Genomic DNA, 57,671 nt, shown 5'->3' on the forward strand with positions numbered 1-57,671 from the left:
TGGAGTGGTTCGGCGTGCTCACTCGCCCACCCGCGTGGTGTCCGTCGTGACGATTTCGCCACGCAGGGTGTTGGCCAGGGCCTCGGTGATGCGCACATCGACCATCTGCCCGATCAGGCGCGGCTGGCCCGCGAAATTGACGATGCGGTTGTTTTCCGTGCGGCCTTTCATGTCGCTCGGGTCCTTTTTCGAGGGGCCCTCGACCAGCAGGCGCTGGATGCTGCCGACCATGGAACGGCTGATGGCGGCGGCCTGCTCGTTGATCAGGGCCTGCAGGCGGTGCAGCCGGTCGAGCTTTTCGGCTTCCGGCGTGTCGTCGGCCAGGTCGGCTGCCGGCGTGCCCGGGCGGCGCGAATACACGAAGGAAAAAGACTGGTCGAAGCCGACGTCGCGCACCAGGTCCATCGTCTTCTGGAAATCGGCCTCGGTTTCGCCGGGGAAGCCGACGATGAAGTCGGATGACAGCGTCATGTCGGGGCGCGCAGCGCGCAGGCGGCGGATGATGGACTTGTATTCCAGGGCCGTGTAGCCGCGCTTCATGGCGGCCAGCACGCGGTCGCTGCCCGCCTGGACCGGCAGATGCAGGAAGGGGACGAGCTTGGGCAGGCGGCCATGGGCCTCGATCAGCCGCGCGGTCATTTCCTTGGGGTGAGAGGTGGTGTAGCGGATGCGTTCGATGCCGGGGATTTCGTGGACGTAGTCCAGCAGCATGGCAAAGTCGGCGATCTCGCCGTTTTCGCCGGCCGGCCCGCGATAGGCGTTGACGTTCTGGCCCAGCAGGGTGACCTCGCGCACGCCCTGGTCGGCCAGATCGGCAATTTCCGTCAGCACGTCGTCGAATGGCCGGGAGACTTCGGCCCCCCGGGTGTAGGGCACGACGCAGAAGCTGCAGTACTTGCTGCAGCCTTCCATGATGGAAACGAAGGCCGCCGGCCCATCGACACGCGCGGGCGGCAGGGCGTCGAACTTTTCGATTTCGGGAAAGGAGATGTCCACCTGCGAGCGGCCCGTGGCGCGGCGGCGGTCGATGAGTTCGGGCAGGCGGTGCAGGGTCTGCGGGCCGAACACCACGTCGACATAGGGCGCGCGGCGCACGATGGCCTCGCCTTCCTGGCTGGCCACGCAGCCGCCCACGCCGATCACCAGGTCGGGCTTCAGCTGCTTGAGATGCTGCACGCGCCCCAGGTCGGAGAAGACCTTTTCCTGGGCCTTCTCGCGCACCGAACAGGTATTGAACAGGATGATGTCGGCGTCTTCCGGGGTCTGGGTGAGTTCGACGCCCTTGGCCGCGTGCAGCACGTCGGCCATCTTTTCCGAATCGTATTCGTTCATCTGGCAGCCGAAGGTGCGGATGAACAGCTTTTTCACGCGGCCGGGTTCAGTGGGCTGCAGCAGGGCCGCCAGGTTCTGGTCCTGCGCCTGGCGCCAGGACAGGTCTTTCAGGTGTTCGGCGGATTCGCGCGATGCGGGGATGACGCCGGGGCGGCGGACGGGTGTTTCTTGCATGATGAGGCCGTGACGGGTTTATATCCCGGGGGCGGAGTCTGTAAACCGATGATTGTACTGTGGGGTTGCGCGCAACTGCTACCGCTGCCTGGAGGGGCGCCGAACCAAGCGGCGCTGGATCGCCAGGGGTGCGCACGGAGGTGGGGGATTCCCCCGACAACCGTTGTGAGGCGCCGGCGGCTTCCGAAGGGAGAGCGGGAGACAAGGCGGGCACTGTCTGAGGCCGCAGGCCGAGTTTGCACGCCGCCCGGCTGGACGAGGAAGGGCCGGGTAGTCCGACCGACGGGAGGACCGTCGAGCCGGGCGGCGGGGAATCCCCCACCTCCGTGCGCGGGGCCTCCAAGGCGTTACGGCTCCCCACCTCGCCGTTGCATCTCCCCCACCTCGCCGCTTGCAAGCGGCTCGGATTCGATCGGCACGAAGTGGCTCGCGGGGTCTTCAAGCCGTTGCATCTCCCCCACCTCGCCGCTTGCAGGCGGCTCGGATTCGATCGGCACGAAGTGGCTCGCGGGGTCTTCAAGCCGTTGCATCTCCCCCACCTCGCCGCTTGCAAGCGGCTCGGATTCGATCGGCTGGGAATGGTCCGCAGGGGACCATTCCCAGTCCGATCTCATCCCAGTTCGACTTCGGGGCCGTCTTTCTTGATCGGCTTGACCAGGTCTTCGCGCTTGATGCCCATCCACATGGCCAGGGCGGCGGCGACGAACACCGAGGAATAGATCCCGAACCAGATCCCGATCGTCAGGGCCAGCGAGAAGTTGTGCAGCGTGGGACCGCCGAAGAAGAACATCGACAGCACCATCATCTGGGTCGAACCGTGCGTGATCACGGTCCGGGAAATGTTCTGCGTGATCGACGTGTTGATGATTTCACGCACCGAGGCCTTGCGCTGCTTGCGGAAGTTTTCGCGGATCCGGTCCATCACCACCACGGATTCGTTCACCGAGTAGCCCAGCACCGCCAGCACGCCGGCCAGCACCGACAGCGAGAATTCCCACTGGAAGAAGGCGAAGAAGCCCAGGATGATCACCACGTCGTGCAGGTTCGCCAGGGCGCACGAGGCCGCCAGCTTCCATTCGAAGCGCACGGCCAGGTAGATCATGATGCCCACCACCACGAAGAGCAGCGCCATCAGGCCGTTGTGCAGCAGTTCCTGGCCGACCTGCGGCCCCACGAATTCCACCCGGCGCAGCTGCACGTCCGGGTGCTGGGCCTGCAGAGCCGACAGCACGGTGCGGCTCTGGGCGGCGGTGTCCTCGTCGGGATGCACCGGCAGGCGGATCATCACGTCCTGCGATGTCCCGAAGTTCTGCACCTGGAAGTCGGTGTAGCCCAGCGCGTCGATCGCCGTGCGGATCTCGGCCACCGGGGCGGATTGCTCGTAGTGGACTTCCATCACCGTGCCGCCGGTGAATTCGATCGAGAGATGGAATCCCCGGGTGGCGATGAAAAAGACGGCGGCAAGGAAGGTGAGCAGGCTGATGATGTTCAGGATCAGCGCATGCCGCATGAACGGGATGGTGCGATGGATGCGGAAGAATTCCATGATGTGTCCTGGGTGCGGGGTGGACGGGCTCGGGGCTCGGGGCCGTCAGTCCTGCTTGGGTTTCCAGACCTGGCCGATGGAGATCGTCTTCAGCTTGCGCTTGCGGCCATACCAGAGGTTGGCCAGGGCGCGCACGCCGACCACCGACGAGAACATCGAAGTCAGGATGCCGATGCAGTGCACCACGGCAAAGCCGCGCACCGGTCCGGTGCCGAAGGTCAGCAGGGCGACACCCACGATCAGGCTGGTCAGGTTGGAGTCGAAGATCGTCGCCCAGGCGCGGTCGAAGCCCAGGTGGATGGCCTGCTGGGGCGGCAGCCCGGCGCGCAGTTCCTCGCGGATGCGTTCGTTGATCAGCACGTTGGCGTCGATCGCCATCCCCAGCGTGAGGGCGATGGCGGCGATGCCGGGCAGGGTCAGCGTGGCCTGCAGCATGGACAGCACCGCCAGCAGCAGCAGCACGTTGAAGCTCAGGCCCAGCGTCGAGAACAGGCCGAACAGGTGGTAGTACAGGATGATGAAGATCGCGATGGCGGTGAAGCCGTACAGCGTCGAATCGAAGCCCTGCTTGATGTTGGCGGCCCCCAGGCTGGGGCCGATGGTGCGTTCCTCGATGATGTGCATCGGCGCAGCCAGCGAGCCGGCGCGCAGCAGCAGGGCCACGTCGGCGGCTTCCTGGGCGGTCATGCTGCCCGAGATCTGCACCTGACCGCCGGGGATTTCGGAACGGATCACCGGGGCGGTGACGACTTCGCCCTTGCCGTTCTCGAACAGCACGATGGCCATGCGCTTGCCGATGTTGTCGCGGGTCACGTCGCGGAAGATGCGTGCGCCTTTCGAATCCAGCGTCAGGTTGACGGTGGGCTGCTGGGTCTGCTGGTCGCGGCCGGGCTGGGCGTCCTGCAGGTTTTCACCCGTCAGGATCACCTGGCGGCGCAGCAGCAGCGGGCGGCCGTCGCGGTCGTCGTAGCGTTGCAGGCCGAAGGGCACGCGGCCCGAGGCCAGGGCGGCCGTGGCGGTGGGCGAATCGTCCACCATGTGGATTTCCAGCGTGGCGGTGCGGCCGAGAATGTCCTTGGCCTTGGCGACGTCCTGCACGCCGGGCAGCTGGACCACGATGCGGTCGGCGCCCTGCTGCTGGATCACCGGCTCGGCCACGCCGAGTTCGTTGATCCGGTTGTGCAGCGTCTGGATGTTTTGCTTCAGGGCATTGTCCTGGACCTGCGTGATGGCGGCCGGGCTGAGCGTGCCGTCCACCAGCCATTGGTCGCCGGACTGGCCGGGGGTGAAGACCATCTCGGGCATGGCACGGCGCAGCGTGTCGATGGCCGCGTCGCGGTCGGCTTCGGTGGCGAAGGTGGCGCGCACCGACTGCTGGTTGCGCTCGACGTCTTCGTTCTTGATCTTGGCGTCGCGCAGGGTGGTGCGGGCTTCGCCGGCCATGGAATCGTAGCGGCTGGTCAGGGCGCCCTGCATGTCCACCTGGAGCAGGAAGTGCACGCCCCCGCGCAGGTCGAGGCCCAGGTACATGGGGTGGGCCCCCAGCGCCGTCAGCCAGTTCGGCGAGGCCGACATCAGATTCAGCGCGATCGTGTAGTCGGGATTCTGAGGATCCGGGTTCAGCGTTTTTTCGAGCTGGTCCTTGGCCTTGAGCTGCGTGTCGGTGGAGTCGAAACGCAGGCGCACCGTGCCGACGGGGCCGTTCATCTCGAACGAGCCGGCGGTTGGGTGCAGCCCGGCCTGCTCCAGGGCCTGTTCGGCCCGGGCCAGGGTGTTCTGATCGACCTTGATGGCCGTCTTGGCCCCAGCGATCTGGACTGCCGGCGATTCACCGTAGAGATTGGGCAGCGTATAGAGCACGCCGATCAGGACGGCGGCCAGAACGATGAGGTATTTCCAGAGAGGGTAGCGGTTCATGGTCGATCGGAAGGGGGGCGGGTCTGGAGAGACGAGGCGCCGGAAGCGGCGCCCGCCGGGCGGATCAGAGCGACTTGATCGTGCCCTTGGGCAGGACGGCGGTGACGGCGCTGCGCTGCACGACGGTTTCCACGGCCTTGTCGCCCGCCTGGGCGATTTCCAGGGTCAGGTAGTTGTCGCTGACCTTGCTGATCTTGCCCAGCATGCCGCCCGACAGGATGACTTCGTCGCCCTTGGCGAGGGCTTCGACCATCTTCTTGTGTTCCTTCTGGCGCTTCATCTGCGGGCGGATCATCAGGAAGTACAGGATGACGAACATCAGGATGATGGGCAGCATGCTCATCAGCGGGTTCGGTTCCCCGGCGGCCTGGGCCGGGATCAGGGTCAGGGTGTCGACGAAGGACATGTAGGCTCCTGCGATGTCGGTGGGATTCTAGGGGTGGACACGGGCCGCATGAATCCGGCCCGTGAGTGAAATTAACTCTTGATTGTAGCGGGATATCCGGCCGGCCGTGTTCCCGTTTTCATTCGATGCCGCGCGCCCGGTCGCGATGGAAGGCTTCGCGCCAGGACTCGAAGCGGTCCTCTTCGATGGCCGTGCGCATGTCTTCCATCAGGCGCAGGTAGAAGTGCAGGTTGTGCAGGGTGTTCAGGCGGGCGCCGGAAATTTCTCCGGCACGCTGAAGGTGATGCAGGTAGGCGCGAGAGAAGTGCCGGCAGGTGTGGCAGCCGCATTCCGGATCCAGGGGGCGGGTGTCGTCGCGGTAGCGCGCGTTGCGGATCTTGATGTCGCCGTGGCGGGTGAACAGCCAGCCGTTGCGCGCGTTGCGGGTGGGCATGACGCAGTCGAACATGTCCACGCCCCGGCTCACGCCCTCGACCAGGTCCTCGGGCGTGCCCACGCCCATCAGGTAGCGCGGCGCCTGGGCGGGCATGCGCGGGGTCACGTGGGCCAGCACGCGCATCATGTCTTCCTTGGGCTCGCCGACCGACAGGCCGCCGATGGCGTAGCCCTCGAAGCCGATTTCCGTCAGCCCGGCCAGGGATTCGTCACGCAGGTCTTCGTACATGCCGCCCTGGATGATGCCGAACAGGGCGTTGGGGTTGCCCAGGTCCAGGAAGGCCTGGCGCGAGCGGCGGGCCCAGCGCAGCGACATGCGCATCGATGCGGCGGCTTCCTCGTGGGTGGCGGGACGGTCGCCGATGCGGTAGGGGGTGCATTCGTCCAGCACCATGGCGATGTCCGAGTTCAGGCTGCGCTGGATGCGCATCGATTCCTCGGGCGTGAGGAACAGGCGCGAGCCGTCGATGGGCGAGGCGAAGCGCACCCCTTCTTCGGTGATCTTGCGCATGCCGTCCAGGCTGAAGACCTGGAAGCCGCCCGAGTCGGTCAGGATCGGCCGGTTCCATTGCATGAAGCCGTGCAGGCCGCCATGGCGGTCCAGGATGTCGGTACCGGGCCGCAGCCACAGGTGGAACGTGTTGCCCAGCACGATCTGGGCGCCGATCTCTTCCAGTTCGTGCGGCAGCATGGCCTTGACGCTGCCGTAGGTGCCCACCGGCATGAAGATCGGCGTCTGGACGACGCCATGGTTCAGGGTCAGGCGGCCGCGCCGGGCGGCGCCGTCGGTGTGCAGCAGTTCGAATTGAAGTCCGGTCATGGGGTCTGGGGCTGGTCTGCGGGGGCAAGGCCCTGGGCGGCCTCGATGAACATGGCGTCGCCGTAGCTGAAGAAGCGGTAGCGCGACTGGACGGCGTGGGCATAGGCGCGGCGGATGGGATCCATGCCCGCCAGGGCGGACACCAGCATCAGCAGCGTCGATTGCGGCAGGTGGAAATTGGTGATCAGGGCGTCGACGTTCGAGAAGCGGTAGCCGGGGGTGATGAACAGCCGGGTGTCGCCCTCGCAGGTGTGCTCGCCGTCGCCGTCGTGGGCGGCCGCTTCCAGCGAACGTACGCTGGTGGTGCCCACGGCGACCACGCGGCCGCCGCGCGCCCGGGTTTCGCGGATGCGGCGCAGGGTTTCGGCCGGCACGACGTAGCGTTCGGCATGCATGACATGCTCGCTGATGCGCGCGACGCGCACCGGCTGGAAGGTGCCTGCGCCCACGTGCAGGGTGACGAAGGCCCGTTCCACGCCCTTGGCCTGCAGGCGGTCGAGCATGGCCTGGTCGAAGTGCAGGCCTGCGGTGGGCGCGGCGACCGCGCCCGGCTTGTCGGCGTAGATGGTCTGGTAGCGCGTTTCGTCCTCGGCGTCGGCGCTGTGGGCGATGTAAGGCGGCAGCGGCACGCTGCCGTGCTGTTCCAGCAGTTCCAGCACAGGGGCGGGAAAGGCCAGTTCGAACAGCTCGTCCTGGCGGCCCAGGACTTCGGCCTCGAAGGCGCCGCCTGCCAGCACCAGCCGGGTGCCGGGGCGGGGCGACTTGCTGGCGCGCACGTGCGCCAGGGCGCGCCGGGGCTCGGTGATGCGCTCGACCAGCACTTCCACCTGGCCGCCGCTGTCCTTGCGGCCGCGCAGCCGGGCCTTGATGACCCGGGTGTCGTTGAAGACCAGCAGGTCGCCGGCGCGCAGCAGGCCGGGCAGATCGATGAATTGCCGGTCATGCAGGGCGCCGGTGCCGTCCAGGTGCAGCAGCCGGCTGGCGTCGCGCCGCTCGGCAGGATGCTGGGCGATCAGTTCGGGGGGCAGTTCGTAGTCGAACTGCGAAATGTCGAGGGATTCGGTCACGGGCAGGCCGGGCGCGGGCAGGGGCGTCCGGGGAAGGAATGGATCGGGGATGGAAACGGGGGGTATTTTAGTCCGATGCGTCCGCGTCCTGCCCGGCCGGGCCACGGGGCGGGGCAGGACGCGGCATTCGGGCTCATCGGAAACATCCGCTTTGGATTATGCTGGCGATTTTGGCGCGGGCCGACGGCGCAGGCGCATTTCTTGTCGGGTTTTGTTTTAGTCGGATTTTGATCGGGTGACGGCATGCGGCTGGTGAGAAGGATGATGCGGGGATCGTGGCGACTGGGCGCGGGGTTGGCGGCGTGCCTGCTGATGGGCATGTCGCTGCAGGCTGGCGCGCAGGCGCTGCCGCCGGAACTGCAGAAGGCCTGGAAGGCCACGAAACTGCCGCTTTCTTCACTGTCGCTTGAAATCCGCGAGGCCGGAGGCCCCGTCATTGCCAGCGTCCAGGCCGGGGAACCGCGCAACCCGGCCTCGGTGATGAAGACCGTGACCACCTGGACCGCCTTGTCGGCCCTGGGCCCGGACTACGCCTGGCGCACCCGGTTCCTGTCCGACCCCGGGGCCCGCGTGGACGAGCAGGGCACTTTGCAGGGGCCGCTCTACGTCCAGGCAGCCGGGGATCCCTGGTTTCGCCAGGAAGATCTCTGGAACATGCTGCGCGAACTGCGCCTGCGGGGCGTGAAGAACCTGTCCGAGGTCGTCGTGGACCGCAGCCGCTTCGGCGACGTGGCCATCGACACGGGCGCCTTCGATGATTTCCCCGATCGTCCCTACAATGCCAGCCCCGATGCAATGATGGTCAACTTCGGCGCGACCCGGCTGGTGTTCCTGCCCGATGCCCGATCGCGCCAGTGGATTCCCCTGCTCGATCCGCCGACGCGAAACGTGCGCGTCGAAGGCCGGCTCGAATGGCTGGACGGCGCCTGCAAGGGGTCGCCCGCCGTGGCCGCCGACGTGCGGCCGGAAGGGCCGGTCTCGGTCATTCACGTATCCGGCAAGGCCGTGGGCGACTGCGGCGAATTCAGCGTGTATCGCCTGGCCGGCAATCAGGGCGACCACTTCGAGGCGCTGTTCCGCCTGCTCTGGCGCGAACTGGGCGGCACGCTGTCGCGCGGCATCCGCGAAGGCCGCGCGCCTTCGCGGGCCACGGTGCTGGCCTGGCATGATTCCCCCACACTGGCGGACGTGATCCGCCAGATCAACAAATACAGCAACAACGTCATGGCCCGCATGACCCTGCTGACCCTGGGCGCCGAGCTCAATGGTCCGGGGGCCACGCCGGACAGCGGCGGTCGGGCGGTCCGGCAGATCCTGAAGAACCAGGGCGTGGACACGGCGGGCTGGGTGCTGGACAATGGCTCGGGCCTGTCGCGCCAGGGCCGCATCACGGCGCGGGGCCTGGCGCAGATGCTCGACGTCGCCTGGCGTTCGCCCCTGATGCCGGAATTCGTCTCCTCGCTGGCGATTTCCGGGGTGGACGGCACGGTGCGCCGCCGCCTGCGCTCGGAGGACACGCGCGGACAGGCGCACCTGAAGACCGGAACCCTGCGCGATTCGCGCGCATTGGCCGGTTACGTGCGCGGCGCCAGCGGCAAGCGCTATATCCTGGTCAGCCTGGTCAACAGCCCGAGCGCCGCCGCCGTGCGCCCATTCGACGATGCGGTCGTCGAATGGCTGGCGGCGCGCTGAGCTGCGGGATCCGGGACTTTCAATCCACACGCATGAATATTCAATAACACCGGAGGAACAATCATGCATGCATCCTTGCGCTTCATGACGGCGGCTGTGGCGGCCGCCAGCCTGTCGGCGGGGGCCGCCCAGGCCGCCGACGCCGTCAAAGTCGGCCTGTTGACCACGCTGTCCGGTCCGGGCGCCGCCCTGGGCATCGACATCCGCGACGGTTTCGAACTGGCCGTCAAGCAGGCCGGCGGCACGCTCGGCGGCCTGAAAGCCGATGTCATCGTGGCCGATGACCAGCTCAGCCCCGATGCCGCCAAGCAGACCGCCGACCGCTTGCTCAAGCGCGACCGCGTCGATTTCATGACCGGCATCGTGTTTTCCAACATCATGCTGGCGGTGGGGCAGCCGGTGTTCCAGTCCAAGACTTTCTACATCAGCGCCAATGCCGGCCCCTCCCAATACGCCGGCGCCCAGTGCAATCCGTACTTCTTCAGCGCCTCCTACCAGAACGACACCATGGATGAGGCGGCCGGCAAGGTCGTGCAGGACCGCGGTTTCAAGAAAGTCGCGCTGATCGCGCCGAACTACCCGGCGGGCAAGGATCACCTGGCCGGCTTCAAGCGGTTCTACAAGGGCGAGATCGTCATGGAGGACTACACCCAGCTGAATCAGCTGGACTACGGCGCCGAGCTGTCCAAGCTGCGCGCTTCGCAGGCGGATGCCGTGTTCATCTTCCTGCCGGGCGGCCTGGGCGTGAACTTCATCAAGCAGTTCGTGGGCGCCGGCCTGAACCAGAACATGAAACTGTTCGCACCGGGCTTCTCGGGCGACGAGGATGTGATCCGGGCCGTGGGCGAACCGATGCTGGGGCTCTTCAACACGTCCCAGTGGGCGCACGACATGGACAACGCCGCAAACAAGCGGTTCGTGGCCGATTTCGAGAAAGCGTACGGGCGCCTGCCCACGATGTACGCCTCGCAGGGCTATGACGCTGCGCGCTTGATCGACGGCGCGGTGCGCAAGGTGAACGGCAACCTGAAGGACAAGGATGCGCTGCGCAAGGCGCTGGAATCGGCGCCCTTCGAATCCGTCCGGGGCGCGTTCAGGTTCGATGCCAACCACTATCCCATCCAGGACTACTACCTGCGCGAAGTCGTCAAGGATGCCCAGGGCCGCGTGACCAACAAGCTCGTGGGGCGCGTGCTGGAAAACCATGCCGATGCGTACGTCGGCGAGTGCAAGATGCCGTCCTGATCCGCCGGAACGCGCACGCATGAGCGGTATCCTCCTGCTCGAGCAGTTGCTCAACAGCCTGCAGTTCGGCCTGATGCTGTTCCTGCTGGCGGCGGGGCTGACGCTGGTGTTCGGCATCATGGACCTGATCAACCTGGCCCATGGTTCGCTGTACATGATCGGCGCCTACCTGGTCGCCACCATCGCGGCCGCCTCCGGTTCGTTCTGGATCGGCCTGGCGGGCGGCGTGGCCGCCTCGGCGGTGTTGGGCGCGGTGCTGGAATGCACCGTGGTCCGGCGGCTGTACCAGCGGGATCACCTGTCCCAGGTGCTGGGGACTTTCGCCCTGCTGCTGATGGCCAATGAGGGCGTGCGGATGATCTGGGGCTCGCAACCCTTGATGATGCCCATGCCCGCCGGGTTGTCCGGACCGGTCGAGCTGCTGCCGGGCTTCAGCTATCCGGCCTATCGGCTGCTCATCATCGGCGCCGGCCTGGCCGTGGCGCTGCTGCTGTACGTGCTGGTGACGCGCACCCGGCTGGGCATGCAGGTGCGGGCGGGGGCATCCAATCGTGAAATGGCGCAGGCGATGGGCGCCGACGTGCGCCGTCTGTTCACGCTGTTGTTCGCCTTCGGGGCCGCGCTGTGCGCTGTGGCGGGGGGGATGCTCGGGCCCCTGCTGGCCGTCCAGGTCGGCATGGGAGAGAGCATCCTCATCCTGGCATTCGTGGTCATCGTGATCGGCGGCATCGGTTCGATCCGGGGGGCGCTGGTTGGCGCGTTGCTGGTGGGCCTGGTGGACACGGCTGGCCGCACGGTGGTGCCGATGCTGTTCGAGCTGCTGATGGGGCCTGCCGCCGCCGACAATGCCGGTCCGGCCGTGGCCTCGATTCTGATCTACGTGCTGATGGCCGCCGTGCTGTTCTGGAAACCGCGGGGCCTGTTCCCCGCTCGGGGGTGAGGCGAGGATGGCGCATTCTCCGCAACACGAGTCCCCGGGGCTGCTGGATCATGCGCTGCGCGCCCGCAGCGCCGTACCGCTGCTGGTCCTGCTGATCCTGCTGCCTTTTGCCGCCCTGGCGCTGGACGAAGGCTTCTACATCGGCGTGGCCAGCCGCATCCTGATCTTCGCCCTGGCAGCCACCAGCCTCAACCTGATCCTGGGCTTCGGCGGCATGGTCAGCTTCGGCCATGCCGCTTTCGTCGGCATGGGCGCCTATACCGTGGGCATCCTGATGCAGAGCGGCATTGCGTCGGCCTGGATTGCCTGGCCGGCGGCGCTGCTCGTCGGCGGGTTGTTCGCTTTCGTGATCGGGCTCGTCAGCCTGCGCACCCAGGGTGTGTATTTCATCATGATCACGCTGGCGTTCGCGCAGATGCTGTTCTACCTGATGGTATCGCTCAAGCAGTACGGCGGCGAGGATGGTCTTCCTCTGGCAACGCGTTCCGATCCGGGGCTGGGCCTGGATCTGTCCGACGACGTGCAGTTCTATTTCGTGGTGCTGGCGATCTGCGCCGGCGTGTTCGTCTGCCTGGCCCGGCTGCTCAATGCGCGCTTCGGCCACGTGCTGCAGGCGATCCGGGAAAACGAGACGCGCATGGCCGCGCTGGGCTTCGCAGTCTATCGCCACAAGCTGATCGCCTTTACGCTGGCAGGCGCCATTGCCGGGTTGGCAGGCGCCCTGCTGGCCAACCAGAGCAGTTTCGTCAGCCCGTCCCTGCTGCAATGGAGCCAGTCCGGCATCCTGCTGGTCATGGTCATCCTGGGGGGCGTCGGTCATCTGTACGGCGGCCTGGCCGGTGCGGCGGCGTTTCTGCTGATCGAGGAAATCGTGTCCTCCTACACCATCCACTGGCAGTTCGGCCTGGGCGCTCTGCTGCTGGCCGTGGTGCTGCTGGCACCCAACGGGCTGATGAGCCTGGTGCGCCGCCGGGGCGCGCCATGACGCCGGCATCCATGGCAATCCTGTGCGTCGACCGGCTGGTCAAGCGCTTCGGCGGGCTGGTGGCTACCGATCGGGCCAGCCTGACGATCCGCGACGGTGAACTGCATGCGCTGATCGGCCCCAACGGCGCGGGCAAGACCACGCTGATCCACCAATTGTCCGGCGCGCTGGCGCCGACCGGCGGCACGATCCGCTTCGCGGGCGAAGACATCACGGCGCTGCCCATCCATGCGCGCGTGCATCGGGGGCTGGTGCGCTCCTACCAGATCACCAGCGTGTTCAGGCGTCTGTCGGTGCTGGACAATCTGGCCCTGGCGGTACAGGCGCGCGACGGCAGCAGTCTGCGTTTCTGGCGCCCGGCGCGGGCCGAGCGGGAACGCTATGCCGCTGCTGCGGCTTTGGCCGGGCGGGTGGGGCTGGCCGCTTGCCTGGACCGCATCGCCGGCGCGCTTTCGCATGGCGAACAGCGCCAGCTCGAAATCGGCCTGGTACTGGCCTTGCGGCCCCGCCTGCTGTTGCTCGACGAACCCCTGGCCGGGATGGGCGCCGAGGAATCCGAACGCATGGTGGCGCTGCTGCAGAGCCTGCGCGGCGAGCACACCATGCTGCTGGTGGAGCACGACATGGATGCCGTCTTCCGCCTGGCGGACCGGATCTCGGCGCTGGTGTCCGGCCAGGTGATCGCGACGGGCACCCCGGACGAAATCCAGGCTCATCCCGAAGTCCGGCGCGCCTATCTGGGCGATGAGCAGGGGGTTTCGTAGATGAGCGGCTTGCTGGAAGTCGAAGGATTGCAGACCGCCTACGGCGACAGCCAGGTGCTGTTCGGCATCGACCTGGCCATCGGGCCGGGCGAGGTCGCCACCCTGCTGGGCCGCAACGGCATGGGCAAGACCACGACGGTGCGTTCCATCCTGGGCCTGACGCGCGCGCGGGCCGGCACGATCCGTTTTCTGGGAGAGCGGATCGAATCGCGCGCACCGGATCGGATCGCCCGCATGGGCCTGGCCGTCGTGCTCGAGGGACGGCAGATTTTTCCGAACCTCTCTGTCCGTGAAAACCTGATGGCCTTTGCCGCCCGCCGCAACGCGAGCGCCGATCCCTGGACGCTGGACCGCGTCCTGGCGCTGTTTCCCAGGCTGGCCGAGCGGGCTGGCAATATGGGCAACCAGCTTTCGGGCGGTGAGCAGCAGATGCTGGCCATCGGCCGCGCCCTGATGACCAATCCGCACTTGCTGATCCTGGACGAGGCCACGGAAGGCCTGGCGCCGTTGATCCGAGAGGAGATCTGGCGCTGCCTGGACACGCTGCGCGGCCAGGGTCAGGCCATTCTCGTCATCGATAAGTATGTCCAGCGCCTGGTGCGGCTGGCCAACCGGCACACGCTCATCGAACGCGGCCGGGTCGTGTGGCAGGGCGAATCGGCGGCGCTGGCCGCTTCTCCTGAACTGTGGCAGCGCTACATCGGAATCTGACCCGGATGGGCCTGCTTCCGCCGCACTGCCGGGCTGCGACGCCGCCCGGCGAGTTACACTGCATGCCAACTTGTTCTTGACATTCGAGCCGCCATGCCCATCCATGAAATCCGCCATCCTCTGATCCGCCACAAACTGGGCCTGATGCGGCGGGCGGATCTCAGCACCAAGAATTTCCGCGAGATGGCCCAGGAGATCGGTGCCCTGCTCACCTACGAGGCCACCAAGGATCTGCCGCTGGAGCCCACGCGCGTCGCCGGCTGGGCCGGCGAAGTCGATGTCGAGAAGCTCGCCGGCAAGAAGGTCACCGTGGTGCCCATCCTGCGCGCCGGCATCGGCATGCTCGACGGCGTGCTGACCTTGATTCCGGGGGCCAAGGTCAGCGCGGTGGGCATCGCGCGCAACGAAGAAACCCTGCAGGCCCAGCCCTACCTGGAAAAGCTCGTCGGGCAGCTGGACCAGCGCCTGGCGCTGATCGTCGACCCCATGCTGGCCACGGGGGGATCCATGGTGGCCACCATCGACATGCTCAAGCAGGCCGGCGCCCGCACCGTGCGCGCCCTGGTCCTGGTGGCCGCGCCCGAAGGCATCGCCGCCGTCGAACGCGCGCATCCCGACGTGCACATCTACACCGCCTCCGTCGACGACCACCTGAACGAAAACGGCTACATCATCCCCGGCCTGGGCGATGCGGGCGACCGCATATTCGGCACCCGGCAGAAGGCGGATTGACCGGCCGGCATTGCGCCGCCGTTCCCATGACGCGCGGCGCCGGGACTGCCTTCCGGCCCGTGCCGGGCCCCGCGTTCTTGATCCATATCAGGCACCTCATGTTTTGAAACATCGGGTTTTCCTGGATCAGGTAGGATGAAGATTCATAAGTCCTCATTCAGGAGCCGTCCATGGCCACTCGCAAGCAAATCGCCACGCAATCCGCGGGAGATGCGTTGATCGAAGACCTGAAATCCAGCCTGGACCAGGCCGAAAGGCTGCTGCGCGAAGCTGCCGATGCCACCGGGGAAAAAGCCGCCGACCTGCGCGCCCGGGCGCTGCAGGCGCTGGACCAGGGCCGCGAGGTGCTGTCCGAAACCCAGGCCAGCCTGCTGGAGCAGGGGCGCAAGGTGGCGCACGATACCGACGAATACGTCCAGGCCAATCCCTGGAAGGCCGTGGGAATCGCCGGGGTGGCCGGCCTGCTGCTGGGCGCGCTGCTGTCGCGCCGCTAGGCACGGGCCAATGGGACCGCTAGGCCGCGCTTTTTCCGACCTGGCCGCCCAGCTGGCGGCCCTGGCCGGCACGCGCCTGGAACTGCTGGGACTGGAAGCCCGGGACGCCGGCGACCGCCTGCTGTGCCGCCTGGCGGTGTTGCTTGTGGCGGCGATCTTCCTGCTGCTCGCGCTGCTGGTGGCCACACTGGCCGTGGCCCTGGCGTTCTGGCCCACCGAATACCGCTTCCTGGCCCTGGGTTTGCTGGCGCTGCTGTATGCGGCCATGGGCGCTGCCCTGGCGTGCTGGCTGATTCGCCGCCTGAGACAGGATCCCGATCCGTTCGCCGTAACGGTCGAAGTGCTGCGCGAGGACGCCCGGGCGTTGGCCGGCACGGCGGAACCTGCTTCCCGGGACGACGCGCCTGCGGGCGGTGGCGCCGATCCTGCGGGCCGTTCCGACGGTGCTTCCAGGCTCGACGACCCGATCCCGGAGGACATCCCATGAACGCGCAGCCCCCGGATCGCGCCGCGCGGCCCACCATGGCCGACCGCCGCCTGCGCATCGAACTGCTGCGCATGCGCGCCGGCTACGAACGCATGGCCGTCCGGCGTGGCGCCTGCAGGCTGGCCGGCGAGCTGCGACCCGAATCCCTGGTGGCCCAGGCGCGCGACCGCCTGGGATCGGTCGGGCTGGGCTGGCTGGGCGGCGGGCTGCGGGCCATGCGCCGCTACCCCGTGCTGCTGTCGCTGCTGACTTCGGTGGTCTCCAATCCCCACCGGCGCGGCATCGCCCTGAAAACCGCCCTGATCGCCGGCCTGGTCTGGCTGGGCAAGCGCCGGCGCCGCGAAACCGGCGAATAAGCCGCCGCCGGCACAACCCCGGGCCGCAGGTCTTGCGGCGTGGGGGAGCGCCCTACAAGCCCAGCTTGTCCCACATCGCGTCCACCCGCGCCTTGACTTCCGGGCTCATCTGGATCGGGCGGCCCCATTCGCGCTGGGTTTCGCCCGGCCACTTGTTGGTGGCATCCAGCCCCATCTTGCCGCCCAGCCCGGAGACCGGCGAGGCGAAATCCAGATAGTCGATCGGCGTGTTGTCCACCAGCAGGGTGTCGCGCACCGGATCCATGCGTGTGGTCATGGCCCAGATGACTTCGGGCCATTGCCGCGGGTCGATGTCCTCGTCCACCACCACGATGAATTTGGTGTACATGAACTGGCGCAGCACGCTCCACAGGCCGAACAGAATGCGCTTGGCGTGGCCCGGGTACTGCTTGCGGATCGACACCACGGCCAGGCGGTAGCTGCATCCTTCGGGCGGCAGATAGAAATCGACGATTTCCGGAAACTGGCGCTTGAGCAGGGGAACGAAGACCTCGTTCAGGGCCACGCCCAGCACGGCGGGCTCGTCGGGCGGCTTGCCGGTGTAGGTGCTGTGGTAGATGGGGTCGCGCCGATGGGTGATGCGTTCCACCGTGAAGACCGGGAACCAGTCCTGTTCGTTGTAGTAGCCGGTATGGTCGCCGTAGGGGCCTTCCAGGGCCATCTCGTAGCCGGTGTCCGGCGGCGGGGAGACGCCTTCGGGCACGTCCGGGCGCCGCGCGCGCGGGTCGCTGGCCGGCAGGATGTGGCCTTCGAGGATGATTTCCGCATGGGCCGGCACCGACAGGCCGCTGGTCAGCGCCGGCGCGAGTTCCGTGCGGGAGCCGCGCAGCAGGCCGGCGAACTGGTATTCGGACAGGCTGTCGGGAATGGGCGTGACGGCCGCCAGGGTGGTGGCGGGGTCGGCACCCAGCGCCACCGCGATCGGAAAGGGTTCGCCGGGATGGGCCAGGCAATGGTCGCGGAAATCCAGCGCGCCGCCGCGGTGCGACAGCCAGCGCATGATGAGCTTGTTGCGGCCGATCAGCTGCTGGCGGTAGATGCCCAGATTCTGGCGGCGCGCGCGCGGGCCGCGCGTGATCACCAGGCCCCAGGTCAGCAGCGGCGCCACATCGCCGGGCCAGCAGCTTTGCAGGGGCAGGGCGTTCAGGTCCACGTCGGCGGCTTCGATGACGACTTCCTGGCAGGGTGGCGTGCGCGTCTGCCGGGGGTTCATGTCCCACAGGGCCGCCTTCAGCATCGAGACTTTCGACAGGGCATCGCGCATGCCCTGGGGCGGCGTGGGCTCGCGCAGCGAGGCGAGCAGCTCGCCGGTCTCGCGCAGGGCCGAGACGTCTTCTGCGCCCATGCCCCAGGCGACGCGCTGCGGCGTGCCGAACAGATTGGCCAGCACCGGGGTGCCGCAGGCCTGGCCCGCGTGCTGCGGATGCTCGAACAGCAGGGCGGGGCCGGCGGCCCGCAGGACCCGGTCGCTGATTTCGGTCATTTCCAGGTGGGTGGAAACGGGGTGCGCAATGCGCTTGAGCTGGCCCTGGCGTTCCAGCTGGGCGATGAAGTCCCGGAGGTCGCGGTATTTCACGGAGTGTCGTCGATCGGGTTACAGTGGCGTCGTGCCAAAGATTACCATTCCCCCCATCCGGACGGTTGGAGGTGCCCATGCGGTCCGTTCCTGAGCGGCTGCAGCACAGCGTCCTGGCTGTGCTGCGGCCCGTCGGCGAGTTCGTCCACGTCAGCGCCATCTACCTGGGGCTGGCCGTGCTCACCACGCTGGGCCTGAGCCTGGTGCTGCCTTCCATGCGCCAGCAGTCGCAGCAGTTGCACGAGGTCGTCCTGGCGATGTTCCAGGCCGACGGCGCCGGCTATGCGGGCGACGACGAAGGCGATCTGCAGGAATGGTCCGTGCCGCCGGTTGCGCAGGCGCCGGAGGGTGCCGCACCGTCCGATGGCCCGGCCGACGGCGGCGCCGACGGTGCCGTGGCGGATGCAGGCCAGCCGGCAGGTCCGGCGGACCAGACCGCGGCGGCCGGACGCCTGACTTTCACCGGCGCCCTGGCCGCCAGCCTGCGCGACCAGCCGATTCCGGGCGTGAGCCAGGCCCAGGCCCATGCCTTGCGCAGCTACCTGGCGCGCAAATACCGCATCGCCAACAGCGTGGCGGGCGCCCTCATCCGCGCGGCCTTCGAGATCGGCCGCGAACGGAATCTGGATCCGCAGCTGCTGCTGGCCGTGATCGCCATCGAATCGCGCTACAACCCCTTTGTCGAAAGTTCCGTCGGCGCGCAGGGCCTGATGCAGGTCATGACGAGCGTGCACCGGGCCAAGCTGCGACCCAGCGGCGGGCCGGCGTCCGTCTTCGATCCGGTGGTCAACATGCGCGTCGGGGCGCAGATCCTGGGGGATTGCATCCGTCGCCGCGGCGGCATACAGGGCGGCCTGGCCTGCTATGTGGGCGCGACCGGGCCCAGCGACGGCGGCTACGGCGCCCGGGTGCTGGCCGAACGCCGCCGCATCGCGCTGGCCTCGGGGCTGCCGCCCAAGGACTGACGGGCTAGAGCGTTCCCAGGAATGCGCCCATCCGGTCGACGGCCTCGCGCAGGCGGTCCAGGCCGGTGGCATAGGAAAAACGCACGGTGCGGCTGGCGTGGGCCTGGCCGAAATCCAGGCCCGGCACCGCGGCGACCCCGGCCTCGTGCAGCAGGCGGCGGCAGAATTCCGTGCTGTCCAGCCCGTGTTCGCCAATATCGGAAAAAATGTAGAAGGCCCCGTCGGGTGCGGCAGGCACGCGCAGGCCCAGGCGATCGAATGCGGGCAGCAGGAAGTCGCGGCGTTCCTTGAACGACAGGCGCCGGTGCTCGTAGACCTGCATGACTTCGGGTTCGAAGCAGCTCAATGCCGCGTGCTGGGCCAGCGCCGGCGCGCAGATCGCCAGGCTGGCGGCCAGGCGTTCCAGGGCGGGCATCATGGCCTGGGGCGCGATCAGCCAGCCCAGGCGCCAGCCCGTCATGTGGAAATACTTGGAGAAGCTGTTGATGACCACCAGGTCGTCGTCCAGCGTCAGGCCGCTGAGCGGGGGCTCGTCGTAGTACAGGCCCAGGTAGATTTCGTCCAGGATGACGAAGCCGCCGCGCGCGCGTACGGCGGCGACCAGGTCGCGCAGGGCCTCGCGCGGCATCGATGTGCCGGTGGGGTTGCTGGGCGAGGCGATCAGCACGCCGCGCGTGGCCGGCCCCCAGTGGGCATCGATGTCCTGCGGGCGCAGCTGGTAGCGGTGCTCGGCCGTGGTAGGCACCAGGCGCGTGACCCCGCCGGCGGCCGTGATGAAGTTGCGGTTGGCGGGGTAGGACGGATCGGGCATCAGGATTTCGTCGCCCGGATCGACCAGGGCCATCGCCGCCAGCAGCAGCGCGCCCGATGCGCCCGATGTGATCAGGACGCGGGCCGGATCCACGGCCGCGCCGAAATGCGTGCCGTAGTAGTGGGCGATGGCTTCGCGCAGGGCCGGGATGCCGGCGGGCGCGGTGTAGCCGCTCAGGCCGGCGTCGGCGGCCCGGTTCAGGGTCTCCAGCACTCGCGCGGGGGCGGTGAAATCGGGCTCGCCGATGCCCAGGCTGATGATGTCGCGCCCCTGGGCCGCGAGGGCCTGGGCCTGTTTCAGGACTTCTACGGCGTAGAATGGCGCCGTGCGTTCGGTTCTGTCGGCCAGTCGGACCATCGCGCAACCTTGCAATGCTGTTCGGAATGAAAGCCCGATTGTAGTCCGTCGTCCTGAGTCCGGAGCCCCGCCATGCAGTCTCCTTCCCGCCGCGCATTCCTGGTCGGCCGCCGTACGGAACGATCTCCCTGGGAGACCTTCCTGGCGCGGCTGCGCCGTGCCGTGCAGGGGAGCGTGCACGATTTCTCCACCGAGACCGGCAGTGCCCGGCTGGTGCCGGGCCACATGCAGGACGTCTACCATGCCCGGTCCCTGTGCCTGGAACACGGCATCACCCTGGCGCTGGATGGCATGCCGTCGTCCGCGCGGCTGGATGACGGCCCCGTGTTGTGGGTCGAACCGGGGGCCGCGCTGGCGCGCTGCGAACGCCTGGGCCCGGACGATCCGCGCTGGTTCGTGCAGCCCGGTTGCCTGATCGGCGATCTGGAGCAGGCCGGGCTGCCGCAGTTCCGCGATCAGCCGCCGCACCTGACCGTGGCGGCCTGGCTGGCCGATCGCCGCGCCTGCGACTGGGACTGCGGCGACACGGCCGCCAGCGGCCTGGTGCATGCGCTGGTGCTGCTGGCCGACGGCACTCAGGCCAACCTGGGCGCCTTCGGGGTGGACAACCGCAAGCCGCTGGACAATCTGCGCGTCCAGGGCATGATCCCCCGGCTTTTCGAACTTGCCTCGGCGCCGGCCGCCGACGCCCTGCGGGCCGGCGGCCTGTGGAACGGACGCTACCGGCTCGATGCCCTGCGGCCGGCCGAAGACCGCACCATCAACCTGGCCCACCTGCTGCTGGGCCATGGCGGCGAGCTGGGCTGGGTGGAGTGGCTGGTGTTCGACGAGCGCGCTGGGCATCCGTGCGAACGGCCCTATGAAAGCCGCTACGGGAACCGCCCGGGGACCGGCGAGCCCGGGTGCGAGACAGACCTGGCCGTGCGCGCCCTGTTCGACCCGGACGGCATCTTCCCGGACCAGAGCCAGCAGTTCTGAGGCTGGCCGCCCCGGCCCTGCCGCTTTCCATATGGCCGGCATGCGCCCCCGCCATACCGCGGGCGGGCGCAAGCGGCTAGAATGGCTGGCAGCACACCCTCTTTATTACACTCGTATCAAGGCTGCCTCACCATGGACGAATCCCTCCGCGCCGCGGCGCTCGAATATCACGAGCACGGCCGTCCCGGAAAAATCTCCGTCACTCCCACCAAACAGCTCTCCAACCAGCGGGACCTCGCCCTGGCTTATTCTCCCGGCGTCGCCGCCGCATGCGAGGCGATCGTCGACGACAACCACAATGCCTTCCGCTACACCGGGCGCGGCAACCTGGTCGGCGTGATCACCAACGGCACGGCCGTCCTGGGCCTGGGCAACATCGGCCCCCTGGCCTCCAAGCCCGTGATGGAAGGCAAGGCCGTGCTGTTCAAGAAATTCTCCGGCCTGGACGTCTTCGACATCGAAATCAACGAGCAGGATCCTGACAAGCTGGTGGACATCATCGCAGGCCTGGAGCCCACCTTCGGCGGCATCAACCTCGAAGACATCAAGGCGCCGGAATGCTTCTACGTCGAAAAGAAGCTGCGCGAGCGCATGAACATCCCCGTCTTCCACGACGACCAGCACGGCACCGCCATCTGCGTGACGGCGGCCTTCATCAACGGCCTCGAAGTCGTGGGCAAGGACGTCTCCCAGGTCAAGGTCGTGGTGTCCGGCGCGGGCGCCGCGGCCCTGGGCTGCCTGGAACTGATGATGGACATGGGGCTGCCGCTGGAGCACATCTGGGTGTCCGACATCGAGGGCGTGGTCTACGAAGGCCGCACGGTCCTGATGGACGAAAAGAAGGCCCGCTTCGCGCAGAAGACCGATGCGCGCACGCTGGACGACATCATCGGCGGCGCCGACGTGTTCCTGGGCTTGTCCGCCGGCGGCGTGCTCAAGCCCCACATGGTGCAGAAGATGGCCGAACGCCCGCTGGTGCTGGCGCTGGCCAATCCCAATCCGGAAATCCTGCCGGCCGACGCGCTGGCGGTGCGGCCCGATGCCGTGATCGCCACCGGCCGGTCCGACTTCCCCAACCAGGTCAACAACGTGCTGTGCTTCCCGTACATTTTCCGCGGGGCGCTGGACGTGGGGGCAACCACCATCACGCGCGGCATGGAAAAGGCCGCTGTCATGGCGATCTGCAAGCTGGCCCGGGAAGAGCAGAACGACATCGTGGCGGCCGCCTACGGCCTGTACGATGTGTCCTTCGGCCCCAACTACTTCATTCCCAAGCCCTTCGATCCGCGCCTGATCGTGCGGATCTCTCCCGCCGTGGCGAAAGCCGCCATGGACGATGGCGTGGCGACGCGCCCCCTGGCCGACCTGGAAAGCTACGCGGGCCAGCTGGAGCAGTTCGTCTATCATTCCGGCGCCTTCATGAAGCCGCTGTTCTCGGCGGCGCGCGCCATGATTCGCGACGGTGGCAAGTCGCGCATCGTCTTCGCCGAAGGCGAGGACGAGCGCGTGCTGCGCGCCGTGCAGATCGTGGTCGACGAGCGCCTGGCCAAGCCCATCCTCATCGGCCGCCCCGCCGTGCTGGCCGACCGCATCCAGAAATACGGCCTGCGCATCCGCCTGGGGGTCGACGTCGAAGTCACCAATCCCGAGCACGACGAGCGCTTCCACCAGTACTGGACCACGTACTGGGAACTGATGTGCCGCCGGGGCATCACCAAGGAAATGGCGCGCGTCGAAATGCGCCGCCGCCTGACCCTGATCGGCGCCATGATGGTGCGCCTGGGCGATGCCGACGGCATGATCTGCGGCACCGTGGGATCCTATGGCAACCATCTCCGCTTCGTCGACGAAGTCCTGGGGCTGCAGCCCGGCGCGCGCACCTATGCGGCCATGAACATCCTGCTCCTGGAAGAGCGCACCCTGGCGCTGGCGGATACCCACGTCAACGACAACCCCGACGCTGCGCAGATCGCCGAGATCACCCTGATGGCGGCCGCGGAAATGCGCCGCCTCAACATCGAGCCCAAGGTCGCGCTGCTGTCGCGTTCCAATTTCGGCACCGGCAGCTCGTCGTCCGGCGAGAAAATGCGCCAGGCCCTGGATCTGGTGCGCGAACGCGATCCCGGCCTGGAAATCGACGGCGAAATGCATGGCGACTGCGCTCTCGATCCGGCGCTGCGCGAGCGCATCCTGCCGTCCACCACGCTGCACGGCGAGGCCAACCTGCTGATCTGCCCCAGCGTGGATGCCGGCAACATCGCCTACAACCTGCTCAAGACGGCGGCGGGCGGCAATGTGGCGGTGGGACCGTTCCTGCTGGGCGCCAATGCGCCGGTGCATATCCTGACTTCCAGTTCCACCGTGCGGCGGATCGTCAACATGACCGCGCTGACCGTGGTCGATGCCAACAAACCTCGCCACGCCTAGGGAAACGCCAGACCGGCGGCCCGTGCCCGATGCGCCGCCCGTCGCTTCCGACGGGCGCGGCGGGCGGCCCAGGATCGGTCTGATCCTCACGGGGGGCGGCGCTCGCGCCGCCTATCAGGCCGGCGTGCTCTCGGGCGTGCTGGAACTGCTGAATCCGGACCGCCGCCGGGATTTCCGCAATCCCTTCGACATCGTCTGCGGCACATCGGCGGGGGCCATCAATGCCGCCGCCCTGGCCTGCCGGGCGCACCAGCCGCATCGCGCCGTCGATCACCTGTGCAACCTGTGGCAGGCACTGCATACCGCGGACATCTATTATTCGGATGCCGCGCGGCTGATGCGCACCGGCCTGCAATGGCTGGGCATGCTGGGCCTGGGCTGGATCCGGCCCCAGTTGTCCCGCTACGCACCGCATTCCCTGCTGGACAACGAGCCGCTGGCCAGTCTGCTGGGCCGCACGCTCAATTTTTCCCGCCTGCAGACCAACCTGGACCGCGGCCACCTGAGCGCCCTGGCGATCACGGCGACGGCCTACACCACGGGCGAGCACCTCACCTTCTACCAGGCCCGGCAGTGCATCCAGCCCTGGTCGCGCACGCTGCGGCGCGCCGTGGCGTGTGCCATCGGCGTGGACCACCTGATGGCTTCCAGCGCCATTCCCTTCGTCTTCCCGGCCCGCGCCATCCTGACGGGCGGCAGCACGCTCTGGTGCGGGGACGGCTCGATGCGCCAGCTGGCCCCGATCAGCCCGGCCATCCACCTGGGGGCCGAACGCGTCTTTGTCGTCGGCACCAACTACAGGGATGAAACCAGCCCGGGCATCCGCGATCTGGACCCGCCATACCCCAACCTGGCCCAGGTCGCGGGGCACACGCTGTCGAACATTTTCCTCGATGGCGTGTCCATGGATATGGAGCGCATGGAGCGGATCAATGAGCTGCTTGCACGAATCCCCGCAAATCGTTTAAAAAGCGATTCACTGCGACCCATCCATACCCTGATGATCGCGCCCAGCCAGTCCCTGGACGAACTGGCGCTGGAGCATCTGGATGAATTGCCGGGCGCCGTGCGCACCTTGTTTCGCGTGCTGGGCGTTTCGCCACGCAGGATCGAGCCGGGGGGCGGCGCGCTGGCGTCCTACCTGTTGTTCGAATCCGGCTATACCAGCAGCCTCATTGCGCTCGGCAGGGCAGACAGCCTGAAGCAGGCAGAGAAAGTCATCGCTTTTTTCAAGGAGTGGTCCGCATGAGTCCGGCCCAGATAAAAAAAATGCTCACGCAGGGCGTGGTCGATGCCCAGGCGGTGAGCGAGCAGGAAGCCCTGGCGGCCGCCACCGAGGCCGGCCTGGCGGCCTTCGTCGTTGACTGCGATCGGGCGCGCAACCGTTCCGCCGTGCTGCGCGCCGTGGTCAAGGCCATCGATTACCCGGAGTATTTCGGCGGCAACCTGGATGCCCTGTACGACGGCCTGTGCGATACCCTGATGGACCAGAAGGAAGGCCTGTTCCTGTGGTTCCGGCACCTGCATTCCGGCGATCCCGCCCTGGCCGAAGACGCCCAGGCCATCCAGGCCGTCTGCGACGACGTCGTTGAATTCGGCCAGAACAACGAGCGCCGCTTCGCCTACGCCATCCAGCATGCCGGGGCGCATCCGGCGCCCGAGCCGGGCATCGATCCCACTCCGTATTCGGGCCGCGAGGAAGTCTGATCTTTCGCTGGCTGTACGAACGGCGCCCGATCGGGCGCCGTTCGTGTTTTTGCCGGCCTCGTGCGGCCCGCCCGGCGGGCGGCTCCGGGTGCGGGAAAGGCGCGGATCGCTACCAGTCGAGCAGGGCCGTGGCCGCTGCGGCCAGGGCCAGCCCGGCCGTTTCGGTGCGCAGGACCCGCGCGCCGAAACGTGCGCCCTGCAGGCCGCTGCGCCGGGCCAGGGCCAGTTCTTCCGGCGACCAGCCGCCCTCGGGGCCGACCATCAGCGTCAGGCTGTCCCGGACTCCGGCCAGGGCAGCACGGAAATCCAGGGGGCCGTCCGGGTGGCAGAACAGCGCGGGCCCGTCCACGGCTTCGAGGCAGGCGGCCAGCGGCGCAGGGGGATGGACGGTCATCAGCCGGTTGCGGCCGCATTGCTCGCTGGCGGCCCGGGCGATGGCGCGCCAATGGTCCAGGCGCTTGTCCAGCCTGGGGCCCGACAGGCGCAGGACGCTGCGCTCGGCGGCCACGGGATGCAATTCCGCCACGCCCAGCTCGACCGCCTTTTCCACGATCCAGTCCATCTTGTCGCCCGAAGCCAGCCCCTGGATCAGGACCAGCCGGCCATGCAGCTCGCTTTCGACGGCTTCGCATGCTCCCAGCTCGGCCAGGGCGCGGCGGCCTTCGATGCGCAGCGTGGCAGGGTATTGGCCGCCCCGGCCGTCGAACAGCACGATGGCCGCGCCGTCCGCGAGCCGCAGCACGCGCACTGCGTGATGCGCCAGGGCGGCCGGCAGCTCGATGCGTTCGCCGGCGGCCAGCGGGGTCTCGCAGAAGAAGCGGGGATGCGTCATGGCAATGACCATTGTGCGGGTGCCGTGGAATATAAACCGGATCGGTCGGGGTGGTAAAATCCATGGCTTTGTGATTCTGTATGCGGTGAGGCCATGGCTTCGGTCGTGCAGCGCTTACCCCCGAAACCCTATGAGCGCCTTGCCCGCCCCTGATCCTTCCATGGCCGATGCCATTCGCGTCCTGGCCATGGATGCCGTCCAACAAGCCAATTCCGGGCATCCCGGCGCGCCCATGGGCATGGCCGACATCGCCCATGTGCTCTGGACGCGGCACTTGCGCCATAACCCGGCGGATCCCTCCTGGATCGACCGCGACCGCTTCGTGCTGTCCAACGGCCACGGGTCGATGCTGCTCTACGCGCTGCTGCACCTCACCGGCTACGACCTGCCGATCGACGAACTGCGCCGGTTCCGCCAGCTGCATTCGCGCACTCCCGGCCATCCCGAAGTCGGCATCACGCCGGGCGTCGAAACCACGACCGGCCCGCTCGGCCAGGGCCTGGCCAATGCGGTCGGCATGGCGCTCGCGCAGGCCTTGCTGGCGGGCGAGTTCAATCGCCCCGGGCACGAACTGATCAGCCACGAAACCTACGCCTTCGTCGGCGACGGCTGCCTGATGGAAGGCATCTCCCACGAAGCCTGCTCGCTGGCCGGCACCCTGGGCCTGTCGCGGCTGATCGTGTTCTACGACGACAATGGCATTTCCATCGACGGCGAAGTCGAGCACTGGTTCGCCGACGACACGCCGGCGCGCTTCGAGGCCTATGGCTGGAACGTCCTGCGCGGCGTCGACGGCCACGACATGAACGCCATCGATGCCGCCATCGTCCAGGCGCGCGCGTATGCCGCCGCCGGCCGGGGGCCGACCCTGATCTGCTGCCGCACCGTGATCGGCCGCGGCGCACCCAACAAGGCCGGCACCGAGAAAGTCCACGGCGCTCCCCTGGGGGCCGACGAGATCGCCGCCGCGCGCAAGGCGATGGGCTGGAATCATGCCCCCTTCGAAATCCCGCGCGAAGTCTACAACTACTGGGACGGCCGCTCGCGCGGCGCCGACCTGCAGTCCGAATGGCAATCGCGGTTCGACCGCTACGCCGAGGACCATCCCGAGCTGGCTGCCGAACTGTGCCGCCGCATGGCGGGCGAGCTGCCGGCCGATTTCGCGGATCGTGCCCACGCCTATGTCCTCTCCACCCAGGACAAGGCGGAATCCATCGCCTCGCGCAAGGCCTCGCAGCAGGCCATCGCGGCCTTCGCCGAGATCCTGCCGGAACTGCTGGGCGGTTCGGCCGACCTGACCGGTTCCAACTTCACCGACTGGAAGGGCGTCGAGGCCGTGCGCCGTGCGGCCGGCGGCCCCCGCTCGGGCCGCCACATCAACTACGGCGTGCGCGAATTCGGCATGGCCGCCATCATGAACGGCATCGCCCTGCACGGCGGCTACCTGCCTTTCGGCGGCACATTCCTGACCTTCTCCGACTATTCCCGCAATGCCCTGCGCATGGCGGCGCTGATGAAACAGCGCGTGGTGCATGTCTTCACCCACGATTCCATCGGCCTGGGCGAAGACGGTCCCACCCACCAGTCGATCGAGCATGCCGGCAGCCTGCGCCTGATCCCCAACCTCCACGTCTGGCGGCCCTGCGACACCACCGAAACGGCCGTCGCCTGGCAGTCCGCCCTGTCGCGCCCCGCCAGTCTGGGCACGGCCGTCAAGGACGGCGGGCCTTCGGCGCTGCTGCTGTCGCGCCAGAACCTGCCTTTCGTGGCCCGCGACGCGGCCACCACCGAGGCCATCGCCCGGGGCGGCTATGTGCTGCGCGACATGGTGGGCGCGCGCGCCGTGCTGATCGCCACGGGTTCCGAGGTCGAACTCGTCCTGCAGGCCCAGGATCGCCTGGCCGCGCGCGGCGTGGCGACCCGGGTGGTGTCCATGCCCTGCACCCAGGTCTTCGACGCCCAGGACGCCGCCTGGCGAGAATCGGTGCTGCCGGCGGGACTGCCGCGCGTGGCCGTCGAGGCCGGCGGAACGGCCACCTGGTACAAATACGTGGGCACGACGGGCGCCGTCGTGGGCATCGATACCTACGGTGAATCCGCACCTGCGGGCGAGCTGTTCAAACACTTCGGGCTGACGGCCGACCACGTGGCCGCCGTCGTCGAGCAGATTTTGTAAAGGAGCTCCTTCATGACCATCCGCGTCGCCATCAACGGTTACGGCCGCATCGGCCGCAATATCCTGCGTGCCCACTACGAAGACGGCAAGAAGCACGACATCCAGATCGTGGCCATCAACGACCTGGGCGATCCCAAGACGAACGCCCACCTCACCCGCTACGATACGGCGCATGGCCGTTTCCCCGGCACGGTCGAGGTCGACGGCGACTACATGGTCGTCAACGGCGACCGCATCCGCGTGCTGGCCGACCGCGATCCGGCCAAGCTGCCCTGGGGCGACCTGGGCGTGGACGTGGTGCTGGAATGCACGGGCTTCTTCACCTCCAAGGAAAAGGCCTCGGCCCACCTGAAGGGCGGCGCCAAGAAAGTCATCATCTCCGCCCCGGGCGGCAAGGATGTCGACGCCACCATCGTCTACGGCGTCAACCACCAGGTCCTGAAGGCCTCCGACACGGTCATCTCCAACGCCTCGTGCACCACCAACTGCCTGGCGCCGCTGGTCCACCCGCTGCACCAGCAGCTGGGCATCGTCAACGGCCTGATGACCACCGTCCACGCCTACACCAACGACCAGGTGCTGACCGACGTCTACCACTCCGACCTGCGCCGCGCCCGTTCGGCCACGCACAGCATGATTCCCACCAAGACCGGCGCCGCTGCCGCCGTGGGCCTGGTGCTGCCCGAACTCAACGGCAAGCTCGACGGCTACGCCATCCGCGTGCCGACGATCAACGTGTCCATCGTCGACCTGTCCTTCGTTGCCGCGCGTGAAACCTCGGTCGAGGAAGTCAACGGCATTCTCAAGGCCGCCTCGGAAGGCCCGCTCAAGGGCATCCTGGCCTACACCACCGAACCGCTGGTCTCGGTCGACTTCAACCACGACCCGGCTTCCAGCACGGTCGACGCCTCGCTGACCAAGGTCTCCGGCTCCCTGGTCAAGGTCTCCTCCTGGTACGACAACGAGTGGGGCTTCTCCAACCGCATGCTCGACACCACCGTGGCCCTGATGGCCGCCAAGTAAGGCTGCCGGCATCGTGCGACGTGGGGCGGGGCAACCCGCCCTCGTCGTATCCGGAACACGCGACGGCGTCCGTGCCGCTATCGAACCCGACCCGAGGACTTCTTCCATGACCATACAGACTCTTTCCGGCCTGGCGCAGGCCGATGCCCTGGCGGGCAAGCGCGTCTTCATCCGTTCCGATCTGAACGTGCCGCTGGACCAGGGCCGCATCACCGAGGACACCCGCATCCGGGCTTCGGTGCCGGCGATCCGGATGGCTCTCGATGCGGGCGCTTCGGTGATGGTGACTTCCCACCTGGGCCGCCCCAAGGAAGGCACGGTCGGCCCGGACGACACGCTGCGGCCCGTGGCCGAGCGCCTGGCCGAACTGCTGGGCCGACCGGTGCGGCTGGTGGCCGACTGGGTCGGCGGCGTGGACCTGGCGCCCGGCGAGGTCGTGCTGCTGGAAAACTGCCGCTGCAATCCCGGCGAAAAGAAGAACGATCCCGAACTGGCGCGCCGCATGGCCGCGCTGTGCGACGTCTATGTCAACGACGCCTTCGGGACGGCGCACCGCGCCGAGGCCACCACCGAAGGCATTGCGCATTATGCGCCGGTGGCCTGCGCCGGCCCGCTGCTGGAAGCCGAACTGGACGCCCTGGGCAGGGCGCTGCAGTCGCCCCGCCGCCCGATGGCGGCCATCGTCGGGGGCTCCAAGGTCTCCACCAAGCTGTCCATCCTGCAGTCCCTGGCCGAAAAGGTCGATCAGCTGATCGTGGGCGGCGGCATTGCCAACACGTTCATGCTGGCCGCGGGCCTGCCCATCGGCAAGTCGCTGGCCGAACCCGACCAGGTCGACCAGGCCAGGGCCGTCATGGACGCCATGCGGGCGCGCGGCGTCGAAGTGCCCATTCCGGTGGACGTGGTGGTGGCGACATCCTTTGCCGCCGACGCCCGGGCCACCGTGAAGGATGCGGCCGATGTCGGCCCGGACGACCTGATCCTGGACATCGGGCCGCGTACCGCTGCCGCCCTGGCGGACCAGCTGCGCAAGGCCGGCACGATCATCTGGAACGGCCCCGTCGGGGTTTTCGAGTTCGAGTCCTTCGCCGGCGGCACCCGGGCCATCGCCCAGGCCATCGCGGCTTCCGATGGTTTTTCCATCGCGGGCGGCGGCGACACCCTGGCGGCCATCGCCAAGTTCGGCATCACCGACCAGGTCGGCTACATCTCCACCGGCGGTGGCGCCTTCCTGGAATTCCTGGAAGGCAAGACATTGCCCGCCGTTGCCGCCCTGGAGGCGCGGGCGAACTGATGCGGCGTGCAGCCGGATTTCCATCCATTTAAAAAATGGATAGTGTGAATTCCAATATTTAATTGGTAAATATAACAGTCGTCCGTTAAGGTGGGGCATCCGTTCAGGATGCCCACCCACGGCCCCCGGCGAGGGGTCGCAACGCCGACTCGTGGAGTTCACATGTCCAGGACTTACTATGCGCCGCATGGCGGCCATCCCCCGCAGACTGATCTGCTGACCGACCGCGCGATGTTCACCGAGGCATACGCCGTCATTCCGAAGGGCGTGATGCGTGACATCGTCACCAGCCACCTGCCGTTCTGGGACAACACCCGGCTGTGGGTGCTGGCGCGGCCCCTGTCGGGTTTTGCCGAAACCTTTTCGCAGTACATCGTCGAAGTCGGCGCAGGGGGCGGCAGCGATCTGCCCGAGCAGGATCCCGAGGCCGAAGGCGTGCTGTTCGTCGTCGAAGGCGAGATCGAACTGACCCTGGCCGGCCAGAAGCATGTCCTTTCGCCCGGCGGCTACGCCTTCATTCCGCCGTCCTCGGACTGGACCCTGCGCAACCGGGCAGCCGGGGCCGCCCGGTTCCACTGGATCCGCAAGCGCTACCAGGCCGTGGACGGGCTGCCCTTTCCGGAGGCCTTCGTCACCAACGAGCAGGACGTCGAGCCCATTCCCATGCCGGGCACCGAGGGCCGCTGGGTCACCACGCGCTTCGTGGACATGGCCGACATGCGCCACGACATGCATGTGAACATCGTCACGTTCCAGCCCGGCGGCATCATTCCCTTTGCGGAAACCCATGTGATGGAGCATGGCCTGTACGTGCTGGAAGGCCAGGCGGTCTATCGCCTGAACCAGGACTGGGTCGAAGTCCAGGCGGGGGATTTCATGTGGCTGCGCGCCTTCTGTCCGCAGGCCTGCTACGCGGGCGGCCCCGGCCCGTTCCGCTATCTGCTGTACAAGGACGTGAATCGCCACGCCGCCCTGACGCTTGGGAATCTCTGAGCGCTTTCTTCAGGGATCCGCTTGCGGGAAATCCGGCGTGCCGGCCTCCGGGCCGGGCCGGCATGCCGGCGGCGGCTCCTCGGCCAGCATGTTCGCCAGGGCCTGGGCCAGGGCCTGGACCGTGGCGTCCGCCGTCGGACGGTGGAACAGCCCGATCTCATAGTCGTCGACGGCCGGCAGGCCTTCGCGGGGACCGAGGATGGCGTGGTCCGGCGTCACGGTGCGCAGGGGCAGCAGGCTGATGCCCAGACCGGCGGCCACGGCGTGCTGGATGCCGTTCAAGCTGGAGCAGGTATAGGCGATGCGCCAGTTCCTGCCCATGGCCTCGATGGCGCAGATGATGTCCTCGCGGTACAGGCCCCGGGGCGGAAAGGTCACCAGCGGTACAGGATCGGTCCGCAGGCATGGATGGCGCGCGCTGTCGATCCAGGCCAGGGTTTCCGGCCGGCTGGCAACGGCCGGACGGCTGTTGCGGCGCTGCTTGACCAGGATGAGGTCCAGTTCACCCCGGTCGTAGCTGGCCGCCAGCCCGGAACACAGGCCGCTGGTGATCTCCAGCTTGACCCGGGGGTGGCTGCGGCTGAAGTCCGCCAGGACCTGCGTCGCGCGGCTGGCGACGAAATCCTCGGGCACGCCCAGGCGAACGGTGGCGGCAACCGCCGCGCCCGCCATGACGTCCAGGATCTGGTCGTTGAGCGCCAGCAGGTGGCGCGCATGGCCGAGCAGGGACTGGCCGGCGTCGGTCGGCAGGACCTCGCGGCCGCCCCGGTCCAGCAGGCGGTGGCCGACCAGGTCTTCGAGCCGGCGGATCTTCTGGCTGACGGTGGATTGCGTGGAGTGCAGTCGGGCCGCCGCCGCGGTGAAGCTGCCGCAGTCCGCCACGGCGACGAACGCCTTCAGCAGGTCCGGATCGATGAGCGGCCGGTGGGGCACAGGGGGGATCGCGCTGGATTCCATGTCGTCGCCCGCTGCACGCGGGGCTTCCGTTTCGAGCATGAAGATTATCCAGCATCCGGGCATGCCCGGGGTAGGTTCATCGCCGCAGCAGCCGCAGGCCGTTGCCCACCACCAGCAGACTGGCGCCCACGTCGGCGAACACCGCCATCCACAGGGTGCCCAGTCCGGCAACCGTCAGGACCAGGAACACCGCCTTGATGCCCAGGGCGACGGCGATGTTCTGCACCAGGATCCGGTGGGTGGCATGCGACAACCGGATGAACCAGGGAATCTTGCGCAGATCGTCGTCCATCAGGGCGACGTCTGCGGTTTCGATGGCTGCGTCCGTGCCCATGGCCCCCATGGCGAAGCCCACGTCGGCTCGCGCCAGGGCGGGTGCGTCGTTGATGCCGTCGCCCACCATGCCCACGGCCTGGCCGGGCCGGGCCAGGGTCTCGATGGTGCGCAGTTTGTCTTCCGGCAGCAGATCGCCCTGGGCGCGGTCGATGCCGGCCTGCGCGGCGATGGCTGCCACGGTGTGCGGATTGTCGCCCGACAGCATCAGGGTGCGCACCCCCAGCGCATGCAGGGACCGGATGGCTGCGGCGCTGTCCGGCCGGAGCGTGTCTGCGACGGCGTACAGGGCCAGCACGCGCTGCTCGTCGGCCAGCAGCACCACCGTACGGCCCTGGCGTTCCAGGGCTTCGAGCTCGGCCTCGAGGGCGGGCGAGCACAGCCCGCGTTCGTGCACCAGGCGGTGATTGCCCAGCGTATGGGAAACGCCGTCGAGCGTGCCCTGCACGCCGCGTCCCGGCAGGGCGGTGAACGCATCGACCGTTCCGCAGGCGGCTTCATCGAGGCCGCGGGCGACCGCCAGCGAGACCGGGTGGTCCGAGCAGCCCGCCAGGGCGGCGGCGCGGGCATGGCAGTCCCCGGCTTCGAGGGGGCCCAGGATGCGGGTGTCGGTGAGCGTCGGCTGGCCCCGGGTCAGGGTGCCTGTCTTGTCCAGGGCCAGCCAGCGCAGTCTGCGCCCCTGTTCCAGGTAGGCGCCTCCCTTGATCAGGACGCCGTGACGGGCCGCCGCCGCCAGGCCGCTGACGATGGACACCGGCGTCGAGATCACCAGGGCGCAGGGGCAGGCGATCACCAGCAGCACCAGCGCCCGGTAGATCCAGTCGTACCAGCCGCCCAGGCCCAGCAGGGGCGGCAACAGCGCGACCCCGAGGGCCAGCAGCACCACCAGCGGCGTGTAGATGCGGGCAAAGCGATCCACGAAGCGTTGCGTGGGCGCGCGGGCGGACTGGGCCGATTCGATGGCGCGGATGATGTGCGCCAGGGTCGTTTCCCCCGCGGGCGCCAGCACACGGTATTCCAGCGTGCCGCTGCCATTGATGGTCCCCGCGTACACCGGATCGCCTTCCGCCTTGTCCACCGGCAGGCTTTCGCCGGTGATGGGAGACTGGTCGACCGCGGAGCGGCCGGAAACGACCCGGCCGTCCAGGGCGATGCGCTCGCCGGGACGCGTGCGCACCAGGGTGCCGGCCGCGACGCCGGCCGCCGGGGTCTCCCGCCACTGTCCGTCGGGCTGGAGGACGGTGGCGCGATCCGGCGCCAGCCGCAGCAGGCCCTGGACCGCCTGGCGCGCGCGGTCCAGCGAGCGCGCCTCGATCCGCTCGGCCAGGGTGAACAGGACCATCACCATGGCTGCCTCGGCCCATTGACCCAGGATCAGGGCCCCGGCGACGGCGATGCTCATCAGCGCGTTGATGTTGAGCTGGGCGTGCCGCAGGGCGGTCCAGCCCTTGCGGTAGGTGCCCAGGCCGCAGCCCGCGATGGCCACCAGGGCCAGGACGGCGGGAATGGCCCAGGGAGCCTGGGCCCAATGGGCGGCCTCGGCCGCCAGGGCGGCAGCGCCCGAGGCCGCCAGCGGCCACCAGGATTCCGCTGCGGGGGCCGCCTGGGGATGCGCAGCGGCCTGCCCGGCCTGCTCGGGCGTGAAGCCGAGTTCGCGGATCGACTGCAGGATCTGCTCCAGCGCCTCCGGCGCGTGAACGACGGTCAGTACCCGCCGCATCAGGTTGAAGTCCAGCGATCGCACGTCGGGCCGGGCGGCGAGCGCCCGGCGGATCAGGGCTTCTTCGGTGGGGCAGTCCATCTGCAGGATGCGCAGTTCGGTCCGCAGGTCAGTGTCCTGGCTCTGGCTGTGCGCATGGTTGTGGCAGGCGGGGTGGCCCGGGGCGTCGTGGCGGTGTGTGGGCGACATGACAGTTCCTGTACTGCGATCTATGATGGCAGTACACACCTTGTAGTCACTACAAGGTCAAGCGCCCCGGGCAGGCTGTGGATCCGGCCCGCCCGGCTGCGCCGCCTGCAGGAGGATGCCGCATGAAGATCGGCGAACTGGCCCGCGCCGCCCGTTGTTCCACCGAGACCGTCCGCTTCTACGAAAAGACCGGCCTGCTGCCCGAACCCGCCCGCAGCGAGGGCAACTACCGGCAGTATGGTCCGGCGCACCTGGAACGCCTGCGCTTCATCCGCAATTGCAGGGGGCTGGACATGGCGCACGAAGAGATCCGGGCGCTGCTGGGCATGATCGATCATCCGGGTCGCGATTGCAGCCCGATCAATCACCTGCTCGACGAGCACATCGAGCACGTCGGCGTGCGCCTGCGCGAACTGCAGCACCTGCAGCGGCAGCTGACCGGGTTGCGGGAACAATGTCGCGCCGAGCAGGCGGTCGATGCCTGCGGCATCGTGCAGGGGCTGGCGCGCATGGAGACGGCCGACGGCCCGGCGCGCGGCACGCATCTCGGCTGATCGATGCCGGCCCGCGTCCTAGACCGGGTCGAAGTGGGTCATCACGTCCAGCACCGGCAAGTCTTCCATGACGCGGCGCCGGGCCTCGACGGCGATGGCATGGCCGGCCTCGATGGTCAGCCGGCCATCCATTTCGATGTCGACCTCGACCCAGATCATGTCGCCCATCTTGCGGGTGCGCAGGTCGTGGATGCCGCGCACGCCGGGGGTGTCCAGGATGCGCTCGCGGATGGCCCGCTCGGTGTCGGCGTCGGCGGCGCGGTCCACCAGGTCGTTGAAGGCCTGCCAGGAGAATTTCCAGCCCATGCGCACGATCATCAGCCCCACCACCAGGGCGGCCAGGGGATCGGCCAGGGGCAGACCGGCCAGGTTGGCGCCCACCCCCATCGCCACCACCAGTGATGATGCCGCGTCCGAGCGGGCGTGCCAGGCGTTGGCCACCAGCAGGGTGGAGCGCACCCGATGGGCCACACGCAGCAGGTAGCGGAACAGCAGTTCCTTAGAGAGCAGGGCCAGTAGCGCGACGTAGAAGGCGGCCGGATGGACGACCGGGATCAGCTCGGGCGCCTGCAGGCGCTGGAAGCTGCCCCAGAGCATGCCCAGGCCGACGGCGGCCAGCAGCACGCCGATCCCCAGGGTGGCGGCCGTCTCGAAGCGCAGGTGCCCGTAGGGGTGGTCGGCGTCGGGGCCCTTGGCGCTGTGCTTGTTGGCGAACAGCACCAGGCCGTCGGACACCAGGTCCGACAGGGAGTGGATGGCATCGGCCACTAGGGCCTGGGACTGCGCGAACACGCCGATCACCAGCTGGACGCCGGTCAGCAGCAGGTTCACCCAGACGCTGACCCAGGTGCTGCGCCGGGCTGCGGCCTGGCGTTCCGGCGTATCGATGCGGGTGTCGGGCAGGGGAGACATGCCGGGCCTTGCGATGCTTCAGCGGATGCGCATGCCAGGCTGGGCGCCGTCCCAGGGTTCCAGGACGTAGATGCCGGCATCCGTGGCCTCGTCGGCGTGGCTGGCCGCCAGCACCATGCCTTCGGACACGCCGAAACGCATCTTGCGCGGCGCCAGGTTGGCCACCAGCACGGTCAGCTTGCCGACGAGATCCTCGGGCTTGTAGGCCGACTTGATGCCGGAAAAGACCTGGCGCAGGCGGCCTTCGCCCACGTCCAGCGACAGGCGCAGCAGCTTGTCGGAGCCTTCGACCTCGGTGCATTCGACGATGCGCGCGACGCGCAGGTCGATGCGGCCGAAGTCCTTGATGTCGATGGTGTCGGCGATGGGTTCTCCGCCCGGAACCGCGGCCGGCGCCTGGGGGGGCTCGAACAGGGCGTCGAGCTGGGCCGGATCGACGCGCTGCATCAGATGCTTGAAGGGGGCGATGTGCGCAGGCAGTTCGCCGGCGTCGGCCCAGACGTAGGTGCGGTCGCGGCCGAACAGCTCGCGGGCGACGCGCTCGGTGAGCGCCGGCAGCACCGGCGCGAGCATCACCGACAGGGCCTGGAAGCCGGCCAGGGCGCGCGAGCAGATGTCCTGCAGCGCGGCCTTTTGCGCGGGTTCGGCCTGGGCGATGCCTTTGGCGAGCACCCAGGGCTGGGCCGCGTCGAAGGCCTGGTTGATCTTGTCGGCCTGGGCCATGATCCGGCGGATGGCGCGGCCGTATTCACGCGTCTCGAAGTCGGCCCGCACCTGACCGGCGCAGTCGCGCAGTTCGGCCTGCATCGGGCCGGCGTCGCCGGCGTAGGCCAGCGCACCGTCGAAGTGGCGGGTGATGAAGGTGGCCGCCCGGCTGGCGATGTTGACGTACTTGCCGATCAGGTCGCTGTTGACGCGGGCGACGAAGTCGTCCGGGTTGAAGTCCAGGTCTTCGACGTGGGCGTTGAGCTTGGCGGCGATGTAGTAGCGCAGCCATTCGGCGTCCATGCCGATGTCCAGGTAGCGCAGCGGGGAGATCCCCGTGCCCCGGCTCTTGGACATCTTTTCGCCGCTGACCGTGATGAAGCCGTGCACGTGCAGCATGTCGGGGATCTTGCGGCCGGAGAACTTCAGCATCGCAGGCCAGAACAGGGCGTGGAAGTAGACGATGTCCTTGCCGATGAAGTGCACCTGCTCGGTGTCGCCGTCCGGCGACAGCAGGGCGTCGAAGTCCAGGCCGTTCTTGCGGCAGTAGGCCTTCAGGGAGGCCAGGTAGCCGACCGGAGCGTCGAGCCAGACGTAGAAGTACTTGCCCGGGGCGTCGGGGATGGGGATGCCGAAGTAGGGCTCGTCGCGGGAAATGTCCCAGTCGGCCAGGTTGGCTTCGGCGCCTTCGGCGGTGCCCAGCCATTCGCGCGTCTTGGCGAGGACTTCGGACTGCAGCCGGGCGGTGCCGTCGGCGCGCGTGCCCGTGGTCCATTCCTGCAGGAAGGCCACGCAGCGCGGGTCGGACAGGCGGAAGAAGAAGTGTTCCGAGCTGCGTAGCACCGGCCGCGCCTTGGTCAGGGTGGAATAGGGCTCGATCAGTTCTGTCGGGCTGTAGACGGCACCGCAGGATTCGCAGGAATCCCCGTACTGGTCCTTGGCGTGGCAGCGCGGGCATTCGCCCTTGATGTAGCGGTCGGGCAGGAACATGCCCTTGACCGGATCGTAGAACTGCTCGATCTCGCGGCTATCGATGAAGCCGGCCGCCTTCAGCGCGCGGTAGATGTCCTGCGACAGTTCGATGTTTTCCGGCGTGTCGGTGCTGTGCCAGTGGTCGAAGCGGATATGGAAGCCGTTCAGGTATTTCGGCCGCTCGGCGGCGTAGCGGCCCACCAGCGCCTGCGGCGTGATGCCTTCGGCCTGGGCCTTGAGCATGATGGGCGCGCCGTGGGCGTCGTCCGCCCCCACGAAGTGCACGGTGTGGCCCGCCATGCGCATCGCGCGCACCCAGGTGTCGGCCTGGATGTATTCCATGATGTGGCCGATATGGAACGAGCCATTGGCGTAGGGCAGGGCGGTGGTGACGAAGATCGTGCGCGGCATGGGGCGGAAAAAGGAAAAAAGGGGCAAAGGACTGATTCTATCAGTCCGCGCCCCTGCCATGCCGTGGCCGGATGGGGGTGTCGGGTCTTAGGGGATCTCGCGCATCTCGATGTCGGTCACGTCCCGTTCGCGGGCAGGCTGGCCGGCGGGACGCGACCAGGCGCCGGACCGCCGTGCCATGGACGGACGGCGGCGTTCGGCCCAGTAGGCCTTGACGCCGAAGGGCCGGCCTTGCAGCCGGGCGACGATGTACAGCACGCCGATCGCCAGGGCGGTCGATGCCATGAAGACGAACGCCATCACCAGGCCGAAAAAGGCGAGGATCAGAAACAGGACGGCGCGCAGGGTTTGCTGGATCAGGTTCATGAGGCTTGGACTCCCGTGGCCGGAAAAGGTTGCATGCGAGGCGCGATCGGGCGCCGGAAGTGGGGATGCGGCATCCGGTCCGATCCGGGGGGCGCGTCCATCACTTCCATATTGGGGTCAATCGGCGGATTTCCAGGGGAATCCGCTATGCTTCTGGTTTCGACTGTCTTCACCCCGAGCTCTCTTATGGCTACCACGATACAGGACATCCGCTCGATCCTGTCCAGGGTCATCAATCCCGATACCCGGAAAACGCTGGCGGTGACCGAACCCGACCTGCGGATCGTCGCCTCGGGCGACGCCTTCGACATCACTGTAACCCTGGGCTATCCCTTGTTCAATGGCGAGCAGGCCCTGGGGGCCGCCATCCGCGCCGCGCTGGAAGCGGCCGGCGTGCGCCTGGGCACGCTGGAATTCCAGTCCCGCATCGTCGCGCATGCGGTGCAGCGAGGCCTGCGCACGCTCGACAACGTGCGCAACATCATCGCCGTGGCTTCCGGCAAGGGCGGGGTCGGCAAGAGCACCACCGCCGTGAACCTGGCCCTGGCGCTGCACAGCCAGGGCGCGCGCGTCGGGCTGCTCGACGCCGATATCTACGGCCCCAGCGTGCCCATCATGCTGGGCCTGTCGGGCAAGCCCAAGAGCGTGGACGGCAAGAGCATGGAGCCCATGATCGGCCATGGCCTGCAGGCCAATTCCATCGGTTTCCTGATGGACGACGACGGCCCGGCGATTTGGCGCGGTCCCATGGTGACCCAGGCGCTGACCCAATTGCTGTCTCTTACAAATTGGAACAACCTGGATTATCTGATCGTGGACATGCCTCCGGGAACGGGCGATATTGCCCTCACCATGGCCCAGAAGGTTCCGCTCACGGGGGCGATCATCGTCACGACTCCCCAGGACCTGGCCCTGGCCGATGCCCGCAAGGGCCTGATCATGTTCCAGAAGGTGGATGTCCCGGTGCTGGGGATCGTCGAAAACATGTCCGTCCACGTGTGTTCCAACTGCGGACACGCCGAGCCGATCTTCGGCCAGGACGGCGGCCGCCAGCTGGCGGCAAGCTATCACTTGCCCTGGCTGGGCGCCTTGCCGCTGCAACTCGACATCCGCCAGGAAACCGACTCCGGCCGGCCCAGCGTCGTCGCTTCGCCCGATGGCGAGGCCGCCCGCCGCTACCAGGACATCGCCCGCCAGCTGGCCATCCACGTGGCGGGCCAGCCGCTGGACGATTCCGGCTCACGGCCCCGGGTCGTGGCGCGCACGACCTGATGCCGGGTGACTGCCTGAACGGATCCATGGTCAGGGTGCGCGGGCCGGACAGACACGGCCGGTGCATTGCCGGGATACGCCGGGCCTTGCTTGCCCTGGGGGCCGCGGCCTGCGGCCCGGTGCTGGCCGCTCCTCCGGAAGTCATCATCGATCCGGGCGGCGCGCCGCCCAAAGTGCTACAGGCCATTACCGATGCCGTCGGCGCAATCACCCGCCTGACCGAAGACCAGGATGTGCGCGAAGTCGCGCGCCTGCGCCGGCGAGCCTGGGAAGCGGCCCAGGCCGCCTTGCGAACCCAGGGGTATTTCGATGCGACCGTCACGCTGGACGTATCGCCGGGCGCGGCCAACGGCGGGGAGTTCTGGGACATCTCGATCGACACTGGCGAGCGCACCCGGGTGCGGCAGCTCGGCCTGCGCTTCGAAGGCGCGCTCGCCGGGGATGCCTACGCGGCCCGGCGCCAGTCCCTGCGCGACGACTGGCTGCTCAAGCAGGGCATGCCCTTCATCAACGACGACTGGAGCCGGGCCAAGACCGAGATGCTGGACGCGGCCTCGCGCCAGGATTTCTATTACGCCCGCTATGCGCAGACCCGGGCGGTCGTCGATCCCGGCGCAGCCCAGGCCGACCTGGATGTCGTGCTCGACAGCGGGCCGCCGGTGCGGCTGGGTGAATTGCAGATCATCGGCCTGAAGCGGGTGCCCGAATCCCTGATCCGGCGCTACGTGCGCTACGATCCGGGCGATGCCTACGACCAGACGCGTCTGGAAGACTGGCAGCAGGCGCTTCAGTCCACCACGTTTTTCCGGGGTGCCTTCGTCACCCTGGCCGACGGGACGCCGCCGGCCCAGGCGGCGGACGCATCCGCCGATGCGGCCGGGGAAGCGCCGGCAAGCGTCGCGCCGCCGCCGCGTCCCGAGGGCGACGATCCGGTCACGCTGCCCGTACGCGTCCAGGTGACCGAGGGCCCCGCCCGCTACGCCAGCGGTTCCCTTGGCGTGGACAGCGATCACGGCGTGCGGGTGGAAGGCCTGTACCGGCAGAACGTGGTCTACGGCCTGCCGGTCTGGATCGAGACCGGCGCCGGGGTCGATACGAAGCGCCAGCGTGCCTTCTTCGACGTGCACCTGCCGCCCGGCATGGACGGCAGCGAGGACAGTTTCGGCCTGCTGTACGACCATTCCGACATCGAGGGCCTGGAAACCAGCCGCGCGGGCCTGGGCTGGAAGCGCAGCCAGACGCGCAAGGCAGCCGGCCGCAGCCGCGTCGAATACGAAGTGCGCTGGGGCGCTCTGGTCGCCTACGACAAGACCCGCATCTCCGGCGATTCGCGCTACGAAGTCCCCAGCTGGGCGGCCACCTGGCAGTGGCTGCGCCGTGACGTGGATTCGAAATACAACCCGCGCGAAGGCAATCTGGTCGAGTTCGGCCTGGGCGTGGGCACGACCCTGGACGATGGCAAGGCCTTCTACCGCAGCAGCCTGCGCGCCCAGCAATGGTGGCCGATCGGTGAGCGCGACGTGCTGACCGTGCGGGGCGAGGTCGGCAAGGTCTGGGCGCATACCGACCGCCTGCCGCAGGACTTCTCCTGGCGTACCGGGGGATCGCGCAGCATCCGGGGCTACCGCTACCAGAGTATCGGCCTGGAGCGCGGCGACGCCATCATCGGCGCGCCCGCGCTGGGCGTGGCCAGCATCGAATACACGCACTACTTCACCGACGTCCTGGGCGCCAACCTGTTCGTGGATGCGGGCGACGCGGCCGAATCCTTCGGCCAGTTCGACTGGCACCTGGGCTACGGGGCGGGCCTGGCGGTGCGCACCCCGGCCGGGCCGTTCTTCGTCGACCTGGCGTGGGCGCAGAAAGACCGGCGCCTGCGGCTGCAGTTTTCCCTGGGGATCGCGTTTTGAAGACCAGGATCTGGCGCGGCCTGCGGGCTTTCGGAATCTGGGGGTTGCCGCCCATCGTGCTGGCGCTGGCGTTGGCCGTGGGCTTCGCCGTCTGGTGCGTTTCCAGCGCGGCGGGCACCCGCTGGCTGTTGCGCACGGTGGCGGGCCAGCTCGATGGCGAGGTCCATGGCGTGCGCGGTACCCTGGTCCACGGGCTCTACGTCGAGGGGCTGTCGCTTGGACTGGCCGACGCGGACGTCCGTGTGGTCGGGCTGCACCTGAAGGCGCTCTGGCCGGAATTGCTGGACCGCCGCCTGCACATCAACGACCTGTCGGCCGTGCGCGTGGATGTGGACCTGCGCACCGCGCCGTCCGCCGCCCCCGCGCAGGATGAACCCTTCACGATGCCGGCACTGCCCCTGGGCCTGCGGGTCGACCGGCTGGCGCTGGGGGGGCTGGGCCTGCGCGTGAACGGAGAGCCGCTGCCCGTCGATCTGCTGTCGGTGTCGACCGCCCTGACCCTGGATGCCCATACGGCGACCGTGATGCTGGACCAGCTGCAGGCGGCGCACGGCGACACGCTGCTGCGGTTGCAGGGCAGCCTTGCCCTGCGCGGGCTGGCGGCGCCCTGGCCCTTCGAGCTCAACCTGCACGGCTCGGCCCAGGATCACGGCCCGCAGTCGCCGGTCTGCCTGAGGCGGCTGCTGGCGCCCGGCGACGATGCGAACGGCAGCGAACCGTCTGGAGCCGGAGACGATTGCCGGGTCGAGATCGACCTGCGCCTGGCCGGCACCCTGCAGGCCCTGAACCTGCAGGCCTCCGGACGGGGCGCGGGCATGGAATTGCAGGCCCGGGCCGAAATCCTGCCCGGCCAATCCTTTCCGCTGGGCGCGGCGCAGGCGGACCTGCGGCTGCCGGGCGATACCCGCGTCACGCTCGACGTGCGTCCGCAGGCGCAGGAAGCGGGCGGCCTGCGGCCGATCCTTGCCCAATGGACCGTGCGCCAGCTGAGCCCCGATCCCTGGCTGCCGCCGGGCCTGGGGCCGACCTTGCTCAACCTGAAGGGCGAGCTGCGGGCGCGCCTGGACGCAGAGCAACGGCTGCAGGATCTGGGCCTGGACATGGCATTCGACGGGCCCAATCGCTGGAACGGCCACCCCCTGTCGGGGAAGATCAGGCTGGACCGCCTGTCGCGGGTGGCCGGACCGCTGTTCGATGCGCGCGCGGCGGGGCCGGCGGACTTCATGGGCCTGCGGGTGGCGGGATTGGACGTGGACCTGGCCCTGGGCCCGGATCGAATCCGTGCCGGCGGGGATGCGTCCGTGGCCGCCAGCCGCCTGACGCTGCAGGCCCGATTGCCGGCCCTGGCGGCGCTGTGGCCCGGCCTGCCGGGCGGGGCGGAACTGGATTTTGCCGTTTCCGGCCCGCTGGCCGACCACCAGGGCAGGCTGCAGGCACGCTATGCGCCGCCGGATGCCCGCGACGGTGTTCCCGGGCAGGCGCCCGCGAGCCTGGATCTGGCCTTCGGGGGCGGCTGGACGCAGGCACAGGGCTGGCGCGGCCGGTTGACCGCCTTGCGGGCCGAGCACGCCGGCCTGGTCCTCGACAGCCAGGCAGCCGTGCCCCTGGCGTTCGACGATGCGGGCGGCTGGCAGGTCGGGCAGGCGGACATCGGGCTCGCACTGGACGGCGAAACCTTGCTGCACCTGCGCCATCAGGCGTCGGCCGGTGGGCCGGGCCGCTGGGAAACGCGCGGCCGCATCGATCCCCTGACCATCACTCCGGAGCGCATAGCCCGGCTGCAGGCCTGGCTGGGCCGTGCCGGCGCGCGGCAGGGCGGCGTGCGCACCCACTTGTCCGAGCAGGCCCGGCACAGCCGGCTGGATGCGAGCCTGGACTGGAATCTGGCGTTCGATGGCGCCCTGAGCGGCGACATCCACCTGGCCCGCCAGGGCGGGGACCTGATCGTGCCCGGCGACGTGCCCATCGAGCTGGGGCTGGAGGACGCACGCCTGGACGTCGCCATCCGTCGCACCGGCGCAGGGCTGAGCCGCGCCGACGCCGATCTTCGGATCCGCACCCGCGAGATGGGCAGCGTGCGCCTGCGGGCCGATACGCCGGTCCATGCGACACCGGGGGGCGGCCTGGCCCTGCGGCCGCAGGACGAGCGCCACCTGCGCTTCGAGGCGCAGTCCGAAGACCTGGCCTGGGTGAACCTGCTGCTGGGCGGGCAAATGGAAGTCGGCGGCACGCTGCATGCCGACATCCAGGGCCGCAGCCGCCCGGATGGGCACTGGACATTGTCCGGGCCGCTGCGCGGCGACGGCCTGCGTGTGCTGATCGCCGACCAGGGCGTGCGGCTGCTGGACGGCACGCTGCAGGCGCATTTCGACGGTACCCGGTTGCTGCTGGACCACCTGCGCTTTCCGGCGGTGCGCCGGGTCGTGCCCAAGGAATGGCGCACCGCCACCTGGATCGCGGAAAATCCGGATGCCCAGGGCGGCGGCCTGGACGTGTCGGGCGCCTGGGACCTGGCGGCGGGCGATGGCCAGGCGGACATCGCCTTCCGGCGCTACCCGATCCTGCAGCGCTCGGATCGCTACGCCATGGTCAGCGGCGACATCCAGGTCCGGATGACCCTGCCGGAAATCCGCATCGGCGGCAAGATCACGGCGGACGCCGGATGGTTCGACCTGGACATGCTCAACGCCATTCCGGCGCTGGACGGCGACGTGGTGGTCCTCGCCCCGGGGCAGACCATGGAATCCCTGGCCTGCCCGGATGCGCCGGCGCAGGCCGCGGGTCCGTGCCCGGGATCGTCGCCGCCCCTGGACCTGGCGGCCAACCTGACGATCGACCTGGGGCCGCGCTTCTACCTGACCGGCTTCGGCGTGAACTCGGGCCTGGTCGGCAGCATGGATCTGCGCCTGCAGGACGGCAAACTCACGGCACTGGGCCAATTGCGCACCCGCGGCGGCTCGATCGATGCCTACGGCCAGCACCTGCAGCTGCGGCGCGGCACCATCACCTTCCAGGGGGACGTGGCCAATCCGGTGCTCGACATCCAGGCCTTGCGCACCGATGTGGCGGTGCAGGCCGGGGTCCGGGTGGCCGGCACCGCGCGGCGCCCGCGCATCGACCTGATGTCGCGCCCCGAGGTCAGCGAGACCGAAAAGCTGTCCTGGCTGCTGCTGGGGCATGGGCCCGACCAGGGCGGCGCGGACATGTCGCTGCTGTTCTCGGTGGGCAGTTCCTTCCTGTCGGGCGGCGAGCCGTTCTACAAGCGCTTCGGGCTGGACGAACTGAGCATGCGTTCGGGCGAACTGGGCAGCACCGGCAGCATCCTGCCCGTCGAAAGCGTGGTGAGCGGCCTGGATGCGGGCGCCAGCCCCATCGAGCAGCGTTTCGTGCTGGCCGGCAAGGCCCTGACCGATGATCTGCGGCTCAGCCTGGAGCAGGCCCTGGCGCAGACCGGCACCGTGGCGCGGCTCAGCTACCGCCTGATGCGCAACCTGCGGGCCGAGGTCACCACGGGCACTGTCAGCGGCCTGGCGCTGGTCTATCGCTGGTTCTCGATGGACTGATCGCGGGCCGGGTGCGCCGCGTGCTGGTGATGTGCCTTAAAATACCGCAACTTTGAACAGAGGGCGCCCATGAGCATCAAAAACGACCGCTGGATCCGGCGCGCCGCGCAGGCCGGCATGATCGAACCCTTCGAGCCCGGCCAGGTGCGCTCGGTCGACGGCCAGCGGATCGTCAGCTACGGCACCAGCAGCTATGGCTACGACGTGCGCTGCGCCAACGAATTCAAGATCTTCACGAACATCAACTCCACCATCGTCGACCCCAAGGCCTTCGATGAGAAGTCCTTCGTGGATTTCGTGGGCGACGTCTGCATCATTCCGCCCAATTCCTTCGCCCTGGCCCGCACGGTCGAATACTTCCGCGTCCCGCGCTCCGTGCTGACCGTGTGCCTGGGGAAAAGCACCTATGCCCGTTGCGGCATCATCGTCAACGTCACGCCGCTGGAGCCCGAATGGGAAGGCCACGTGACGCTGGAATTTTCCAACACCACCCCCCTGCCGGCAAAGATCTACGCGGGCGAGGGCTGCGCCCAGATGCTGTTCTTCGAAAGCGACGAGGTCTGCGAGACCTCCTACGCCGACCGGGGGGGCAAGTATCAGGGCCAGCAGGGGGTCACGCTGCCCCGCACCTAGCGTGCGCCCCGGCGGATTCTTGAATAGACGGACGACGCGAGCAGCGCACCAGCAGCCGGCTCCGGGCATCAGCCCGGGGCCGGGGTTTTTTGGCCCGACACGGTGAATGCCATGAAATTTCGTTTCCCCATCGTCATCATCGACGAAGACTATCGCTCCGAGAATGCCTCGGGCTTCGGCATCCGCGCCCTGGCGGCCGCCATCGAGGCCGAGGGCGTCGAGGTCCTGGGGGTCACCAGCTACGGCGACCTGAGCTCCTTTGCGCAGCAGCAGAGCCGCGCCAGCGCCTTCATCCTGTCGATCGACGACGAGGAATTCGACGAGGATTCCCCCGAAGACGTCGCCAACGCGATCAAGAACCTGCGCGCCTTCATCGGCGAACTGCGCTTTCGCAACGAAGACATCCCCATCTACCTGTACGGCGAGACGCGCACCTCGCAGCACATCCCCAACGATATCCTGCGCGAACTGCACGGCTTCATCCACATGTTCGAGGACACGCCGGAATTCGTCGCGCGCCACATCATCCGCGAGGCCCGAGCCTATCTGGACAGCCTGCCGCCGCCGTTCTTCCGCGAACTGCTGGAATATGCCTCCGACGGCTCCTATTCCTGGCATTGCCCCGGGCACTCGGGCGGGGTGGCCTTCCTGAAGAGCCCCGTGGGCCAGATGTTCCACCAGTTCTTCGGCGAGAACATGCTGCGCGCCGACGTCTGCAACGCGGTCGACGAACTGGGCCAGCTGCTGGACCACACCGGCCCGGTGGCCGAGTCCGAGCGCAACGCGGCGCGCATCTTCCATGCCGACCACTGCTTCTTCGTCACCAACGGCACGTCCACGTCCAACAAGATCGTCTGGCACGCCAACGTGGCCGCGGGCGACGTGGTGGTGGTGGACCGCAACTGCCACAAGTCGATCCTGCACGCCATCACCATGACCGGCGCCATCCCGGTGTTCCTGCGCCCCACGCGCAACCACCTGGGCATCATCGGCCCGATTCCGCTGGAAGAATTCGACCCGGAAAACATCCGCAGGAAGATCGAGGCCAACCCCTTCGCGCGCGAGGCGGCCAACAAGCGCCCGCGCATCCTGACGCTGACGCAGAGCACCTACGACGGCGTGATCTACAACGTCGAGATGATCAAGGAAAAGCTCGGCTCGGAAATCGACACCCTGCACTTCGACGAGGCCTGGCTGCCGCACGCGGCCTTCCACGAGTTCTACGAGGACATGCACGCCATCGGCCCCAACCGGCCGCGCAGCAAGGACACGATGATCTACGCCACGCACTCCACGCACAAGCTGCTGGCGGGCCTGTCGCAGGCTTCCCAGATCGTGGTGCAGGACTGCGAGTCGCGCCAGCTCGACCGCAACATCTTCAACGAGGCGTTCCTGATGCACACCTCGACCTCGCCGCAGTACGCCATCATTGCGTCCTGCGACGTGGCGGCGGCCATGATGGAACCCCCCGGGGGCACAGCCCTGGTCGAGGAATCCATCCGCGAGGCCCTGGATTTCCGCCGCGCCATGCGCAAGGTCGAGTCCGAGTTCGGCAAGAACGACTGGTGGTTCAAGGTCTGGGGCCCCAACCGCCTGGTGGCCGAAGGCATCGGCAACCGCGAGGACTGGGTCCTGGGCTCGGGCGACGAATGGCACGGTTTCGGCGACCTGGCCGAAGGCTTCAACATGCTCGACCCGATCAAGGCCACGGTGGTGACGCCGGGGCTCGATATTTCGGGCACTTTTGCCGATTCCGGCATTCCGGCGGCGCTGGTCTCGCGCTACCTGGTCGAGCACGGCGTGGTGGTGGAAAAGACCGGCCTGTATTCCTTCTTCATCCTGTTCACCATCGGCATCACCAAGGGGCGCTGGAACACCCTGCTGACCGCCCTGCAGCAGTTCAAGGACGATTACGACCGCAACCAGCCGCTGTGGCGCGTGCTGCCCGAATTCAGCGGCGCCCACAAGCGCTACGAGCGCATGGGGCTGCGCGATCTGTGCCAGAAGATCCACGAGGCCTACCGCCACTACGATTTCGCGCGCCTGACCACACGGGTGTATCTGAGCGACATGGTGCCGGCCATGCGCCCGGCCGACGCCTACGCGCACATGGCCCACCGCGAGGTCGAGCGCGTGCCGGTCGACCGGCTCGAGGGCCGCGTCACCGGGGTGCTGCTGACCCCCTATCCGCCGGGCATCCCGCTGCTGATTCCGGGCGAGCGCTTCAACCGCGACATCGTCGATTACCTGAAATTCACCCAGGAATTCAACCAGCAGTTCCCCGGTTTCGAGACCGACGTGCACGGGCTGGCGTACGAGACCGACGAGCAGGGCCGGCGGCACTACTACGTGGACTGCATCCGCGAAGGCGCCTGATCTTCGTGGGCGAACGTTTCGATGCCGCGGTCGTGGGCGCCGGCGCCGCCGGCATGATGACGGCGGCGGTGGCGGCGCAGCGCGGCCTGCGGGTGGTGCTGGTCGACCATGCGGAACGCCTCGCCGAGAAAATCCGCATCTCCGGAGGCGGGCGCTGCAATTTCACCAACCTGGGCGCCAGCCCCACGCAGTTCCTGTCGCGCAATCCCGATTTTTGCCGCTCCGCCCTGCGGGCCTACGGGCCTGGCGATTTCCTGGACCTGTTGCGCACGCACCGTGTGTCCTGGCACGAGAAGCACCGCGGCCAGCTGTTCTGCGACGATTCCAGCGAATCCGTCATCCGGGTCCTGCGCCGCGAATGCGAAGCGGGCGGGGTGCATTGGCGCATGCCGTGCACCGTCCGGGACGTCGGCCGGGACGCGGACGGTTTCCGGCTCGACACCGATGCCGGCCCGATCCGGGCCGCGCGCCTGGTGCTGGCGACCGGCGGCATGGCGATCCCGCAATTGGGCGCCACCGATTTCAGCCTGCGGATCGCGCGCCAGTTCGGCCTGCGCATCGTGGAACCGCGGCCGGCGCTGGTGCCGCTGACGTTCGACGCGGACCTGTGGCGGCCCTATGCCGCCCTGGCGGGCGTTTCCCTGGAAGTCCGCCTGTCGCATCAGGCTCCGGCGGCAGAAGGCGGCGGGCAGCGGGCCCGCCGGCCGGCGTGTGCCGAATTCCTGGAAGATCTGCTGTTCACCCACCGTGGCCTGTCGGGGCCGGGCATCCTGCAGATCTCCAGCCATTGGCGCCCGGGCGATCCGATCCGCATCGACCTGGCGCCCGGCCGGGACATGGGCTCCGCCCTGGTGGCCGCCAAGTCCGGCAGCCGCCAGACCGTGGCCGCCGCGCTGGCCCAGTCCTGGCCGCGGCGTCTGGCCGAGGCCTGGCTGGGTACGGCGGGCGAGACCGGCGGCGGCGACCTGGCGGGCCTGGGCGGGCTGCGCCTGGCCGATGCGCCCGATCGCCGCCTGCGCGCCCTGGCCGAGCGCATCCACGGCTGGACGCTGTGGCCCACGGGCACCGCGGGCTACAAGAAGGCCGAGGTCATGAGCGGTGGCGTGGACACGGCGGAACTCGACCAGCGCAGCATGGAATCGCGCCGCTGCCCGGGCCTGCACGTGGTGGGCGAAGCGGTGGACGTCACCGGCTGGCTGGGTGGCTACAACTTCCAGTGGGCCTGGTCTTCGGGCGTGGCCTGCGGCCGGGCGCTGGTTGCTGGCTGAAGCCGCGGAGCGGGCTGGGGACGATGGCGGCGGCCAGGGGCGATAGAATCGCTCGGGTATGCATCGATCGTCATCGGAGAATGGACATGCTCAAACCCCTGGACGGTATCCGGGTGCTGGAAATGGGCCAGCTCATCGCCGGGCCGTTTGCCGCGAAGATCCTGGGCGAATTCGGCGCCGGGGTCATCAAGATCGAGCCTCCGGGCCAGGGCGACCCGCTGCGCAACTGGCGGCTGCTGCACGACGGCACCTCGGTCTGGTGGCAGGTGCAGTCGCGCAACAAGCAGTCCGTGACCATGGACCTGCGCCAGCCGGAGATCCAGGCCGTCGTGCGCCGCCTGGTGGCCGAATGCGACGTAGTGGTCGAAAACTTCAAGCCGGGCACGCTGGAATCCTGGGGGCTGGGCTGGGACCACTTGCGGGCGGTCAATCCGCGTCTGGTCATGCTGCGCGTTTCGGGCTATGGTCAGACCGGCCCCTACCGCGACCGGCCCGGTTTCGGCGTGGTTGCCGAGGCCATGGGCGGCCTGCGGCATCTCAGCGGCGAGCCAGGCCGCACCCCGGTGCGCGTGGGCGTGTCCATCGGCGATTCCCTGTCGGCCCTGCACGGCGTCATCGGCGTGCTGCTGGCGCTGCGCGCGCGCGACCGCGACGGCGTGGGCCAGATGGTCGACGTGGCGCTGTACGAATCGGTCTTCAACATGATGGAAAGCCTGCTGCCCGAATATGCGGTGTTCGGCGAGGTCCGCCAGCCGGCCGGCAGCAGCCTGCCCGGCATCGCGCCCAGCAACGCCTATGCCTGCCGCGACGGCTATGTGCTGATCGCCGGCAACGGCGACAGCATCTTCCGCCGCCTGATGCAGGCCATCGGCCGCGAGGATCTCGGCAGCGATCCCGACCTGGCCCACAATGCCGGCCGCGTGGCGCAGGTGGACCGCATCGATGGCGCCATCGGGGACTGGGCGGCGTCGCGCACCCAGGACGAGGTCCTGGAAATCCTGAACGCGGCGCGCATCCCGGCCGGCCGCATCTACGACATCGCCGACATCGCCGCCGATCCGCACTACCGGGCCCGCGACATGATCCTGGATCAGCCGCTGCCCGACGGCACGCCGTGCCAGGTGCCGGGGATCGTGCCGAAACTGTCGGCCACCCCGGGCGGCATCCGCTCGCGGGCGCCCGCCCTGGGCGAGCATACCGACGCGGTGCTGGGGCGCTTGGGCGTCGATGCGGACACGCTCGCCCGCTGGCGGAAACAGGGGTACATCTGAGCGCCCGGGGGTGATTGTTGAACCCCCCCGTTTCAGAGTATGCTTCACCCTTGCTGTCACCCGATGCGGGTGGGAGAGCGCCGCCCCGCGCATCGGGCGGCCGCCGAAGGCGCAATTCGCCCAGAATCGCTCAGGCACCCCGTACCATCCGCATGATGCCGTCGTTGCATCGCAGCATTCTGGAGAGACCCGCCCCCCGTTCCGGGTGCGGGCGCCGAAGGTGAAACCCCTGCAGTGCGGGGCAACTCTCAGGCAAAAGGACAGAAGGGCGCTGCCGGCATCCCATGCCGCCCCTTTTCCTCGTCCGGAGTTTCCATGCCCGCGCAAACCCCCCTGTACGAAACCCACGTCGCCCTGGGTGCCAAGATCGTCGATTTCGGAGGCTGGGACATGCCCCTGGCCTACGGTTCGCAGCTCGAAGAACACCATGCGGTACGCCGCGCCGCCGGCATGTTCGACGTGTCCCACATGCTCAACGTCGACGTCACCGGCGAACGCGCCCCGGACTACCTGCGCCACCTGCTGGCCAACGACGTGGCCCGCATCGCCGGCCAGCCGGGCAAGGCCCTGTATTCCTGCATGCTGCGTCCCGACGGCGGAGTGATCGACGACCTGATCGTCTATTTCTTCGCCCCGGACCGCTGGCGCGTGGTCGTCAACGCCGGCACGGCGGACAAGGACGTCGCCTGGATGCGCGAGCAGGCCGCCGATTTCGGCGTGGCCGTTGCGCCCCGGCGCGACCTGGCCATGGTGGCCGTGCAGGGCCCCGATGCGCGCGAGGCCGTCTGGGCCGTGCATCCCGACTGGAAACCCGCCACCCAGGACCTGAAGCCCTTCACCGGCACCCTCATCGACGAAAACACGCTGGTGGCGCGCACCGGCTACACCGGGGAAGACGGTTTCGAGATCGTCCTGTCCGCCACCGCGGTCAAGGCATTCTGGGATGCCCTGGCCCAGGCCGGCGTGCGCCCGTGCGGCCTGGGGGCGCGCGATACGCTGCGCCTGGAAGCCGGCATGAATCTCTACGGCCAGGACATGGACGAGACGGTCCATCCCCTGGAATCCGGCCTGGGATGGACCGTTTCCTTCAAGGACGAATCCCGCGACTTCATCGGCCGCGCCGCCCTGGAATCCGCCTCGAAGGCCCGCGAGCTGGTCGGCCTGAAGCTGCTCGACCGCGGCATCATGCGCGGCCACATGAAAGTCCGCATCGCCCAGGGCGAAGGCGAACTCACCAGCGGTTCCATGGCGCCCACGCTGGGCTTTTCCATCGGCCTGGCCCGCGTGCCGGCCGGCTCGGCGCCGGGCGACCGCGCCGAAGTCGAGATCCGCGGCAAGTGGCTGCCCGCCGAGATCGTGCGTCCGCCGTTCGTGCGCAACGGCAAGGCCCTGGTCTGACCGCGCCCGCATTCTTTACCTTTTTCCATCCTCCATCACTGACAACGGGGTACCATCATGTCCATTCCCAACGACCGCAAGTACACGGCCACCCACGAATGGGTCAAGGCCGACGGCGACTGCTTCCTGGTCGGCATCACCGACGACGCACAGGACCAGCTCGGTGACCTGGTCTTCGTCGGCGACGTCCAGGTCGGCGCGCACCTGGCCGCCGGCGACACCGCCGCGGTGGTCGAATCCGTCAAGGCCGCCTCGGACATCTACGCGCCGGTGGCCGGCGAGATCGTCGCCTTCAACGAGGCCCTGAACGACCAGCCCGCCCTGATCAACGAAGCCGCCTACGAGCAGTGGATCTTCAAGATCAAGCCCGACAACGCCGCCGACGTCGACGGCCTGATGGACGCCGCCGCCTACGAGGCCCAGGCCTGATCGCAGCCGCGCCCGCAACCTCCTGATTCACTCGGTTCTACCCCGGAGACCCTCCCATGCTGCGCGACTCCGCCACGCATTCCGAATTCATCGCCCGCCACATCGGGCCGTCCGAAGCCGACCAGCGCGCCATGCTGGCGGCCATCGGCGCCACCAGCCTGGACGCCCTGATCCAAGAGGTCGTGCCGGAAAACATCCTGTCCGACGCACCGTACCTGGACCTGCCCGGTCCCCTGAGCGAAGTGGAAGCGCTGGCGGACCTGAAGGCCATCGCCGGACGCAACCAGGTCCTGCGCAGCTACATCGGCCAGGGCTACTACGGCACCTACGTGCCGCACGTGATCCTGCGCAACATCCTGGAGAACCCCGCCTGGTACACCGCGTACACGCCATACCAGCCGGAGATCTCCCAGGGCCGCCTCGAAGCCCTGCTGATCTACCAGACGATGATCGCCGACCTGACGGGCCTGGACATCGCCAATTCGTCGCTGCTCGACGAAGCCACGGCCGCGGCCGAAGCCATGACCCTGGCGCGCCGCGTCTCGCGCGCCAAGTCCGACCGCTTCTTCGTGTCCGTCCATGTCCATCCCCAGACCCTGGAAGTCCTGCGCACGCGCGCTTCCGGCCTGGGTATCGAACTGGTGGTGGGCGACGAGGCCGATGGCCTGCCCGACTGCTACGGCGTGCTGCTGCAGTATCCGCACAGCCTGGGTGGCGTGGCCGATTACCGCGCCCTGGCCGAGCAGGCACACGCCGCCGGCGCCGTTGTCGCCGTGGCCACCGACCTGCTGGCCCTGGCGCTGCTGGCGCCACCCGGCCAATGGGGGGCCGACATCGCGGTGGGCTCGGCCCAGCGCTTCGGCGTGCCCATGGGCTACGGCGGTCCGCACGCCGGTTTCATGGCCTGCAAGGACGCCTACAAGCGCAACCTGCCCGGCCGCCTGGTGGGCGTATCCCAGGATGCCCGCGGCGAACCGGCCCTGCGCCTTGCGCTGCAGACTCGTGAGCAGCACATCCGCCGCGAAAAGGCCACGTCCAACATCTGCACCGCGCAGGTGCTGCTGGCCGTGATGGCCGCCATGTACGCCGTATGGCATGGTCCCGAAGGCATCGTCCGCATCGCCCGGCGCGTGGCCGCACACACCGGCCGGCTGGCCGGCGCCCTGCGCGCCATGGGCCTGAAGGTCTGCAACGACACCTACTTCGACACGCTGCACCTGGAAACCGGCAACCGGACCCAGGCGGTGCTGGATGCGGCGGTGGACGGCGGCATGAACCTGCGCCGCGTGGACGACACCCACGTCGCCCTGTCGCTGGACGAAACCGTCGGCGCCCAGGACATCGATACCCTGGTCGGCGTGCTGGCGGCCGGCATGGGCGTGGCGCGTGTCGCCCCCGATTTCTCGTCCGAATCCGACTTCTCGTCCGAATCCGACGGCATCCCGGCGGCCCTGCGCCGCCAGGGCGCCATCCTGGCGCATCCGGCTTTCTCGCGCGTCAAGTCCGAGACCGACATGCTGCGCTACCTGCGCGCCCTGGCCGACAAGGACCTGGCCCTGGACCGCACCATGATTCCGTTGGGCTCCTGCACCATGAAGCTCAACGCCACGGCGGAAATGATCCCGGTGACCTGGCCCGAATTCAGCCACATGCATCCGTTCGCTCCCGCCGGACAGGCACAGGGCTACCAGGAAATGATCGAGCGCCTGTGCGCGGCGCTGTGCGAGATCACCGGCTACGACCGCGTCAGCCTGCAGCCGAATTCCGGTGCCCAGGGCGAATATGCCGGCCTGCTGGCGATCCGCGGCTATCACCAGGCCAACGGCGAGCACCAGCGCAACGTCTGCCTGATCCCGGCGTCGGCGCACGGCACCAATCCGGCCTCGGCCCATCTGGCGGGCATGGATGTGGTGGTGGTGGCCTCGGATGCCAACGGCAACATCGACATGAATGATCTGCGGGCGAAGATCGCCCAGGTGGGCGACCGGCTGGCCGCGCTGATGATCACCTATCCGTCCACGCACGGTGTGTTCGAGACCACGGTCACCGAGATCTGCGACCTGATCCACGAAGCCGGCGGCCAGGTCTACCTGGACGGCGCCAACATGAACGCCATGGTGGGCGTTGCCCAGCCCGGCCGTTTCGGTTCCGACGTGTCGCACCTGAACCTGCACAAGACCTTCTGCATTCCGCATGGCGGCGGCGGCCCGGGCGTCGGCCCGGTGGCGGTGCGCGCGCACCTGGCTCCGTACCTGCCTGGCGCGGTGGGCGAGGACGGCCGCCTGCCGGCGGGCCAGTCCGGCCCGGTGTCGGCCGCACCCTTTGGTTCGGCCAGCATCCTGCCGATCTCGACCCTGTACATCATGATGATGGGCGCCGAAGGCCTGCGCCGCGCCACCCAGGTTGCCATCCTCAATGCCAACTACCTGGCCGCGCGCCTGGCGCCGCACTACCCGATCCTGTATGCCGGCGCCAACGGCCGCGTGGCGCACGAGTGCATCCTGGACATCCGCCCCATCAAGGACGCCAGCGGCATCGGGGCCGAGGACATCGCCAAGCGGCTGATGGACTACGGCTTCCATGCCCCCACCATGAGCTTCCCGGTGGCCGGCACGCTGATGGTCGAGCCGACCGAGTCCGAAGGCCTGGACGAGCTGGACCGTTTCGTGGACGCGATGATCGCCATTCGCCAGGAAATCGCCGCCGTCGAACGCGGCGAGCAGCCGGCCGATGACAATCTGCTGGTCAACGCCCCGCACACGGCGGCCATGTTGCTGGTTCAGGAATGGACGCACCCGTACACCCGCGAACAGGCTGCCTTCCCGCTGCCCGGCATGGCGGCGCGCAAGTACTGGCCGCCGGTCGCCCGGGTGGACAATGCCTGGGGAGACCGCAACCTCAGCTGCGCCTGCCCGCCGGTGGAATCCTATGCCGCCGAGCCCGTGACGGCCTGACCGTCGTTCCCGGCCCGGCCTCCATGGAGACCGGGCCGGCCCCATGCCCCCCCGGCGAGTTCCGAGTTGCACGGACCGCCGGGTTTTTTTTGCCGCCGGGCCGCCCCAAGGCAAAAAGCGCCCCCTTGGGGGGCAGCAAGCCGAAGGCGCAGCGTGGGGGCTTTTTTTGCCTGGCGCCGGGGCGTGCCGAAAAGCGCTAACCTGTCATTCGACTTCATTGCGGTCCGAGCGTGGCGCGGTTTGTGCGTTGCCCGTCCGCATCCTTTGCCGAACCACCACGGAGATTGCTACATGCCCTACGTCAACATCAAGATCACTCGCGAAGGCGCCACCACCGAACAGAAGGCCCGCCTGATCGAGGGCGCCACCCAATTACTGGTGGACGTGCTGGGCAAGAATCCCCAGACCACCTTCGTGGTGATCGAGGAAGTCGACACCGACAACTGGGGCATCGCGGGCGAGCCGGTGACGGCGATCCGGGCACGCGCCCGGAAATCCTAGTCGATCTCGTCCAGGACTTCGGCCACGGTGCCGAACAGCTCGGCGATCTGGGATTCGTCGATGACGAGCGGCGGCGAGAACGCCAGGGTGTCGCCCGTGTAGCGCACCAGCACGCCGCGGTCGAAGCAGCGGGCAAAGACTTCTGCCGCCCGGGCGCCCGGGGCGCCCTCGCGCGGCGCCAGTTCCACACCGGCCACCAGGCCCAGGTTGCGTACGTCGATGACGTGGCGCCGGCCCCGCAGTGCATGGGCGGCTTCCTCGAATGGCGCGGACAGCGCCTCGGCGCGCTGGAAGAGTCCCTCGCGTTCGTAGATGTCCTGGGCCGCCAGGATGGCCGCCGTCGCCATGGGGTGCGCGGAATACGTGTAGCCGTGGAAGAACTCGATGCCGCTGCCGCTGGCATCCAGGATTGCGTCGTGGATGCCGCGCAGCACCGCGACGGCGCCGGCTGGAATGGCGGCGTTGCTGATGCCCTTGGCCATGGTGATCATGTCGGGGGTGACGCCGAAACGGCCGCTGGCCGTGGCCGCGCCCAGCCGGCCGAAGGCCGTGATGACCTCGTCGAAGATCAGCAGGATGCCGTGGCGGGCCGTGATCTCGCGCAGGCGTTCCAGGTAGCCCACCGGCGGGACCAGCACGCCGGTGGACCCCGCCAGGGGTTCGACGATCACGGCGGCGATGGTCGATGCATCGTGCAGGGCGATGATCCGTTCCAGCTCGTCGGCCAGGTGCGCGCCCCATGCGGGCTGGCCGCGCGACCAGGCATTGTGCTCGGGCGCGTGGGTGTGGGGCAGGTGGTCCACGCCGGGCAGCAGGACACCCGAGAAGGTCTTGCGGTTGGGCGAGATTCCGCCCACCGAGATGCCGCCGAAGCCCACGCCGTGATAGCCGCGTTCGCGGCCGATCAGGCGGGTGCGCTGGCCCTCGCCACGCGCCCGGTGGTAGGCCAGGGCGATCTTCAGGGCCGTGTCGACGGATTCGGAGCCCGAATTGGTGAAGAAGATGCGGTCCAGGCCGTCGGGCATCAGCGCCGCGATGCGCGATGCGGCGCGGAAGGAATCCTCGTGGCCGATCTGGAAGCTGGGCGCGTAGTCCAGGTGGCTGGCCTGGCGCGTGATGGCTTCGATGATCTCGGGGCGCGCGTGGCCGGCGTTCACGCACCACAGGCCAGCCGTTCCGTCGAGGATGCGGCGGCCGTCGGCCGTGGTGTAGTACATGCCCTGGGCGCCTGCCAGCAGCCGGGGGTGGGCCTTGAACTGGCGGTTGGCCGTGAACGGCATCCAGAGATTGGACAGGTCGACGGAATCGGATGGCGCGCGCATGGAAAGAGGCCTCTTGCAGTGATGAACTGAGGCCTTCATTCTCGACCCCGGCGGCGGGGCGGGCAAGAGCAGTTACCCTGAGGCCTTCGTGCCCGGGATGCGCCGGTAGGTGACGAAATCGTAGGCCAGGCCGTTTTCGGGCGGCTGGGGCAGGCGCTCGGTCTCGAGCCATTGATCCGCGGGCAGTTCCGGGAACCAGGTGTCGCCCCCAAGGTTGGCGTGGATTTCCGTGGCGATCAGCTCGTCGGCCAGCGGCAGGGCCAGGCGGAAGACCTGTTCGCCGCCGATGACGCAGACCAGGTCGGCGTGCGCGCAGCTGGCCAGGGCGGATTCCAGGCTGGCATGGCATTCCGCGCCTGGCGCGTCGAAGCCGGGATCGCGGCTCAGCACCA

Annotated in this window: 48 protein-coding genes and 2 riboswitches (1 of these 50 cut by a window edge); of the genes, 31 read left to right on the top strand and 17 right to left on the bottom strand. The window is 68.4% G+C overall.

The annotated features are described in order from the left end of the window. Positions 1-18: 18 nt before the first annotated feature. The 7 genes from miaB to queA form a co-directional block, all read right to left on the bottom strand. Complete coding sequence (miaB, locus tag ABD022_RS01570) at positions 19-1,506, bottom strand: tRNA (N6-isopentenyl adenosine(37)-C2)-methylthiotransferase MiaB (RefSeq protein ID WP_325124688.1); 1,488 nt, start codon at positions 1,504-1,506, stop codon at positions 19-21. Positions 1,507-1,853: 347 nt separating this feature from the next. Next, positions 1,854-2,036 carry a hypothetical protein gene (locus ABD022_RS01575; RefSeq protein ID WP_343819692.1) on the bottom strand — a complete coding sequence of 61 codons (183 nt, stop codon included), beginning with the start codon at positions 2,034-2,036 and terminating at the stop codon, positions 1,854-1,856. 80 nt (positions 2,037-2,116) lie between these two features. Then, on the bottom strand, positions 2,117-3,052 hold the full coding sequence (gene secF, locus ABD022_RS01580; protein WP_325124687.1) for a protein translocase subunit SecF: 936 nt from the start codon (positions 3,050-3,052) through the stop codon (positions 2,117-2,119). A gap of 45 nt (positions 3,053-3,097) precedes the next feature. Further along, entirely contained in the window at positions 3,098-4,969 is a 1,872-nt protein-coding gene (gene secD, locus ABD022_RS01585; protein ID WP_325124686.1) for a protein translocase subunit SecD, read from the bottom strand. A 64-nt stretch (positions 4,970-5,033) separates the two neighbouring features. After that, positions 5,034-5,375, bottom strand: a complete 342-nt coding sequence (gene yajC, locus ABD022_RS01590) for a preprotein translocase subunit YajC (RefSeq protein ID WP_325124685.1) — start codon at positions 5,373-5,375, stop codon at positions 5,034-5,036. Positions 5,376-5,493: 118 nt separating this feature from the next. Continuing rightward, positions 5,494-6,630: a tRNA guanosine(34) transglycosylase Tgt gene (tgt, locus tag ABD022_RS01595; RefSeq protein ID WP_325124684.1), complete on the bottom strand. Its 1,137-nt coding sequence runs from the start codon at positions 6,628-6,630 to the stop codon at positions 5,494-5,496. Continuing rightward, on the bottom strand, positions 6,627-7,703 hold the full coding sequence (gene queA, locus ABD022_RS01600; RefSeq protein WP_425545191.1) for a tRNA preQ1(34) S-adenosylmethionine ribosyltransferase-isomerase QueA: 1,077 nt from the start codon (positions 7,701-7,703) through the stop codon (positions 6,627-6,629). The genes tgt and queA overlap by 4 nt, the downstream gene beginning before the upstream one ends. Positions 7,704-7,946: 243 nt before the next feature. Here queA and dacB point away from each other — a divergent pair, with 243 nt between their 5' ends. From dacB to ABD022_RS01650, 10 genes are all read left to right on the top strand, one after another. Next, positions 7,947-9,389, top strand: a complete 1,443-nt coding sequence (gene dacB / locus ABD022_RS01605) for a D-alanyl-D-alanine carboxypeptidase/D-alanyl-D-alanine endopeptidase (RefSeq protein ID WP_414647427.1) — start codon at positions 7,947-7,949, stop codon at positions 9,387-9,389. A gap of 63 nt (positions 9,390-9,452) precedes the next feature. Further along, positions 9,453-10,634 (top strand): ABC transporter substrate-binding protein, encoded by a 1,182-nt coding sequence (locus ABD022_RS01610; protein ID WP_325124682.1) that lies wholly within the window; start codon positions 9,453-9,455, stop codon positions 10,632-10,634. 19 nt (positions 10,635-10,653) lie between these two features. Continuing rightward, positions 10,654-11,574 carry a branched-chain amino acid ABC transporter permease gene (locus ABD022_RS01615; RefSeq protein WP_325124681.1) on the top strand — a complete coding sequence of 307 codons (921 nt, stop codon included), beginning with the start codon at positions 10,654-10,656 and terminating at the stop codon, positions 11,572-11,574. Positions 11,575-11,581: 7 nt separating this feature from the next. Continuing rightward, positions 11,582-12,559 carry a branched-chain amino acid ABC transporter permease gene (locus ABD022_RS01620; RefSeq protein WP_325124680.1) on the top strand — a complete coding sequence of 326 codons (978 nt, stop codon included), beginning with the start codon at positions 11,582-11,584 and terminating at the stop codon, positions 12,557-12,559. Further along, entirely contained in the window at positions 12,556-13,323 is a 768-nt protein-coding gene (locus ABD022_RS01625; RefSeq protein ID WP_325124679.1) for an ABC transporter ATP-binding protein, read from the top strand. The genes ABD022_RS01620 and ABD022_RS01625 overlap by 4 nt, the downstream gene beginning before the upstream one ends. Next, complete coding sequence (locus tag ABD022_RS01630) at positions 13,324-14,034, top strand: ABC transporter ATP-binding protein (RefSeq protein ID WP_343819697.1); 711 nt, start codon at positions 13,324-13,326, stop codon at positions 14,032-14,034. Between the two features lie 93 nt (positions 14,035-14,127). After that, positions 14,128-14,766: a uracil phosphoribosyltransferase gene (gene upp, locus ABD022_RS01635; RefSeq protein WP_325124677.1), complete on the top strand. Its 639-nt coding sequence runs from the start codon at positions 14,128-14,130 to the stop codon at positions 14,764-14,766. Positions 14,767-14,936: 170 nt separating this feature from the next. Continuing rightward, entirely contained in the window at positions 14,937-15,260 is a 324-nt protein-coding gene (locus ABD022_RS01640) for an ElaB/YgaM/YqjD family protein (RefSeq protein ID WP_325124676.1), read from the top strand. 10 nt (positions 15,261-15,270) lie between these two features. Next, positions 15,271-15,747 (top strand): phage holin family protein, encoded by a 477-nt coding sequence (locus ABD022_RS01645; protein ID WP_325124675.1) that lies wholly within the window; start codon positions 15,271-15,273, stop codon positions 15,745-15,747. After that, a complete protein-coding gene (locus tag ABD022_RS01650; protein ID WP_325124674.1) occupies positions 15,744-16,103 on the top strand; it encodes a hypothetical protein in 360 nt (119 codons plus the stop codon). Before ABD022_RS01645 ends, ABD022_RS01650 begins: the two co-directional genes overlap by 4 nt. Before the next feature lie 52 nt (positions 16,104-16,155). Here the strand turns inward: ABD022_RS01650 and ABD022_RS01655 are convergent, their stop codons facing one another. Further along, the gene (locus ABD022_RS01655) at positions 16,156-17,700 is read right to left on the bottom strand and encodes a UbiD family decarboxylase (protein ID WP_325124673.1); all 1,545 of its coding nucleotides are present in this window, start codon (positions 17,698-17,700) and stop codon (positions 16,156-16,158) included. A gap of 77 nt (positions 17,701-17,777) precedes the next feature. On the opposite strand from ABD022_RS01655, the gene ABD022_RS01660 reads away from it, so the two are divergent. Then, a complete protein-coding gene (locus ABD022_RS01660; protein ID WP_343819698.1) occupies positions 17,778-18,665 on the top strand; it encodes a transglycosylase SLT domain-containing protein in 888 nt (295 codons plus the stop codon). Between the two features lie 4 nt (positions 18,666-18,669). Here the strand turns inward: ABD022_RS01660 and ABD022_RS01665 are convergent, their stop codons facing one another. Continuing rightward, positions 18,670-19,833 (bottom strand): pyridoxal phosphate-dependent aminotransferase, encoded by a 1,164-nt coding sequence (locus tag ABD022_RS01665; protein ID WP_325124671.1) that lies wholly within the window; start codon positions 19,831-19,833, stop codon positions 18,670-18,672. A 72-nt stretch (positions 19,834-19,905) separates the two neighbouring features. Between ABD022_RS01665 and ABD022_RS01670 the strand changes: the two genes are divergently transcribed. The 4 genes from ABD022_RS01670 (at position 19,906) to ABD022_RS01685 (ending at position 24,945) form a co-directional block, all read left to right on the top strand. Then, the gene (locus ABD022_RS01670) at positions 19,906-20,811 is read left to right on the top strand and encodes a hypothetical protein (protein ID WP_325124670.1); all 906 of its coding nucleotides are present in this window, start codon (positions 19,906-19,908) and stop codon (positions 20,809-20,811) included. A gap of 132 nt (positions 20,812-20,943) precedes the next feature. After that, the gene (locus ABD022_RS01675; RefSeq protein WP_325124669.1) at positions 20,944-23,238 is read left to right on the top strand and encodes an NADP-dependent malic enzyme; all 2,295 of its coding nucleotides are present in this window, start codon (positions 20,944-20,946) and stop codon (positions 23,236-23,238) included. Then, a complete protein-coding gene (locus ABD022_RS01680; RefSeq protein WP_325124668.1) occupies positions 23,213-24,487 on the top strand; it encodes a patatin-like phospholipase family protein in 1,275 nt (424 codons plus the stop codon). Before ABD022_RS01675 ends, ABD022_RS01680 begins: the two co-directional genes overlap by 26 nt. Then, the gene (locus ABD022_RS01685) at positions 24,484-24,945 is read left to right on the top strand and encodes a barstar family protein (protein ID WP_343819699.1); all 462 of its coding nucleotides are present in this window, start codon (positions 24,484-24,486) and stop codon (positions 24,943-24,945) included. The genes ABD022_RS01680 and ABD022_RS01685 overlap by 4 nt, the downstream gene beginning before the upstream one ends. A gap of 109 nt (positions 24,946-25,054) precedes the next feature. Here the strand turns inward: ABD022_RS01685 and ABD022_RS01690 are convergent, their stop codons facing one another. Continuing rightward, positions 25,055-25,777: a 16S rRNA (uracil(1498)-N(3))-methyltransferase gene (locus ABD022_RS01690; protein ID WP_325124666.1), complete on the bottom strand. Its 723-nt coding sequence runs from the start codon at positions 25,775-25,777 to the stop codon at positions 25,055-25,057. A gap of 130 nt (positions 25,778-25,907) precedes the next feature. Between ABD022_RS01690 and tkt the strand changes: the two genes are divergently transcribed. The 4 genes from tkt to ABD022_RS01710 all read left to right on the top strand — a co-directional run bounded on the left by tkt (position 25,908) and on the right by ABD022_RS01710 (position 31,263). After that, positions 25,908-27,953, top strand: coding sequence for a transketolase (tkt, locus tag ABD022_RS01695; protein WP_343819700.1), 2,046 nt, complete (start codon positions 25,908-25,910; stop codon positions 27,951-27,953). 12 nt (positions 27,954-27,965) lie between these two features. Next, a complete protein-coding gene (gene gap / locus ABD022_RS01700; RefSeq protein ID WP_325124664.1) occupies positions 27,966-28,976 on the top strand; it encodes a type I glyceraldehyde-3-phosphate dehydrogenase in 1,011 nt (336 codons plus the stop codon). 106 nt (positions 28,977-29,082) lie between these two features. Beyond that, on the top strand, positions 29,083-30,270 hold the full coding sequence (locus ABD022_RS01705) for a phosphoglycerate kinase (RefSeq protein ID WP_343819701.1): 1,188 nt from the start codon (positions 29,083-29,085) through the stop codon (positions 30,268-30,270). 162 nt (positions 30,271-30,432) lie between these two features. Then, the gene (locus ABD022_RS01710; protein ID WP_325124662.1) at positions 30,433-31,263 is read left to right on the top strand and encodes a bifunctional allantoicase/(S)-ureidoglycine aminohydrolase; all 831 of its coding nucleotides are present in this window, start codon (positions 30,433-30,435) and stop codon (positions 31,261-31,263) included. Positions 31,264-31,272: 9 nt separating this feature from the next. Here ABD022_RS01710 and ABD022_RS01715 read toward each other — a convergent pair whose 3' ends face one another. Continuing rightward, positions 31,273-32,220, bottom strand: coding sequence for a LysR substrate-binding domain-containing protein (locus tag ABD022_RS01715; protein ID WP_325124700.1), 948 nt, complete (start codon positions 32,218-32,220; stop codon positions 31,273-31,275). 76 nt (positions 32,221-32,296) lie between these two features. Continuing rightward, complete coding sequence (locus tag ABD022_RS01720; protein ID WP_343819702.1) at positions 32,297-34,462, bottom strand: heavy metal translocating P-type ATPase; 2,166 nt, start codon at positions 34,460-34,462, stop codon at positions 32,297-32,299. 122 nt (positions 34,463-34,584) lie between these two features. On the opposite strand from ABD022_RS01720, the gene cadR reads away from it, so the two are divergent. Then, positions 34,585-35,016: a Cd(II)/Pb(II)-responsive transcriptional regulator gene (gene cadR / locus ABD022_RS01725; RefSeq protein WP_343819704.1), complete on the top strand. Its 432-nt coding sequence runs from the start codon at positions 34,585-34,587 to the stop codon at positions 35,014-35,016. Positions 35,017-35,034: 18 nt separating this feature from the next. Here cadR and ABD022_RS01730 read toward each other — a convergent pair whose 3' ends face one another. The 3 genes from ABD022_RS01730 to ABD022_RS01740 all read right to left on the bottom strand — a co-directional run bounded on the left by ABD022_RS01730 (position 35,035) and on the right by ABD022_RS01740 (position 38,382). Continuing rightward, positions 35,035-35,928 carry a cation diffusion facilitator family transporter gene (locus tag ABD022_RS01730; RefSeq protein ID WP_325124659.1) on the bottom strand — a complete coding sequence of 298 codons (894 nt, stop codon included), beginning with the start codon at positions 35,926-35,928 and terminating at the stop codon, positions 35,035-35,037. Between the two features lie 18 nt (positions 35,929-35,946). Then, entirely contained in the window at positions 35,947-38,016 is a 2,070-nt protein-coding gene (gene metG / locus ABD022_RS01735; RefSeq protein ID WP_325124699.1) for a methionine--tRNA ligase, read from the bottom strand. An 87-nt stretch (positions 38,017-38,103) separates the two neighbouring features. Then, positions 38,104-38,382: a hypothetical protein gene (locus ABD022_RS01740; protein ID WP_325124658.1), complete on the bottom strand. Its 279-nt coding sequence runs from the start codon at positions 38,380-38,382 to the stop codon at positions 38,104-38,106. A gap of 186 nt (positions 38,383-38,568) precedes the next feature. On the opposite strand from ABD022_RS01740, the gene apbC reads away from it, so the two are divergent. The 11 genes from apbC (at position 38,569) to ABD022_RS01795 (ending at position 55,957) form a co-directional block, all read left to right on the top strand. Further along, the gene (gene apbC, locus ABD022_RS01745) at positions 38,569-39,654 is read left to right on the top strand and encodes an iron-sulfur cluster carrier protein ApbC (protein ID WP_343819707.1); all 1,086 of its coding nucleotides are present in this window, start codon (positions 38,569-38,571) and stop codon (positions 39,652-39,654) included. A 74-nt stretch (positions 39,655-39,728) separates the two neighbouring features. After that, positions 39,729-41,564 (top strand): autotransporter assembly complex protein TamA, encoded by a 1,836-nt coding sequence (locus tag ABD022_RS01750; RefSeq protein ID WP_414647426.1) that lies wholly within the window; start codon positions 39,729-39,731, stop codon positions 41,562-41,564. Further along, positions 41,561-45,127 (top strand): translocation/assembly module TamB domain-containing protein, encoded by a 3,567-nt coding sequence (locus tag ABD022_RS01755; RefSeq protein WP_343819709.1) that lies wholly within the window; start codon positions 41,561-41,563, stop codon positions 45,125-45,127. Before ABD022_RS01750 ends, ABD022_RS01755 begins: the two co-directional genes overlap by 4 nt. Positions 45,128-45,196: 69 nt before the next feature. Then, positions 45,197-45,760 carry a dCTP deaminase gene (gene dcd, locus ABD022_RS01760; RefSeq protein WP_325124654.1) on the top strand — a complete coding sequence of 188 codons (564 nt, stop codon included), beginning with the start codon at positions 45,197-45,199 and terminating at the stop codon, positions 45,758-45,760. 111 nt (positions 45,761-45,871) lie between these two features. After that, the gene (locus ABD022_RS01765; RefSeq protein ID WP_325124653.1) at positions 45,872-48,136 is read left to right on the top strand and encodes an arginine/lysine/ornithine decarboxylase; all 2,265 of its coding nucleotides are present in this window, start codon (positions 45,872-45,874) and stop codon (positions 48,134-48,136) included. A gap of 5 nt (positions 48,137-48,141) precedes the next feature. Next, on the top strand, positions 48,142-49,404 hold the full coding sequence (locus ABD022_RS01770) for a BaiN/RdsA family NAD(P)/FAD-dependent oxidoreductase (protein ID WP_343819711.1): 1,263 nt from the start codon (positions 48,142-48,144) through the stop codon (positions 49,402-49,404). Between the two features lie 86 nt (positions 49,405-49,490). Continuing rightward, positions 49,491-50,675: a CaiB/BaiF CoA transferase family protein gene (locus tag ABD022_RS01775; RefSeq protein WP_325124651.1), complete on the top strand. Its 1,185-nt coding sequence runs from the start codon at positions 49,491-49,493 to the stop codon at positions 50,673-50,675. A gap of 60 nt (positions 50,676-50,735) precedes the next feature. After that, a riboswitch (glycine riboswitch) is annotated at positions 50,736-50,832 on the top strand. A 12-nt stretch (positions 50,833-50,844) separates the two neighbouring features. Beyond that, a riboswitch (glycine riboswitch) is annotated at positions 50,845-50,949 on the top strand. A gap of 41 nt (positions 50,950-50,990) precedes the next feature. Beyond that, positions 50,991-52,073, top strand: a complete 1,083-nt coding sequence (gcvT, locus tag ABD022_RS01780; RefSeq protein WP_343819713.1) for a glycine cleavage system aminomethyltransferase GcvT — start codon at positions 50,991-50,993, stop codon at positions 52,071-52,073. Between the two features lie 57 nt (positions 52,074-52,130). After that, entirely contained in the window at positions 52,131-52,502 is a 372-nt protein-coding gene (gene gcvH / locus ABD022_RS01785) for a glycine cleavage system protein GcvH (RefSeq protein ID WP_325124649.1), read from the top strand. Between the two features lie 56 nt (positions 52,503-52,558). Continuing rightward, entirely contained in the window at positions 52,559-55,456 is a 2,898-nt protein-coding gene (gene gcvP, locus ABD022_RS01790) for an aminomethyl-transferring glycine dehydrogenase (RefSeq protein WP_343819714.1), read from the top strand. A 291-nt stretch (positions 55,457-55,747) separates the two neighbouring features. Then, entirely contained in the window at positions 55,748-55,957 is a 210-nt protein-coding gene (locus tag ABD022_RS01795; RefSeq protein ID WP_325124647.1) for a tautomerase family protein, read from the top strand. On the opposite strand, the gene aptA is transcribed toward ABD022_RS01795, so the two are convergent. Continuing rightward, positions 55,954-57,279, bottom strand: a complete 1,326-nt coding sequence (aptA, locus tag ABD022_RS01800) for an omega-aminotransferase AptA (protein WP_325124646.1) — start codon at positions 57,277-57,279, stop codon at positions 55,954-55,956. The two genes, ABD022_RS01795 and aptA, sit on opposite strands and share 4 nt — an antisense overlap. A gap of 72 nt (positions 57,280-57,351) precedes the next feature. Next, on the bottom strand, positions 57,352-57,671 hold the 3' portion of the coding sequence (locus ABD022_RS01805; RefSeq protein WP_325124645.1) for a dihydrofolate reductase. Its footprint extends 193 nt past the window's final position; the window shows 320 of its 513 coding nt (coding positions 194-513); its start codon lies beyond the right edge, outside the window; its stop codon occupies positions 57,352-57,354.

The organism is Castellaniella daejeonensis (genome assembly GCF_039523555.1).
GTDB classification, from domain to species: Bacteria; Pseudomonadota; Gammaproteobacteria; order Burkholderiales; family Burkholderiaceae_B; genus Castellaniella; species Castellaniella daejeonensis.

Bases quoted from the DNA above. Each gene is read 5' to 3' on its own strand.
- ABD022_RS01660 (WP_343819698.1), top strand. From the start codon at position 17,778: ATGCGGTCCGTTCCTGAGCGGCTGCAGCACAGCGTCCTGGCTGTGCTG.
- ABD022_RS01765 (WP_325124653.1), top strand. From the start codon at position 45,872: ATGAAATTTCGTTTCCCCATCGTCATCATCGACGAAGACTATCGCTCC.
- gap (WP_325124664.1), top strand. From the start codon at position 27,966: ATGACCATCCGCGTCGCCATCAACGGTTACGGCCGCATCGGCCGCAAT.
- ABD022_RS01665 (WP_325124671.1), bottom strand. From the start codon at position 19,833: ATGGTCCGACTGGCCGACAGAACCGAACGCACGGCGCCATTCTACGCC.
- dcd (WP_325124654.1), top strand. From the start codon at position 45,197: ATGAGCATCAAAAACGACCGCTGGATCCGGCGCGCCGCGCAGGCCGGC.
- gcvT (WP_343819713.1), top strand. From the start codon at position 50,991: ATGCCCGCGCAAACCCCCCTGTACGAAACCCACGTCGCCCTGGGTGCC.
- ABD022_RS01670 (WP_325124670.1), top strand. From the start codon at position 19,906: ATGCAGTCTCCTTCCCGCCGCGCATTCCTGGTCGGCCGCCGTACGGAA.
- ABD022_RS01685 (WP_343819699.1), top strand. From the start codon at position 24,484: ATGAGTCCGGCCCAGATAAAAAAAATGCTCACGCAGGGCGTGGTCGAT.
- tkt (WP_343819700.1), top strand. From the start codon at position 25,908: ATGAGCGCCTTGCCCGCCCCTGATCCTTCCATGGCCGATGCCATTCGC.
- yajC (WP_325124685.1), bottom strand. From the start codon at position 5,375: ATGTCCTTCGTCGACACCCTGACCCTGATCCCGGCCCAGGCCGCCGGG.
- apbC (WP_343819707.1), top strand. From the start codon at position 38,569: ATGGCTACCACGATACAGGACATCCGCTCGATCCTGTCCAGGGTCATC.
- ABD022_RS01675 (WP_325124669.1), top strand. From the start codon at position 20,944: ATGGACGAATCCCTCCGCGCCGCGGCGCTCGAATATCACGAGCACGGC.
- ABD022_RS01575 (WP_343819692.1), bottom strand. From the start codon at position 2,036: ATGCAACGGCTTGAAGACCCCGCGAGCCACTTCGTGCCGATCGAATCC.
- secD (WP_325124686.1), bottom strand. From the start codon at position 4,969: ATGAACCGCTACCCTCTCTGGAAATACCTCATCGTTCTGGCCGCCGTC.
- ABD022_RS01680 (WP_325124668.1), top strand. From the start codon at position 23,213: ATGCCAACAAACCTCGCCACGCCTAGGGAAACGCCAGACCGGCGGCCC.
- ABD022_RS01640 (WP_325124676.1), top strand. From the start codon at position 14,937: ATGGCCACTCGCAAGCAAATCGCCACGCAATCCGCGGGAGATGCGTTG.
- ABD022_RS01715 (WP_325124700.1), bottom strand. From the start codon at position 32,220: ATGGAATCCAGCGCGATCCCCCCTGTGCCCCACCGGCCGCTCATCGAT.
- ABD022_RS01740 (WP_325124658.1), bottom strand. From the start codon at position 38,382: ATGAACCTGATCCAGCAAACCCTGCGCGCCGTCCTGTTTCTGATCCTC.
- ABD022_RS01620 (WP_325124680.1), top strand. From the start codon at position 11,582: ATGGCGCATTCTCCGCAACACGAGTCCCCGGGGCTGCTGGATCATGCG.
- upp (WP_325124677.1), top strand. From the start codon at position 14,128: ATGCCCATCCATGAAATCCGCCATCCTCTGATCCGCCACAAACTGGGC.
- ABD022_RS01610 (WP_325124682.1), top strand. From the start codon at position 9,453: ATGCATGCATCCTTGCGCTTCATGACGGCGGCTGTGGCGGCCGCCAGC.
- ABD022_RS01625 (WP_325124679.1), top strand. From the start codon at position 12,556: ATGACGCCGGCATCCATGGCAATCCTGTGCGTCGACCGGCTGGTCAAG.
- cadR (WP_343819704.1), top strand. From the start codon at position 34,585: ATGAAGATCGGCGAACTGGCCCGCGCCGCCCGTTGTTCCACCGAGACC.
- ABD022_RS01615 (WP_325124681.1), top strand. From the start codon at position 10,654: ATGAGCGGTATCCTCCTGCTCGAGCAGTTGCTCAACAGCCTGCAGTTC.
- gcvH (WP_325124649.1), top strand. From the start codon at position 52,131: ATGTCCATTCCCAACGACCGCAAGTACACGGCCACCCACGAATGGGTC.
- ABD022_RS01710 (WP_325124662.1), top strand. From the start codon at position 30,433: ATGTCCAGGACTTACTATGCGCCGCATGGCGGCCATCCCCCGCAGACT.
- aptA (WP_325124646.1), bottom strand. From the start codon at position 57,279: ATGCGCGCGCCATCCGATTCCGTCGACCTGTCCAATCTCTGGATGCCG.
- ABD022_RS01630 (WP_343819697.1), top strand. From the start codon at position 13,324: ATGAGCGGCTTGCTGGAAGTCGAAGGATTGCAGACCGCCTACGGCGAC.
- miaB (WP_325124688.1), bottom strand. From the start codon at position 1,506: ATGCAAGAAACACCCGTCCGCCGCCCCGGCGTCATCCCCGCATCGCGC.
- gcvP (WP_343819714.1), top strand. From the start codon at position 52,559: ATGCTGCGCGACTCCGCCACGCATTCCGAATTCATCGCCCGCCACATC.
- ABD022_RS01690 (WP_325124666.1), bottom strand. From the start codon at position 25,777: ATGACGCATCCCCGCTTCTTCTGCGAGACCCCGCTGGCCGCCGGCGAA.
- tgt (WP_325124684.1), bottom strand. From the start codon at position 6,630: ATGACCGGACTTCAATTCGAACTGCTGCACACCGACGGCGCCGCCCGG.
- ABD022_RS01730 (WP_325124659.1), bottom strand. From the start codon at position 35,928: ATGTCTCCCCTGCCCGACACCCGCATCGATACGCCGGAACGCCAGGCC.
- ABD022_RS01775 (WP_325124651.1), top strand. From the start codon at position 49,491: ATGCTCAAACCCCTGGACGGTATCCGGGTGCTGGAAATGGGCCAGCTC.
- ABD022_RS01650 (WP_325124674.1), top strand. From the start codon at position 15,744: ATGAACGCGCAGCCCCCGGATCGCGCCGCGCGGCCCACCATGGCCGAC.
- secF (WP_325124687.1), bottom strand. From the start codon at position 3,052: ATGGAATTCTTCCGCATCCATCGCACCATCCCGTTCATGCGGCATGCG.
- ABD022_RS01645 (WP_325124675.1), top strand. From the start codon at position 15,271: ATGGGACCGCTAGGCCGCGCTTTTTCCGACCTGGCCGCCCAGCTGGCG.
- metG (WP_325124699.1), bottom strand. From the start codon at position 38,016: ATGCCGCGCACGATCTTCGTCACCACCGCCCTGCCCTACGCCAATGGC.
- ABD022_RS01720 (WP_343819702.1), bottom strand. From the start codon at position 34,462: ATGTCGCCCACACACCGCCACGACGCCCCGGGCCACCCCGCCTGCCAC.
- ABD022_RS01705 (WP_343819701.1), top strand. From the start codon at position 29,083: ATGACCATACAGACTCTTTCCGGCCTGGCGCAGGCCGATGCCCTGGCG.
- ABD022_RS01795 (WP_325124647.1), top strand. From the start codon at position 55,748: ATGCCCTACGTCAACATCAAGATCACTCGCGAAGGCGCCACCACCGAA.